50 protein-coding genes and 1 riboswitch (1 of these 51 running past the window's edge) are annotated in these 57,671 nt (G+C 52.8%); of the genes, 12 read left to right on the forward strand and 38 right to left on the reverse strand.

Annotated elements, in window-relative coordinates:
- Window positions 1-422: 422 nt before the first annotated feature.
- The 3 genes from C173_RS02105 to C173_RS02115 form a co-directional block, all read right to left on the reverse strand.
- The gene (locus C173_RS02105) at window positions 423-2,690 is read right to left on the reverse strand and encodes an AraC family transcriptional regulator (RefSeq protein WP_036721936.1); all 2,268 of its coding nucleotides are present in this window, start codon (window positions 2,688-2,690) and stop codon (window positions 423-425) included.
- A 247-nt stretch (window positions 2,691-2,937) separates the two neighbouring features.
- Entirely contained in the window at window positions 2,938-3,606 is a 669-nt protein-coding gene (locus C173_RS02110) for a potassium channel family protein (RefSeq protein WP_036721939.1), read from the reverse strand.
- Window positions 3,607-3,618: 12 nt separating this feature from the next.
- Entirely contained in the window at window positions 3,619-4,980 is a 1,362-nt protein-coding gene (locus C173_RS02115) for a TrkH family potassium uptake protein (protein WP_235191735.1), read from the reverse strand.
- 250 nt (window positions 4,981-5,230) lie between these two features.
- On the opposite strand from C173_RS02115, the gene C173_RS02120 reads away from it, so the two are divergent.
- Window positions 5,231-6,934, forward strand: coding sequence for a CPBP family intramembrane glutamic endopeptidase (locus C173_RS02120; protein ID WP_036721941.1), 1,704 nt, complete (start codon window positions 5,231-5,233; stop codon window positions 6,932-6,934).
- Between the two features lie 67 nt (window positions 6,935-7,001).
- Here C173_RS02120 and C173_RS02125 read toward each other — a convergent pair whose 3' ends face one another.
- The 7 genes from C173_RS02125 to C173_RS02155 all read right to left on the reverse strand — a co-directional run bounded on the left by C173_RS02125 (window position 7,002) and on the right by C173_RS02155 (window position 20,468).
- Window positions 7,002-8,756 carry a cache domain-containing sensor histidine kinase gene (locus C173_RS02125; RefSeq protein ID WP_036722089.1) on the reverse strand — a complete coding sequence of 585 codons (1,755 nt, stop codon included), beginning with the start codon at window positions 8,754-8,756 and terminating at the stop codon, window positions 7,002-7,004.
- A 12-nt stretch (window positions 8,757-8,768) separates the two neighbouring features.
- Window positions 8,769-10,325 carry a response regulator transcription factor gene (locus tag C173_RS02130; RefSeq protein ID WP_036721943.1) on the reverse strand — a complete coding sequence of 519 codons (1,557 nt, stop codon included), beginning with the start codon at window positions 10,323-10,325 and terminating at the stop codon, window positions 8,769-8,771.
- Window positions 10,326-10,390: 65 nt separating this feature from the next.
- The gene (locus C173_RS02135; RefSeq protein ID WP_155991189.1) at window positions 10,391-12,085 is read right to left on the reverse strand and encodes an extracellular solute-binding protein; all 1,695 of its coding nucleotides are present in this window, start codon (window positions 12,083-12,085) and stop codon (window positions 10,391-10,393) included.
- The gene (locus tag C173_RS02140; RefSeq protein WP_051477762.1) at window positions 12,064-16,638 is read right to left on the reverse strand and encodes a galactose-binding domain-containing protein; all 4,575 of its coding nucleotides are present in this window, start codon (window positions 16,636-16,638) and stop codon (window positions 12,064-12,066) included. Before C173_RS02140 ends, C173_RS02135 begins: the two co-directional genes overlap by 22 nt.
- A gap of 538 nt (window positions 16,639-17,176) precedes the next feature.
- Window positions 17,177-19,240, reverse strand: coding sequence for an excinuclease ABC subunit UvrC (uvrC, locus tag C173_RS02145; RefSeq protein WP_036721947.1), 2,064 nt, complete (start codon window positions 19,238-19,240; stop codon window positions 17,177-17,179).
- Between the two features lie 178 nt (window positions 19,241-19,418).
- Window positions 19,419-19,736 (reverse strand): thioredoxin, encoded by a 318-nt coding sequence (gene trxA, locus C173_RS02150; protein WP_036701616.1) that lies wholly within the window; start codon window positions 19,734-19,736, stop codon window positions 19,419-19,421.
- A 240-nt stretch (window positions 19,737-19,976) separates the two neighbouring features.
- A complete protein-coding gene (locus tag C173_RS02155; RefSeq protein WP_036721949.1) occupies window positions 19,977-20,468 on the reverse strand; it encodes a GNAT family N-acetyltransferase in 492 nt (163 codons plus the stop codon).
- 139 nt (window positions 20,469-20,607) lie between these two features.
- Here C173_RS02155 and C173_RS34115 point away from each other — a divergent pair, with 139 nt between their 5' ends.
- Window positions 20,608-20,769 carry a YqzM family protein gene (locus C173_RS34115; protein ID WP_155991192.1) on the forward strand — a complete coding sequence of 54 codons (162 nt, stop codon included), beginning with the start codon at window positions 20,608-20,610 and terminating at the stop codon, window positions 20,767-20,769.
- Window positions 20,770-20,977: 208 nt separating this feature from the next.
- Window positions 20,978-22,351, forward strand: coding sequence for a glycoside hydrolase family 43 protein (locus tag C173_RS02160; protein ID WP_036721951.1), 1,374 nt, complete (start codon window positions 20,978-20,980; stop codon window positions 22,349-22,351).
- A 126-nt stretch (window positions 22,352-22,477) separates the two neighbouring features.
- Here the strand turns inward: C173_RS02160 and dnaI are convergent, their stop codons facing one another.
- The 3 genes from dnaI to C173_RS02175 form a co-directional block, all read right to left on the reverse strand.
- Complete coding sequence (dnaI, locus tag C173_RS02165) at window positions 22,478-23,437, reverse strand: primosomal protein DnaI (RefSeq protein WP_036721953.1); 960 nt, start codon at window positions 23,435-23,437, stop codon at window positions 22,478-22,480.
- An 18-nt stretch (window positions 23,438-23,455) separates the two neighbouring features.
- Entirely contained in the window at window positions 23,456-25,006 is a 1,551-nt protein-coding gene (locus C173_RS02170) for a DnaD domain protein (RefSeq protein WP_036721956.1), read from the reverse strand.
- 180 nt (window positions 25,007-25,186) lie between these two features.
- Complete coding sequence (locus C173_RS02175) at window positions 25,187-25,483, reverse strand: YuiB family protein (RefSeq protein ID WP_036721959.1); 297 nt, start codon at window positions 25,481-25,483, stop codon at window positions 25,187-25,189.
- 268 nt (window positions 25,484-25,751) lie between these two features.
- Between C173_RS02175 and hemQ the strand changes: the two genes are divergently transcribed.
- Window positions 25,752-26,510, forward strand: coding sequence for a hydrogen peroxide-dependent heme synthase (hemQ, locus tag C173_RS02180; RefSeq protein ID WP_036721960.1), 759 nt, complete (start codon window positions 25,752-25,754; stop codon window positions 26,508-26,510).
- A gap of 157 nt (window positions 26,511-26,667) precedes the next feature.
- Here hemQ and C173_RS02185 read toward each other — a convergent pair whose 3' ends face one another.
- A complete protein-coding gene (locus C173_RS02185) occupies window positions 26,668-26,946 on the reverse strand; it encodes a hypothetical protein (RefSeq protein WP_036721963.1) in 279 nt (92 codons plus the stop codon).
- Between the two features lies 1 nt (window position 26,947).
- Window positions 26,948-28,141 (reverse strand): NAD(P)/FAD-dependent oxidoreductase, encoded by a 1,194-nt coding sequence (locus C173_RS02190; protein WP_036701637.1) that lies wholly within the window; start codon window positions 28,139-28,141, stop codon window positions 26,948-26,950.
- A gap of 325 nt (window positions 28,142-28,466) precedes the next feature.
- On the opposite strand from C173_RS02190, the gene C173_RS02195 reads away from it, so the two are divergent.
- Window positions 28,467-29,441 carry an NAD(P)/FAD-dependent oxidoreductase gene (locus C173_RS02195; RefSeq protein WP_036721965.1) on the forward strand — a complete coding sequence of 325 codons (975 nt, stop codon included), beginning with the start codon at window positions 28,467-28,469 and terminating at the stop codon, window positions 29,439-29,441.
- Between the two features lie 132 nt (window positions 29,442-29,573).
- Here C173_RS02195 and C173_RS02200 read toward each other — a convergent pair whose 3' ends face one another.
- A complete protein-coding gene (locus tag C173_RS02200; protein ID WP_036721967.1) occupies window positions 29,574-29,717 on the reverse strand; it encodes a sporulation histidine kinase inhibitor Sda in 144 nt (47 codons plus the stop codon).
- Between the two features lie 327 nt (window positions 29,718-30,044).
- Window positions 30,045-30,707: a YheC/YheD family protein gene (locus C173_RS02205; RefSeq protein WP_036721970.1), complete on the reverse strand. Its 663-nt coding sequence runs from the start codon at window positions 30,705-30,707 to the stop codon at window positions 30,045-30,047.
- 199 nt (window positions 30,708-30,906) lie between these two features.
- On the opposite strand from C173_RS02205, the gene C173_RS02210 reads away from it, so the two are divergent.
- Window positions 30,907-31,116: a hypothetical protein gene (locus tag C173_RS02210; RefSeq protein WP_036701644.1), complete on the forward strand. Its 210-nt coding sequence runs from the start codon at window positions 30,907-30,909 to the stop codon at window positions 31,114-31,116.
- Window positions 31,117-31,457: 341 nt separating this feature from the next.
- The gene (locus tag C173_RS02215) at window positions 31,458-34,253 is read left to right on the forward strand and encodes an O-antigen ligase family protein (RefSeq protein WP_036721972.1); all 2,796 of its coding nucleotides are present in this window, start codon (window positions 31,458-31,460) and stop codon (window positions 34,251-34,253) included.
- A 439-nt stretch (window positions 34,254-34,692) separates the two neighbouring features.
- On the opposite strand, the gene C173_RS02220 is transcribed toward C173_RS02215, so the two are convergent.
- The 11 genes from C173_RS02220 to C173_RS02270 form a co-directional block, all read right to left on the reverse strand.
- Entirely contained in the window at window positions 34,693-35,244 is a 552-nt protein-coding gene (locus tag C173_RS02220) for a GNAT family N-acetyltransferase (protein WP_036721974.1), read from the reverse strand.
- 23 nt (window positions 35,245-35,267) lie between these two features.
- A complete protein-coding gene (locus tag C173_RS02225; protein ID WP_036721977.1) occupies window positions 35,268-35,747 on the reverse strand; it encodes a DinB family protein in 480 nt (159 codons plus the stop codon).
- A gap of 122 nt (window positions 35,748-35,869) precedes the next feature.
- Window positions 35,870-36,643: a VOC family protein gene (locus C173_RS02230; RefSeq protein WP_036721979.1), complete on the reverse strand. Its 774-nt coding sequence runs from the start codon at window positions 36,641-36,643 to the stop codon at window positions 35,870-35,872.
- Complete coding sequence (gene proC / locus C173_RS02235; RefSeq protein ID WP_235191736.1) at window positions 36,643-37,452, reverse strand: pyrroline-5-carboxylate reductase; 810 nt, start codon at window positions 37,450-37,452, stop codon at window positions 36,643-36,645. The genes C173_RS02230 and proC overlap by 1 nt, the downstream gene beginning before the upstream one ends.
- Window positions 37,453-37,474: 22 nt before the next feature.
- Window positions 37,475-38,308 (reverse strand): MetQ/NlpA family ABC transporter substrate-binding protein, encoded by an 834-nt coding sequence (locus C173_RS02240; protein ID WP_036721985.1) that lies wholly within the window; start codon window positions 38,306-38,308, stop codon window positions 37,475-37,477.
- Window positions 38,309-38,320: 12 nt separating this feature from the next.
- Entirely contained in the window at window positions 38,321-39,340 is a 1,020-nt protein-coding gene (locus C173_RS02245; protein WP_036721988.1) for a uroporphyrinogen decarboxylase family protein, read from the reverse strand.
- Window positions 39,341-39,367: 27 nt separating this feature from the next.
- Window positions 39,368-40,027 carry a methionine ABC transporter permease gene (locus tag C173_RS02250; RefSeq protein WP_036721991.1) on the reverse strand — a complete coding sequence of 220 codons (660 nt, stop codon included), beginning with the start codon at window positions 40,025-40,027 and terminating at the stop codon, window positions 39,368-39,370.
- Window positions 40,002-41,045 carry a methionine ABC transporter ATP-binding protein gene (locus C173_RS02255; protein ID WP_036721994.1) on the reverse strand — a complete coding sequence of 348 codons (1,044 nt, stop codon included), beginning with the start codon at window positions 41,043-41,045 and terminating at the stop codon, window positions 40,002-40,004. Before C173_RS02255 ends, C173_RS02250 begins: the two co-directional genes overlap by 26 nt.
- A gap of 42 nt (window positions 41,046-41,087) precedes the next feature.
- Entirely contained in the window at window positions 41,088-42,248 is a 1,161-nt protein-coding gene (locus C173_RS02260) for an amidohydrolase (protein WP_036721997.1), read from the reverse strand.
- A 21-nt stretch (window positions 42,249-42,269) separates the two neighbouring features.
- Complete coding sequence (locus C173_RS02265) at window positions 42,270-42,932, reverse strand: GntR family transcriptional regulator (RefSeq protein ID WP_036722000.1); 663 nt, start codon at window positions 42,930-42,932, stop codon at window positions 42,270-42,272.
- A 260-nt stretch (window positions 42,933-43,192) separates the two neighbouring features.
- Window positions 43,193-43,798 carry a hypothetical protein gene (locus C173_RS02270; RefSeq protein ID WP_036722001.1) on the reverse strand — a complete coding sequence of 202 codons (606 nt, stop codon included), beginning with the start codon at window positions 43,796-43,798 and terminating at the stop codon, window positions 43,193-43,195.
- A gap of 253 nt (window positions 43,799-44,051) precedes the next feature.
- Here C173_RS02270 and C173_RS02275 point away from each other — a divergent pair, with 253 nt between their 5' ends.
- On the forward strand, window positions 44,052-44,600 hold the full coding sequence (locus C173_RS02275) for an RNA polymerase sigma factor (protein WP_051477763.1): 549 nt from the start codon (window positions 44,052-44,054) through the stop codon (window positions 44,598-44,600).
- 281 nt (window positions 44,601-44,881) lie between these two features.
- Here the strand turns inward: C173_RS02275 and C173_RS02280 are convergent, their stop codons facing one another.
- Window positions 44,882-45,364: a hypothetical protein gene (locus C173_RS02280; RefSeq protein ID WP_235191737.1), complete on the reverse strand. Its 483-nt coding sequence runs from the start codon at window positions 45,362-45,364 to the stop codon at window positions 44,882-44,884.
- A gap of 283 nt (window positions 45,365-45,647) precedes the next feature.
- Here C173_RS02280 and C173_RS02285 point away from each other — a divergent pair, with 283 nt between their 5' ends.
- Window positions 45,648-47,057 (forward strand): hypothetical protein, encoded by a 1,410-nt coding sequence (locus C173_RS02285; RefSeq protein WP_036722004.1) that lies wholly within the window; start codon window positions 45,648-45,650, stop codon window positions 47,055-47,057.
- 169 nt (window positions 47,058-47,226) lie between these two features.
- Here C173_RS02285 and C173_RS02290 read toward each other — a convergent pair whose 3' ends face one another.
- Window positions 47,227-47,586, reverse strand: coding sequence for a HesB/IscA family protein (locus C173_RS02290; RefSeq protein WP_036722005.1), 360 nt, complete (start codon window positions 47,584-47,586; stop codon window positions 47,227-47,229).
- Window positions 47,587-47,966: 380 nt separating this feature from the next.
- Between C173_RS02290 and mqnE the strand changes: the two genes are divergently transcribed.
- Together mqnE and C173_RS02300 are read left to right on the forward strand one after the other, a co-directional pair.
- Window positions 47,967-49,073, forward strand: a complete 1,107-nt coding sequence (gene mqnE, locus C173_RS02295; protein ID WP_036722008.1) for an aminofutalosine synthase MqnE — start codon at window positions 47,967-47,969, stop codon at window positions 49,071-49,073.
- Window positions 49,074-49,151: 78 nt separating this feature from the next.
- Window positions 49,152-50,213, forward strand: coding sequence for an NAD(P)/FAD-dependent oxidoreductase (locus C173_RS02300; RefSeq protein WP_036722010.1), 1,062 nt, complete (start codon window positions 49,152-49,154; stop codon window positions 50,211-50,213).
- Window positions 50,214-50,239: 26 nt separating this feature from the next.
- Here C173_RS02300 and C173_RS02305 read toward each other — a convergent pair whose 3' ends face one another.
- The gene (locus C173_RS02305) at window positions 50,240-50,494 is read right to left on the reverse strand and encodes a YuzB family protein (RefSeq protein ID WP_063829082.1); all 255 of its coding nucleotides are present in this window, start codon (window positions 50,492-50,494) and stop codon (window positions 50,240-50,242) included.
- 82 nt (window positions 50,495-50,576) lie between these two features.
- On the opposite strand from C173_RS02305, the gene C173_RS02310 reads away from it, so the two are divergent.
- Window positions 50,577-50,825 carry a NifU family protein gene (locus C173_RS02310; protein ID WP_036701687.1) on the forward strand — a complete coding sequence of 83 codons (249 nt, stop codon included), beginning with the start codon at window positions 50,577-50,579 and terminating at the stop codon, window positions 50,823-50,825.
- 182 nt (window positions 50,826-51,007) lie between these two features.
- On the opposite strand, the gene C173_RS02315 is transcribed toward C173_RS02310, so the two are convergent.
- The 7 genes from C173_RS02315 to C173_RS02350 all read right to left on the reverse strand — a co-directional run.
- A complete protein-coding gene (locus C173_RS02315) occupies window positions 51,008-51,883 on the reverse strand; it encodes a MetQ/NlpA family ABC transporter substrate-binding protein (protein WP_036722014.1) in 876 nt (291 codons plus the stop codon).
- Between the two features lie 58 nt (window positions 51,884-51,941).
- Window positions 51,942-52,601 (reverse strand): methionine ABC transporter permease, encoded by a 660-nt coding sequence (locus C173_RS02320; protein ID WP_036722016.1) that lies wholly within the window; start codon window positions 52,599-52,601, stop codon window positions 51,942-51,944.
- Complete coding sequence (locus C173_RS02325) at window positions 52,601-53,617, reverse strand: methionine ABC transporter ATP-binding protein (protein WP_036722019.1); 1,017 nt, start codon at window positions 53,615-53,617, stop codon at window positions 52,601-52,603. The genes C173_RS02320 and C173_RS02325 overlap by 1 nt, the downstream gene beginning before the upstream one ends.
- A 100-nt stretch (window positions 53,618-53,717) precedes the next feature.
- Window positions 53,718-53,853, reverse strand: a riboswitch (SAM riboswitch).
- A gap of 92 nt (window positions 53,854-53,945) precedes the next feature.
- Window positions 53,946-54,692, reverse strand: coding sequence for a Cthe_2314 family HEPN domain-containing protein (locus tag C173_RS02335; protein ID WP_036722024.1), 747 nt, complete (start codon window positions 54,690-54,692; stop codon window positions 53,946-53,948).
- Window positions 54,693-54,718: 26 nt separating this feature from the next.
- A complete protein-coding gene (locus C173_RS02340) occupies window positions 54,719-56,491 on the reverse strand; it encodes a UbiD family decarboxylase (RefSeq protein WP_036722027.1) in 1,773 nt (590 codons plus the stop codon).
- 54 nt (window positions 56,492-56,545) lie between these two features.
- Window positions 56,546-57,487, reverse strand: coding sequence for a COX15/CtaA family protein (locus tag C173_RS02345; RefSeq protein WP_036722029.1), 942 nt, complete (start codon window positions 57,485-57,487; stop codon window positions 56,546-56,548).
- Window positions 57,488-57,595: 108 nt separating this feature from the next.
- On the reverse strand, window positions 57,596-57,671 hold the 3' portion of the coding sequence (locus tag C173_RS02350) for a thioredoxin family protein (RefSeq protein ID WP_036722030.1). Its footprint extends 269 nt past the window's final position; 76 of the gene's 345 nt are visible here — the last part of the coding sequence; the start codon falls outside the window, past its right edge — the gene reads right to left on this strand; it ends in the stop codon at window positions 57,596-57,598.

Here is a 57,671-nt window from a genome sequence, read left to right on the forward strand (position 1 = left end):
CATACCGTTCATCCTCCTCCTATATCTAGTCTACATTTTTGTGGGGGAGGACTCCAACTTCTTTAGGGGGCTGTGGAGTTCTGCTCTTCATTTACTCGTTTAGCCAACTTTCCCGGGATTCAGGGGCACTTCTGCTCTTCATTTACTCGTTTAGCCAACTTTCCCGGGATTCAGGGGCACTTGTGCTCCTCATTCGCTCGTTTAGCCAACTTTCCCGGGATTCACATCCACCCACTTTCAGCACCATTAGAGGGATTTATCCCTCTCATTTCCACCGCCTGCCCACTTTCCACCGGCAAGCCGAAAAACCAAGATCCTTGAAACGAGATACCGGTCCGCCGGGGATGGGTTTCTACGGGTTTCTATGGGCTTTTATGGGCTTTTATAGGTTTCTATAGGTTTCTATGGCCATCTATGAGCTTTTAGGAACTCTTACTCTTAGCTGACTTGTAGCCGCTTGGCGGCATGCCCTCATACTTGCGGAAAAAGCGGTTGAAGCTCTGCACATTGGCGTAACCGACCTCTGCGGCAATCTGCTTGATTGTCAGCCCCGAATCCAGCAGCAGCTCCTTCGCCTGCTCGATCCTTAGCTGATTGACGAAATCAATCATGCTGCTGCCGGTCTGCTCATAGACAAGCTTACGCATGTAGGAGTAGCTGATGCCAATCTGCTTGGCCATGTCCTCGAAGACAATCTCTTCGCGGTAGTGCTGCTTCAGGTACTCCATGATCCGCTGTGCATAATTGGTCTCATGGGTACTGCGATCCAGGCTCTGTACAATCTCACAGTAGAAATCATACAGGTACTCCTCCAGCTCATCCAGCGTATCCATCGCGGCGAGAATCGAATACACGTTGCCCCGGCCCATAATCATCCTTCCGGTTCCGAGGTGGTTCTCCCGGAGATGCTTGATCGTCGCGCCCATCAGCTGATGATAGATGAACATAATATTATCGTAGGAGATATTATCCTCTGCGGAGATCTGGCTGCGGATACTCTGCAGCTCCTTGAAGATTCCCACCAGGTCGCCGGCATCCAGGAAATTCAGAATTCGCCGCTCGCTGCTCTCAGAGTCAACATATTTGCGGCTGTTATCCTCCCCGTCATGCCAGTACATGATGCTTCCGGCCCCCTTGATCATCCTGCGCTTAATCACCTCCATCGCTTCGAACAGCCGCAGTGCCACCCGCTCGGGAGCATCCGTCCGCTCACTCACCCCAATCGTGACCGAATGCTCCAGCAGCTCAAGAGACTGATCGCGGATCTCCTCCAGCGCCTGATGAATCAGAGTACTATGCGCCTCCCCCTCCTCCGGAGCAAAGTTCAGTACAATCACTGTACAGCCCTCATTATGGTAGACACAGCGGGCCACCAGCCCCTCAGGGAAAACATTCTCATACTTGGCACTCAGCAAATACCGGTGATAACTGCGCGTCTCCCCATTGGTATGGCCCACGTATCTTCTATATTGGTCGATGGAGACCACCACCACTCTGTAACAGGCATGCGGAAAAACCTCCGTGATCCGCGGCGGAATCTCACCGCGCAGCAGACGGTGCACGGCCAGACTGCGGGTATCCTGTTCACGCTCCTGCAGCAGCTGGAACAGACTCTCTTCCTCCTCCTGCATCCGTTTGAAGGCCATATCCAGGAAGGCCAGCTCATTCTTGTTCACTACGCCCAGATCCATCTTCGAGCGCATCGTCTGCACCAATTGCCTCAGGGGCCTGGATAGCCAGGTGGCGAGGAAGATGGCCAGCAGCGTCCCCAGTAGAATGATCGCCCCCGTCAGCAGAATAATATTCCCCTGCATCTCCCGGGATTTGGTCATCAGCTCATCCATAGAGCTCCAGCTTACATTCCACCACCCGGACAAGGAGGAACGGCTCCAGGCATACACCGTCCGTTTACCCTCCAGCTTGCGGAAGGTGTAGCCTTCACTGGCTTCCTGATTCAGAATCTCCTGTAAGAACGGCAGCTTACGGCTGTCGGAGAGCAGCATGGACCGGTCATTGAAGGAGATCACCGTACCCGCAGTGTCCAACAGCAGGTAGTTGCTGTCACCCACCTCGGTAGCATGCAGATATTTGCCGATCTGGCTCTCCTTCATGTTGACGACGATCACTCCCCGGGTGGTGGTGGACAGGCGGTTGAGCGGGTACACATAAGACACCACGTTCTCGCCCGACGCAAGCTTACGGGGCACCCATACCCCGCTGATCCCCCTGCGCCCCTTAAGCGCTTCTGTGATCCACCCGATAGGCTCATAGCGGGCAAGCGTCGTGATGCTGCTGTCGGTAGAGAAGACATAATCCGAATCCTCCAGGACAAAGAATGAAGAATACACACCGTCCACCCGGCGGTTCAGGTTCAACAGCTCCTTGGTGACAGACAACGCCAGACTTACATTGTTATAGTTGGCGTTAATCTCATCGTAGGTCTCGAAGCTGCGGATGCGGTCAAAAATATTCGTCGCCGCCAGACGCGACGTATCCTGGGCCAGATTAGCCAGCGCGTTCTCATTCAGCCTGCGGTTGGCATTAAGCCCGGCCAGCGTGGATTCCCCGATAGCCGCTTCAGAGTTCTGTATAATCTGCGACCCGCTGTACCAGGTCAGGACTGCTGTAGGAATAGCCATAATGCAGAATAGAATCAACGCCAGCTGCAGGATCATCGGTGTTTTTTTCATCACGTATCCCCCTAAGGATTTCTATGTTACCGCTTACAATATTTTATTTTATCATTTCAGGATACATTTTACATATGTGTATAGGAAAATTTTTCAACCCCCGCGCGGCATGTTACAGGCTGGTGAAACAGGCGTTCTAATGTGCGGCTGCAGGCTTACGCCGAAACAGCAAAAAACGCCTGGATGCATTGCCATCCGGGCGTTTTTAGCTTTCTTTTATCTGGATAGGCTGGCTGGCAGGAAATCCTTACTCCGCATTCACCGCTTCATCCTCGAACTCCTCGATGCTGTCGTTGGAGCCGATCACCACCATGATGTCTCCCTGATGCACATGATCATGCGCAGTCGGGGCAACGATGATGCCATCCTCGCGGTTCAGGGCAATGATGCTGCAGCCGTATTTGGCGCGGGTGTTCAGCTCAGAGAGGCTTTTGCCGTTCATGCAGGCGGGCACCGTCAGCTCAACAACCTTGTAATCCTTGGAGATCTCGATATAATCGAGCAGATTCGGCGTCACCAGCTGATGAGCCACGCGGATACCCATATCCCGCTCCGGAAAAATCACCCGGTCCACCCCCAGCTTCGACAGCGCACGGCCATGCAGAATGGAGATGGCTTTGCCGACCACCTGCTTGACGCCCAGCTCCTTCAGCAGAATCGCAGCCAGTATACTCCGCTCCATATTATCGCCGATCGCCACAATGCCGCAGTCGAAATTACGCACCCCGAGTGAACGCATAATCCCTTCATCCGTAGCATCTGCCATGACTGCATGCGTCAGCCGTCCGGTCATCTCCTCCACCCGCTCCTCCTGGTGGTCAATGCCAAGCACCTCGTAGCCCATGGACATCAGCTCCAGTGCCAGACTTGAGCCGAAGCGGCCCAGGCCGATTACAACAAACTGCTGTGGTTTCATGACTTGATTCCCCTATCCAATTATCATTTTGCCTTCCGGATATTTATATAATGGTTTACCCTGTCTCGGACCGAGCGCATACGCTAGCGTCAGCAGTCCCAGCCGTCCGGCGAACATGGTCAGGCAGATCAGAATCTTGCCGACCTGCGTCAGCTCCGGGGTCAGTCCCAGACTCAGTCCGACATTGGCAAACGCTGAGATTGTCTCGAACAGAATCATCAGATAAGGCAGCCCCTCTGTAGTCGAGAGCATCATCGATACCGTAACGATCAGCAGCAGCGCCAGCAGCGTAATGGTTAGTGCCTTGAACACGCGCTCCTGAGCCAGCCGGTAACGGAAGAGCACGATGTCTTCGCGGCCGCGCAGCATGGAGATTACAGCTCCGATCATCAGCGTGAAGGTTGTGGTCTTAATGCCGCCGCCGGTAGAGCCCGGGGAAGCGCCGATGAACATCAGGATCACGATGAAGAACTGAGTGGCCTGACGCAGTCCCGTGATATCCAGTGTGTTGGCACCTGCTGTACGCGGTGCCACCGATTGAAACAGGGAGGCCCATAGCTTGCTCCCGAGATTCAGCGGTCCCAGGGTCCGCGAATTGGTGAACTCGAAGATGAAGATGACCACCATTCCGGTCACAATCAGTCCGGCTGTCATCGACAGCACCACCTTGCTGTGCAGCGACAGCCGCCGGGTGCGGCGGAAGTCGGCCAGATCGGAGATTACGATGAAGCCGATTCCCCCGGAGATGATCAGGAACATAACGACCAGGTTAATGACCGGGTCTCCGACATAGCTGATTAAGCTATGATCATGCCCGCCGAACAGATCGAATCCGGCGTTATTGAACATCGACACCGCGTGGAACACCCCGTAGTAGACCGCGCGGCCAAACGGCATATCCACCGCCCAGCGGATGGACAGGAGAAGCGCTCCCGCAGCTTCAATGACCAGGGAATAGAGCAGCACCTTGCGGATCAGCCGCACAATCCCTTCCATCGAGCTCTGATTCATGGCTTCCTGAAGAATCAGCCGGTCACGCAGTGATATTCTGCGCCTGAACACCAGCGCAAACAGCGTGGCCATCGTCATGAACCCGAGCCCGCCAATCTGGATCAGCACCAGAATGACCGCTTGTCCGAAGGCCGTAAGATGGGTACCGGTATCCACTACAGCCAGTCCGGTCACACAGGCGGCAGAGGTGGCTGTGAACAGCGCGTCCATGAAGCGGAGCGGCTGACCGGGTACGCTGGATACCGGAAGCATAAGCAGCAGCGTGCCGATGAGGATGACCGCAGCAAAGCTCAGCACCAGGATTTGCGGAGGAGCCAGCTTCAGGAATCGGAAGCCGGTGATCTTGGAAGACGGTGACGCCAAACTTCTCATCCTTTCAGGGTTCCATATTAGAAATTACGAATCGGTCAGTATCAGATAAGCATACAAAATTATATACGTTATTGCCTAACTTCACAAAGACTCATTTTGATAAGAAGACAAAAATAACAAGCCTTTAAGCATAAGCCGGGACTTCTTCACGTAAAAGGATAATAAGGCATTTCTTTGTACCTGCCCGGCATGTAATACTATAATGGATGGATGAGAGCATTTTATTTCAAGGAGGCGTTCCATGAATCCCGTCGGCCAGCCCCTGCATCAGCGGCCCCTTACTACCAAACTTATCCTAGCCGGAATTCTAGGACTCATTCTATTTGTCATGTTCCAGATCGCTCCACAGCTCCTCTCCAGTTCAGACGGGGATACAGCCATTCTCAGCAAAAGCGAAATCCGGGAGAAGGCCGCCGCATTCGCTGCTGGGCAGCTCGGCTATGAAGCCGCAGCCGGAGATGAATGGGTGATCCTATACAAGACGGACTCTTCCTTCTACGGCTATATGTCCCGTGAGAAGCTGCTTCCGGACTATTCCAAGAATAAGCTGGACCAGCGTTATCCGTTCGATGTGTACCATGCGGTGCTCTATACGTCCGGAGAGGCGGCAGCCCGGCTGGCAGTCGATCTCAATATGTATACCGGCGAGCCTGTGGCTTTTGCTGTTGGCGCCGATGCCGACGCTGCGTCCGGGCTGAATTACGGGGAGCGGCCCACGGCGGCAACCAAACGTAACGATACTGCCAATCCTGTAAGCAGCATACCGGATCTGAGCCTGGAGGCAAAAGAGAGGCTCGCCCTTCCCTGGCTGAAGCTCTGGGGGGCCAATCCTGCCAAGCTGAAGATTGAGGCTAACCTTGATGGATACGGGCTTGTCTATTCCGACAACTCCGTCACCATAGGTGAATTACCGCTTAAGTACCAATTCAATTATCTGAACGGCGAGGTCTCGTACTTCCGTGCCGGATTCTCGGCTCCCGCCTGGCATGATACTTATGTGGACGGGCAGACCTCGCTTGCCAAGAAGCTCACCTTGTTCGGCTACGGCCTGCCTACACTGCTGCTCGGTATCCTGGCGATGATCTACGGCATTCTGCGCAGGAAGCATACTTCCTGGAAACGCGGAATTTTCCTGAGCTCCGTCCATTTCCTGATCATGATGGTCAGCAGCTACAATGTGGTATCCGAATCCGGCAGCGGCAGCGCTGAAGCCAGAGTTACAGCCGTAGTCATGTTCATCATCTACGTTCTGTACAGTCTGCTGATGTCGCTTCTGCTCTACTTCTCCCTGGTTGGAGGGGACGGCTTGTGGCGCTCTGAGGAGAAGCTGAATCCTTGGCCCCGGGCCTCCGAGCCCGGCTACGGCCACTATGTACTGAAGAGTATCCAGGCTGGTTATATCTGGGCCTTCATTCTGCTTGGCGTACAGACCGTCATGTTCATTATTCTGTCCTATACGCTGGATAACTGGTCCACCACAGATGCCAGCCAGTCGCCTTACAACATGAAGTATGCCTGGCTCCTGCCGATTGTCGCCTGGCTGGCCGGGCTCTCGGAAGAGGCGGTCTACCGTCTGTTCGGGATCCGAATGCTGAAGAAGCTGGTTAAGAATACGCTCATCGCTTCACTGATCACGACCCTGATCTGGGCACTCGGACATACGCTCTACCCGATCTATCCCGTCATCTCACGGCCGATTGAGCTGACGGTCATCGGCCTCCTGTTCAGTTATATTTTCATCCGGTACGGGTTCATCGCGGTGATGTTCAGCCATGTGGTATTCGACAGCATCCTGATGGGGGCTACGCTAATCTTCATGCAGGATAAGGTGAATGTAGGGGCAGGCATCGTGACCATCATCCTGCCGTTCATCGTCGGTTATCTGGTATACCGCTTCAATCCTCCACGGGAGCCGAAGCCGGTAGAACCTTTCTCTACTCCATAAACACCAGCAGCGGCTGCGCCTCCTGATCAGGGAAAGCGCAGCCGCTGCTGCTGTATAGCTATAGCTGTCATGACTCTTCCGGCACAGAATGATACGGACGGTAAGGAAAGCGGAGCCGGATCAGCGTTCCTTCGCCCAGAGAGCTGTGAATAGCTACGCCATACGGTCTGCCGTACTGCAGCTTGATCCGCTGGTCCACATTACGGATGCCATAGCCGATCCCCTGGCCCGCAGGCTCAAGAATCTGTCCGATCAGCTCCTCCTTCATCCCCAGCCCGTTATCCTCCACTTCAAAGACCACATCACCCTCTTCCATGTAAGCACGGATAACCAGGGAGATTTCATCGTCATACCAGGCATGCTCCAGCGCATTCTCCACAAACGGCTGCAGAATAAATTTCACGCTCTCGCTCTCCAGCACCTCCGGCGCTACAGCATAGGCGACATGAATCCGGTCCGCATTCTTGATCCGCTGAATGTCGAGATACGATTCCGCGATCTGCAGCTCCTGCTCCACGGGAATAATCATCTCCCCCCGGTGCAGCGTCAGCCGGTAGAACCGGGCCAGTGAACGGATGACCTCATGCAGCTTATCAATCTCCCCGAGCTTGGCCATCCGGCTGATGGAAGAGAAGGTGTTATACAGGAAATGCGGGTTCATCTGGGAATGCAGCACCTGCAGCTCGGTCTCCTTTTTCTCCAGACTGACGACATAGACCTCATCGATTAACCGCTGAATGGTTGAAGCCATCTCGTTAAAAGCACTGCCGATCTCCGCAAACTCATCATTGCCCCGGACCGGCATCCGCTTGTGGAAGTCCCCTTCCTGAAAAGATTTCAGGGAAGACACCAGCTTCTGGAAGCTCCGCGAGAAATACTGGGACATCGCCAGACTGATCAGAAAGAGCAGCACCAGGGTAACCAGACAGATGCCGATGGTCACATTGCGGACCTGCTGTGAATTCTTCTGCAGCGAAGCATATGGAATCCAGGCTACTACACTGGCCGGCATATTGGTAACCGGCTGTTTGATCTGCATATAAGAACCGGGCTGCTTAATATAACCTGAAGCGGCTGAAGCCAGCGGCTCAGGGATAACCCCGTTCGGGGAGCTTGTGAACAGCAGGCGGTCTGCGTTATCCACGATGAACAGGATGCTGTCCTCGCCCAGCTGCCCCGAGACTGCATCAGAGAAGATGTATTTCATATTCGCCGTCATTTTGATCAGACCATTCAGCTGCAGGGTATCGTAGTTGATCAGGGGCCGCAGGTAGGAGATGCTGCCATCCGCCTTGTCATTGCCCGTCTGCCGCCATGCACTGGAGCCGTAATGCAGATCGAGCCTTCTGTACCACGCTTCATCCTCAATGCGTTCCATATGAAACAAAGAGTACTTCCGGACATCTTCTGCTGCACTATCGTTGTAATAGAATTCCCCGACATCAGGATTGCTTACATAGACGGAGAGCTCGACCTCCGGGTCCGGCAGATTCGCCGCATTCTTCAGCCTGGGGAGGATATACTGCGACATAATGCTGTATCTCTCCCAGCCGGAATGATAGCCTGCCAGATAACGCGCCAGGGTCTGGTCTGCATACAGCTCATCGGTGCTGCGGACCATATCCTTTAGCCGGAAATCCACGTTGCTGGCCATTTGCCTGACAGCCACCTCCAGATTGCTTCTGGTATGCTGCTCGGTGGAACGCACAGACGACAGGTAGGCATAGCTGCCGATCGCGATGATCGGTGTCAGCACCAGCAGCAGATAAGAAATAAGCAGCTTGTAGCTTATGGGAATGTATAAGGATTTCGCACGCTTCATCTGCATGCCGGATCAGCTCTGCTTTCTGTAATCGGCTGCGGTCATATTGAAAAACTCCCGGAATTGCCTGCTGAAATAAGCAATGTTCTTGTAGCCAACCTTATCAGCCACCTCGTAAATTTTGTATTGAGGCTGATCGAGCAGGAGAATCGCCTTCTCCATGCGGAGCCGCACAAGATACTCATTGAAGCTCTCCCCCGTGTGCTCTTTGAACAGGACCCCGAGATGATTCGGCGAATAGGCAAAATGGGCAGCTACCGCCCGCAAGGTAAGATTCTCTGTCAGCCTCTCCCGGATATAAGCTTCAATCCGCTCCATCAGCCGGCGGTTCTTGTGCTGCTTCTTCATGAACAGAAGCTCGGAAATCTCAAACAAGGTACACCGGAGCCAGCGTTTGATATCGTCAACGGTCTCCAGATGATGAATGACGTCCATCTGCTGCAGACTCTCGTAGGTCTCGTTGAGTGTCCCCAGGTAAGCCTCCAGCCGGGTAACGATATGAATAGAGAAATGATAGACCTTCACCGGATGCTCGAACAGCGCCGCCATTTCGAACAGCTCGTCGAGGCAGTCGCAAATATCAGCCAGCCTGTAGGCCGCCATGGCCCCGAACATCCCCTCCAGGACAACGCTCAGCTCCTTGATCTCCTGAACCATACCCGGCTTGCTCATCACCGGCGGAATCACCCTGTTCTTGCCGATGAACATTTTGCCGTTCATATAAGCCTTTGCCTGGGAAAAGGAGGAGGCCAGTCCTTCCGGAGACCCCACCTCTGCTCCATAACTTACAGTGATCGTATACTCCGTGTGCTCACGGACCTTCTGCACCAGCTGCTGAAGCTGCTCTTCCAGCGTCAGGCGCTGCCCGGTATAGACGAAACCGAGCTGTGAACGGTTCAACCGGCACCATTTCCCGGCAGCGGCGGCGTCAATCTCTGTCCCGATGTATTGAAACAGCCTGTCCAGACCGGCATAGACATCCTCCGGCTGCTCCTGCACCCGCATCAGAACATCATCGGCCTCAATCAGCACCGCAGAAGCGCTGGAGAAGGCCAAGTCGAGCGGATACCGGTCCAGGAAGGCGCCCAGCGTAGCCCCGTCAATGCTGCCCTCCAGCAGATGCTGCAGCACATCATTTTTGATGAAATCGAAGGAAGCGATCATCCCGCCGTCCTCCGGCCCCCTGCTCCGTTCCAGCTCCAGCTCGGCGGTAGCCGTGCGCAGTACACCGATCAGCTCCTCATCATCAACCGGCTTAAGAACGTAGGCATGGGCCTTCAAGTCGAGTGCCTGCTTCGCATAATGAAATTCCTGGTAGCCGCTGATGAACACGATTTTGAGCCCCGGGTTCAGCTCCAGCGCCAGGCGGGACAGCTCCATACCGGAAACCGCCGGCATCCGGATGTCTGTAATCAGCAGATCAATCTCATGATTCTCGATATATTGGAGAGCGGCAAGCGGGTTGCTCTCGCTACAGACCACTTCAATCCCAAGCTCACTCCAGGGAATCAGGCAGCGCAGCCCCTCCAGGTCATAATTCTCATCATCTACCAAGACAGCTCTGTACATCGCAACCAGCACTCCTTCATGCGGAAAAGAGGGTACATAACGTATCCCTCTTCTTCTCCAAACGTTTATTGTTCTGGTGTGTAATCCTTGATCTTCTTCAGATTGCTCTGCCACACTCCGGTCTTCCAGGCCAGCAGCCTGTCATAGCCCAGGTCCGATGCTTCCCTGTCTGCTGCCTTAAGCAGCTCCCGGAGCTCTTCATCACTTGCCGCAAAAATCATCCGGGGCACCACCTGCGCATATTGATCCCTCAGCTTTTGCAGAATAAGCCCCTCTTCCGAGGCAGGCGCCGGGTCAAGATTAGAGAATTCGGTGATGTTCATCGAAGTCTTGAACGTTATATTGGCTTGTCCAAGAGTCGTCCAGTCCCGGGCTCCGGCGGGCAGCAGCTTCTCACGCTGTGCTTTGGCAGCATCAATGTATGAAGTATTACCGTACCAGTTGAATTCTCCGATCTTCAGATCATCATACCATTTCAAGTCACGTCCAATATAGGAATCATTTGGGATGGGAACTCCATCCTCTACTTTATCATAAAACAATCCCTCCGGCCCGAAGAAAAGAATACGCTGCCCCTCAGGACTCGTCGCCCAGTTCATATAGGAGAAAATGGCCTCCGGGTCCCGGGCAGCGGTTGTAATGACATTGACATTCCAGCCCAGCGTATTGTACCCGGAGGGGTAGACCTTGCCGGGATCAACGCCTTCGCGGTGCAACGGCCAGATGAGCTCATAGCCGTCCAGCGGGTCCTTAGCGGAGAGCTGATTATTCGCTTCCCGGCCGATCCCTTCCACGACAGCGTCATAAGCGCCGAATACGGCGATCCGGCCGCTTTTCAGCTTTTCCAGCACCTGATCCCGTGTCTCGGTCAACAGATCCGGAGAGGTCAGTCCCTGACGGACCAGCCGGGCCGCCAGCTGCAGCGTCTCCAGGAATGCCGGGTCCCGGTACACAGAAGTCAGCCGGATGCCGGAGGGCACACCGAAGATTTGGCCTGAACCGGGAGAGATGAAGCTTGGTGTCCGGTTATCGGCCGCACCGCTGTACAGCATGCCGATCATCTGTATTTCCACGCCGTCCCGGGTCTCCCCGAAGTCAATCGGCACAATATCCGGGTATTTCCTCTGCACTTGCTGCAGATACGCTTCGAGATCATCCCATGTCTCAAGCCTGGGGGAGCCGAGCTCGCGGTATATCCTCTTCTCCACCAGGAAACCGGCGTTGCCGCTGCCGCCGCTGCCGTTAATATACCAGTTCGGAATCTGGTACAGCCTGCCGTCTTCACTGCGCAGCATGTTCAGCGTGTTCTCGCCGACCGTCCGGGCGAATTCGGGATATTGCTCCAGATAAGAATCCAGCGCCACCAGCTTGCCTGCCTTTTGCAGCCGTTCCACATCCTTGCCGCGATCCATAACCAGCACATCGGGAAGCTGATCTGAGACTATCATCGCATTCAGCTTCTGGGCGGCAGCACCGCTCGATGGTACCGGCAGAAGCTTCACCTTCAGATGATCGGTGATCCACCGGCTATGCGGCCCGGCCTCCCAGTCCGGCGCCGTATACCAGTCATAGTTCACAAAGACGGTGAACTGAACCGGCTTCACCTTGGAGGCCAGCTCCGAGAGGGGGACGGCTGAAGGATGGCCCGCAGGCAGCGTAATTTCGGAGCGGCCGCTGTCCGAGCAGGCACTAAGACTGCTTAGAACCAGCAAGAACAGGAGTGCCGCTGACCTGGGCATTAATAGATTGACAGTTCCCATAAAGAATAGCCGTACTGGGTGCCGCGCTCCGTCCCGTTCACTTTCACATACCGCGCACTGACCGGGGTGAAGCTGACATCATCGAGTCCGCCATCCCCGGTTGTTGTGGAATAGGCTGTGGTCCAGTTCGTACCGTCTGCCGACGTCTCAATCGTGTAGGCTTTGGCGTAAGCCCCCTCCCAGTTCAGCAGGACACGGCTGAGCGTCTGGGCAGAGCCGAGGTCCACCTGAATCCACTGCGGATCACTGAAATCCGATTCCCAGCGGGTGCCCTCGTTTCCGTCCACAGCTCCGGCAGCGGGCTGCTTCGGATTCTCCGAAGCGGTAACCGCCTTGTTCAGCGCAAGGTTCACAAGCGGCGGTGTGCCGCCGGTAATCACCTGCTGCACCGAAGCATCGTTATATCCCGCTGCTGTTACTGCAATCGTATACGTCTTCCCTGTAGGGAACAGCGCGGTATTCAGTTTGATTTTACCGGCTTCCACGGTATAATTCGCTGCCGCTGCTGCCACTCCACCCACCCTCACCGCAGTGATTGCAGTTCTCCAGGCCGCATTCTCCGTGAACGTCAGCTCAATCGGCTGACCGACAGCATTCTGGGTGGTGTCGGCTGTCAGAGCAGGCGGAGCCAGCGGTGTCACGGCGCTGCCGCTCCCGTACACCTCCAGTTCCCACAAGGAATACCCGTACGGCGTGCCGCGCTCTGTGCCGTTTAATTTCACATACCGCGCGTTGACCGGGGTGAAGCTGACATCGTCAATGTCCCCGTCTCCGGTAGTTGTCGAATAGACTGTTGCCCAGTTCGCGCCGTCTGCCGATGTCTCGATCGTGTAGGCTTTGGCATATGCCCCCTCCCAGTTCAGCAGGACACGGCTGACCGTCTGGGCAGAGCCAAGATCCACCTGAATCCACTGCGGATCACTGAAGTCCGATTCCCAGCGGGTGCCCGCATTTCCGTCTACAGCGCCGGCAGCAGGCTGCTTCGGATTCTCCGAAGCGGTAACCGCCTTATTGAGGGCAAGGTTCCCGGACGGCTGTGTTCCGCCGGTAATGACCTGCTGCACCGAAGTACCATTATATCCGTCTGCTGTTACTGTAACCGTGTAAGTCTTCGCCGTGGGGAACAGCACCGTGTTCAGCGTGATTTTACCGGCTTCCACGGTATAATTCGCCGCTGCTGCTGAAGTTCCATCCACTTTTACCGCAGTAATTGCATTTCTCCAGGCCGCATTCTCCGTGAACATCAGCTCAATCGGCTGGCCGGCAGCATTCTGGGTGGTGTCAGCTGTCAAGGCAGGCGGAGTAAGCAGCGTATCCGTGGTCACCTTCGTCGGGTCCACCTTCACCAGCTTCCCGGCCGGGACTACAGCCGAGCCTGTAACTCCTCCGCTGTTGCGGAACGTAACGGTAATTGCCGCATTCGTCGGATTCCAGACCAGCGCACGGTAGGCGGAACCTTTTTTATACACCGTTGCACTGTAGCCGTTCTCCGCCCAAATGTCCTTGGTGCGTGATCCAAGCGTGGCCATATTGTGCACGAACCAGTACGTGTTGAACAATTCGTTCTGTTGCGGCAATGCCGGATTCCATTTATTCAGCACAGCCTGCGGATCGCTCAGCGCCTGAATCGGCCAGACAATATGGTACCAGTCCGGTTCCGGCCCACCGTTATCGGCCACGAAGCCGCTGTATAATCCAGCCGCCTTAGCCGTATCGAACCCGTAGCTGGTCAGATATTCTGCTGTAGGCAGCCAGTGAATGCCATAGACATACACCGGATTCCCATTGAAAAAGGTGCCGAAGAAATTCGAGCTTCCGTAAATCTGCCCCACCGTTTTATGCGTATAGCCGGGCAGCCAATTATCCTGGTCGTAGTTGAACCAGTATTGCTGTACCGCTCTAAGCTCCGTCGTGAAGCCCATAATGGAAGCATCGCGGAAGGCGGTGTTGCCAGTCAGTGTGCTCCACATATATTGGCCGACCCAGCCGAACAGCGATTCCCCTGCTGCTTCCTGGTTATTGCCGCTGTCATTGTCAGCATAACCCCCGGCCCATGAATGGCCTTCATACGGGTCGAAGTTGCGGAAGTACGGATACTTCGGGTCCGTCTTCGACGGATTGGCATAATCCCGGATCAGCTCATCGACCATCCCGCTGAATTTATTTCTGAAGTCGGTATCGTAGGTCGCGAGCACGGCGGATGCAAAAACATAATAGCCATACGTGAAATGATGGTCCGTGATGCCAGAGTTCGCACCGAACTCGCTGTTTTTATAGATCAATGTTCCCCAGTCAGAGTTGTAGTCGAAATAATAATCGGTTTCCCCCGAGGTGTACGTATACCAGTCTGTAAGCACCGTCTTCATCCGGGACAGGAACAGATTCTTGTAGCTCTCATTGCCGATCTGATCGGCGATCAGCACACCCATGGCCAGCGGATGCAGCTTCTTGCCCTGCCAGTACGCATCGGCCTGCATCAGATTGGTGGCGGTGTCCGTATCCAGCAGCGCCAGGTAATTCAGCAGATCCTGACGGGAATAGGTAGAATCGCCCGGCTCGGTGAACTGCGGCACAATGCCGTGGAATTTATCCGTAGTGGCGAACGAATTGCCCTCTGTCACCTTCATCGTTCCGCGGATGGACGGGAAGGAGACAGCAGTCAACGGTGTTGTAGTAACCTTCCACTGGTGGGGAAGCTGTGCCATCAGCGTTGTATTCGGGAAGCCCGAACGCTTGAGTTCTGTCACCGCATTGAAGGTGGTCGTGACATCGGAGGTGGTCTCGTTGAAGGTATAGGCCACCTTCGTGTCCGTCACGAAGGCATAGCCGTGCTGGTAGAAATAATTCAGATTGGACGGTGCCGGAAGAGCCGACAGGGACAGGTAGTTTTGGCCTCCGCCGAGCTGGATTTTGAGCTTGGCACCGACCCGCTTGAAGGTTGTACCAGCCGGCGCATACAGCCCATAGTGTCTGGTCACCATTTCAGATGTTGGCGCCCCGTTGGAATTGGTGACCGCAATGCCGATATGGTCTGCCGTCACTGTGTCGCCGTCTGCAGCGAGAATAGTAGTATTGCTGCCGTCGAAGAAGCGGGCCCCGGCTGGCAGATACACTTCAGGACTGGACGGATCACTGAATTGCGAATAGAGATAAGGCGAGCCTTTGACGAATGTTGTCTTCAGCTTCTCGGTTGCACCATCGCTTAATACGGCTGTCGCTGACCAGTCGCCGTAAGCAGTAATCCGGTTCGACATCCCCGAGGTATTAATGTTGCCGGCCATCAGGAACAGATCCGGGCTTCCCGCGGCTTCCTGTGCTCTTCCGTCAGCGCTTAGGTAGCCTGCGCCCGGATTCAGAATGCTCAGCCCCTGCTTGGTATATTTCGATTTGAGCGGAAGCGTAATAATGCCGTTGCCGAGCTGATTGATCATGATGGACTGCCACCAGTCATTGGAAGGCAGCGGTGCAGTCAGCGCATCCGATTTATACTGCGGATATTTGGGCTGGGGCACCGAGAGGTCATTCGCAGCATGACTGCCTTGACCCACGGCCACTGTAGTCAGCTCCGGCAGGGCCGGAATGTTATAGACCGGCTTAGGATCGCCTGCCACATAATCATAGGCCTGGAATTCAAAGATCGAGTACCCGAAGGAGGTTGCTCTGCTGATCCCTTTCATCCGGAGATAGCGGCCGCTGGCATAGACGGGAAGATTAAGGGTGCCTCCGTCGCCGTGAAGCTCCCGGTAGATCGTAGTCCATGAGGTTCCGTTATTCGAGACCTGAATATCATAGATCCGGCCGGCGGCTGCCTCCCAGTTAAGGATCACCCGGCCCAGCGTACGTACGCTGCCAAAATCAACGCTCAGCCATTCATTATCGGTAGCGTTGGAGGACCAGCGTGTGTTCAGGTTGCCGTCCACCGCCAGTTCCGGCAGGGTAGAGCCGACCGGGAGATAATCGGCCACCTGATAGGATGAAGCCGTCACAGGCTTGTTCAAGGCCACATTCGGCCCCAGAACCACCGGAGGAGGATTAACGCCGCCGGTGCCGTATACCTCGAACTCATAGAGGGAGATGCCGTATTGCGTCAGGTTCCGCTCCGTGGCGAATACCCGGACATAACGGCCTGTGCCGCTGAGCGTAAGCTCATCCACACCGCCATCTCCTGTAGTTGTGGAATAGATATCACTCCAGTTCAATTCGTCAGCGGATACCTGGATTTTGTAGGCCTTGGCGTAAGCCCCTTCCCAGCGGAGCACCACGCGGTCTACGGCGGCAGTTGCCCCGAGGTCAACATAGATCCAGTTCGGGTCCGTCCCCCATGAGCTGCTCCACCTTGAACCCGTATTGCCGTCCACCGCTAGATCCGGGGTATTATTGCCCTCCGTGCCCGAGGCATACGCCGGCCGGTCTTTGGAGAGCAGATAAGAGTCCGCAGCATATGCCGGTCCTGGCGGAAGCGCCAGCACGAGACTCAGCAGCATGATGATGCTCAGACAAAGAGCAGTCCCATTGATCCCCTTTTTGCGACTTACTGTTTTTGAATATCCCATTTCTTTAATCCTCCTCTTATAAGCGTTTTCATAGATTCAAGATAAGCGTACCCTTTACCGAAACCGGTTGCAATTATACAAATCAACGATTTTATGCAGAAAGTAAAGATTAACCTAATTATGCAGCAACTCATAGTGTTCAGTCTACTATGTACATTTGGCCCGCACAGCGCCACCCAACGCAATGTAGTCGGTTTTTCGACTCCATTGCGCCCACACACTCGGGCCCGCCCATTGTGGTCGGTTTTTCGACTACATTCTGCCCACACGCCTCCACCACGCCCATTGTGTTCGGTTTTTCGACTACATTTCGCCCACACACTCGCGCCCGCCCATTGTGTTCGGTTTTTCGACTATATTCTGCCCACGCGCCTCCACCACGCCCAATGTGTTCGGTTTTCCGACTACATTTCGCCCTCGTTGGCCTGCCATCCAGACGACTAGCGGGATGTCTGAAGATACCATCCATTCCTAACCAAACCCAAAGAAGCCGGCCCACATGGGGCCGGCTTCTTTTCCGTTACCGTTCAAATCCATTTTAGATTGACGGCTCCTCATCCTTCAGCGCCTCCAGAATCTGACCGGCCAGCTTCTCGCCGATGGACAGCACCTTGAAATCCTCGATGGAGGCTTCCTTGATCTTCTTGAGCGACCCGAAATGCTTCAGCAGCAGCTTCCGGCGTTTGTCCCCGATGCCCGGAATCGAATCCAGCTTCGAGGTGACCATCGACTTGCCGCGCTGCTCCCGGTGGAACGTAATGGCGAAGCGGTGAACCTCATCCTGGATACGCTGCAGCAGGTAGAACTCCTGGCTGTCCCTGGCGAGCGAGACCGGCTCGGCGGAGTCGCCGACCAGCAGCTGGGCGGTTCTGTGCTTGTCATCCTTGACCAGACCGCAGACGGGAATGAATAACCCCAGCTCATTCTGCAGAATATCGATCGCCGAAGAGATCTGGCCCTTCCCTCCATCGACTACGATCAGATCCGGCTGCGGCAGATTCTCCTTCAGCACCCGTTCATAACGCCGCCGGATCACCTCGCGCATCGTCTCATAATCATCCGGCCCCTGTACGGTGCGGACCTTATACTTACGATACTCCTTGCGGGCAGGCTTGCCGTCGATGAAGACCACCATGGCCGAGACCGGATTGGCCCCCTGGATATTCGAGTTATCGAACGCTTCGATCCGGTTCAGCGAGTCCAGCCCCAGGCTCTGCCCCAGACTGCTGGCCGCCCCGGAGGTGCGCTCCTCGTCCCGCTCGATCAGGCGGAACTTCTCATTCAGCGCGACCCGGCTGTTCTGGCAGGCCATGCCGATCATCTGCTTCTTCAGCCCACGCTGCGGCACCAGCACTTTGATGCCCAGCCATTCCTGCAGGGCGGCGGCGCCTCCGGCCGCATCCACGGTTCCTTCGGCTGCTGCATCCTGCTCCGTCTGCTCCCGCGCCGCTTCCGCCGCTGCGCCCGGCCCTGCTGCTCCGGACGGATCAGCCGCAAGCACCTCACCAGCGTCCGCCCCGCGGGACACCTCACTGGCCTCCGACTCATCCTCTGCGCCCAAGGCCGCCATCAGCGCCTGGCCGCTCGGCATTCCACCGGCTACCAGCCCGCTGCTTCCCTGGCCGGCAGCGCTGCCTGCTTCCGGCGGAACCATGCCGGCACTTGCCATATCCGGCAGCAGAATCTCCTGCGGCAGCGCGGGATTTTCGCTGTAATACTGCGTCACATAAGACATGAAGTCACTGTACGCCTCTCCGTAGAACGGGAAAGCCGACGAATGGCGCTGGATCATTTTCCCCTGCCGCATATACAGAATCTGCACACACATCCAGCCCTTGTCCACCGCATAGCCGAAGACGTCGCGGTCCTTGGTGTCGGCCGTATTGATCTTCTGCTTCTCCATCACGGCATCGATATGCTGAATCTGGTCGCGCAGCTCCTTGGCCCGCTCGAAATACAGCTCCTCCGCCGCCTCCTGCATCTTCTTCTGCAGATCCTTCTTCACCGCGTCATGCCCGCCTCCGAGGAACGAGGAGATGTTCTGGATAATCTCTTCGTAAGCGGACTTCGGCACTTCCTTCTCACACGGAGCCAGGCATTGGCCCATGTGATAGTAGAGGCAGACCTCCTTCGGCATCACCCCGCACTTGCGCAGCGGATACATCCGGTCGAGCAGCTTCTTGGTCTGCTGGGCGGCGTAGCTGTTCGGATACGGGCCGAAATATTTAGCTTTATCTTTCAGCACCCGGCGGGTAACCTCCAGGCGCGGATGGGCTTCGTTCGTGATTTTTAGATAAGGAAAGGTCTTGTCATCCTTCAGCAGCACGTTGTAACGCGGCATATGCTTCTTGATCAGATTGCACTCCAGAATGAGTGCTTCCATATTGCTCGATGTCACGATATATTCAAAATCAACAATATTGGCGACCAGCCGCTGCGTCTTCCCGTTGTGGCTGCCTGTGAAATAAGAGCGCACGCGGTTCTTCAGTACCTTGGCCTTGCCGACATAGATGATCGTACCCTCTTGATTCTTCATCAGATAGCAGCCGGGCAGATCAGGCAGCAACGCAAGCTTGTTGCGGATATTATCCATATAATCCATAAGTTCTCCCCCACCTGTTACTACACGGTTATAAGGTAAGTTTAGAATAGAATGTACTACACATTCAAGCCTTAATATAGAACATCCGTTTCTATAGGACAGACAAAGCGCCTTCGGTAATCCGAAGGCGCTTTGTCTGAAGGGCCGCAAGGCCCAGATTACAGCAGATTGTAACCCATTATTGATGCTTGGCTACGATATTCTTAAGGGAGTCCTTGGAGTTCAGTCCTACGACTTTGTCGACAGGCTGGCCGTCTTTGAAGAAGATCAGAGTAGGAATACTCATTACTCCAAAACGGGAAGCTGTCTCAGGATTCTCATCGACATTCAATTTAGCGATCTTCACATCGTCACCCAGCTCGGTGGACAATTCCTCGAGAATTGGGGCAAGCATTTTGCAAGGGCCGCACCAAGGTGCCCAGAAATCTACTACTACAGTACCTTGACCTTCCACTTCATTCACGAAGGATTGGTCAGACACGTTCACGATAGCCATGATATTGTTCCTCCTCAAAAAGTTTTGTTGAGCTTAAGCTGTACGAAATAACTTCCGCTTCTATAGCCTGAGCCAAGTCCGCAGAATTTACTCCGAGATCATAGCGGGATAAAATGCTTCATGTAATATGATAACCAGATTATCAATTACCGACACATCCACAGTATAACATAAATACAATGCATTTGTTATATATTTCGAGAAATTATATTGCATAAAATTAATTTGTCTTTTAACGGTTTAAACTTTGTCCCTGAGATTCAGCTTCATAGTCCACGAGGTACCGGCTGTCCCGACATACTCGAAGCCGAGCTTGTTATATAACCGGACGGCCGCCTGATTCTCCGGATCAACACTGAGCGAAAGTGACGGGTATCCATCGGACACGGCTTTCTGTATGATGCCCTCCATAAGCCTGATTCCCAATCCCTGCTGCCTGTAGTCAGACCGAATAGCAACGCCTAATTCCGGGGTTGTGGTATCCACAAATCCGTAGCCCTGGTTCGTCTCGTCAAACAGCCTGTACCAGGCAGCACCTGCGGGCTGATTGTCCACCAGTGCGATTATCGCCCTGTCGCCTTGTCTCCCCCAATGTTCGTTGTACTTCGCAATCTCCGGGGAATTCAGCAGCTCACTTCTGGGCGGCTTACCTTGTTCAATATGAATGGACTCATAATGCATATCCAGTAGAAAATCATACTCCTGCGGTTCCATAGGTCTTATATGTATCATAAAATCATCCTTCTATCTTTACATCTTCCCTGCATCTTCGTATACTTGAAGAAAGCGCATTAATTGTCAATGACTTCTCTCACATGTATAACTGTAACCCACTTCATGCAGTCATGCAACAGCAAGGAGGAAGAAGCGAATGGACGTCAATGTCAACGCACAGGTCCGTGACCCGCGGGAGCATATCAATGAGGAGCCCCGCAACGATCTCGGTGATCTGCTGGCCGGTTTCTTCGGAATGACCGGCTTCATGACCGTGGTCTTCTTCGGAATGGTAATCATCAAGTATTTGTCCGAATAGCTGCTTAGCTGCAGCGTCCGGTATTCTTTGCCCAGGTCAGGGCGGGATGCCGGATTTTTTTTGCGTTCATTTTGTGCTCCATCGAGATTCAGTAACAATAACATAAATTTACAATTTAATAAAAAGAAAACACATTTTTGTTTCACAGGAGCCATGTTACTCTGTATGCGAAAGCGCTCTTATACCCTATTTTGAGGAGGAAGGAAGAATGAAAAAGCTTGTCAGCCTTGCTGTCGCAGGCTTGTTGGCATCGGCGCTATATTCCCCGGTATCGTTCGCTGACAACCCTGTTGTACAGACCATCTACACGGCAGACCCGGCCCCGCTTGTATACAATGATACGGTCTACCTGTACACCGGACATGACGAAGACAACTCGACCTACTATACGATGAATGATTGGAGGGTCTATTCTTCCAAGGACATGGCGAACTGGACGGATCACGGGTCACCGCTATCTTATAAGGCGTTTAGCTGGTCGAGCGGAGAAGCTTGGGCCAGCCAGGTCATTGAGCGCAACGGCAAATTCTACTTCTATGTCACGGCAAAAAGCACTTCGCTCGGACGGCCCGCCATCGGCGTCGCCGTCTCCAGCAGCCCGACCGGCCCGTTCGTGGACGCTATCGGAGGGCCGCTCGTCTCCAGCAGCTGGGGCGACATCGATCCTACGGTATATGTAGACAGTGACGGCCAGGCCTATCTCTACTGGGGGAATCCAACACTGAAATATGTGAAGCTGAACCCGGATATGATCTCCTACAACCAGAGTACGGGTATTGTCCAGGTGCCTATGACCACAGACAGCTTCGGTGTGCGAAACGGCAATGCCGACAGACCGACCCTCTACGAAGAAGGGCCCTGGTTCTACAAGCGCGGCAGCTTATACTACATGGTCTACGCCGCAAGCGGCATTCCAGAGAATATCGCCTATTCCACCAGCTCTTCGCCTACCGGCCCGTGGAAGTACAGAGGGGTCATTATGCCCACCCAGGGCGGGAGCTTCACGAATCACCCGGGCATCATCGACTTCAAAGGCCGCTCCTATTTCTTTTACCATAATGGCGCCTTGCCTGGAGGGGGCGGCTTCACCCGGTCAGTGGGGGTAGAACAATTCACCTACAACGCGGACGGAAGCTTCCCGGTCATCAACATGACAACCGCCGGGCCGCAGCCCATCGCCACCCTTAACCCCTATGTCAGAACACAAGCCGAGACCAGTGCATGGGCGGCCGGGGTAGAGACCGAGACCACCTCAGATACGGACGGGGGAATGAATGTCGGCTTCATAGATCACGGTGATTATCTCAAAATCAAAAATGTGAACTTCGGCGCTGGAGCCGCAGCCTTCGAGGCCCGGGTAGCGTCAGCAGGCAGCGGCGGTAATATTGAGCTGCGGCTGGACAGTCCGGCAGGAACACTGGTCGGCACCTGTGCAGTGCAGAATACAGGGGGCTGGCAGAGCTGGGTGACCAAGACCTGCACGGTCAGCGGAGCAAGCGGGACTCATGACCTTTACCTGAAATTCACAGGCGGCAGCGGATACTTGTTCAATATCAACTGGTGGAAATTCAGCGCCAGCTAAATCTAAGCGCAGACAAACAGGGGACCCTGGCCAGATGCTGGCGTGGTCCCCTGTTTTAAAATATAGAATTTATATGTTTCACCCGATAACTTATCCGAAGCCGTTTCCACTTGTATTAATAAAAATTCAGTCTCTGGCCCTGCCACGCTGGTTCTCCCCATGCAGCGGGATCACCTCTACGAACGGGGCAATCCGGTCCATCAGCCGCTGACCCTTGTAGAGCTCTTCCCCGTCCTTGCTGGTGATGCTCAGATGCTTCTCCAGCCCATCCAGCGGATAATTCGAGGTATAGAAGGTCGGCTTGCGGTTCATCCGGTAGTTCAGGATCGCTCCGAGCACATGGTCACGCGCCCAGGGATTGAGATTCTCGGCGCCGATGTCATCGAAGATGAGCAGATCACAATTCTTCATCGTATCGACCATTTCCTTCAGCTTCTGGTTGTCCATCATGATCAGCTTCAGTTCCTCGATGAAATCCGGCATATAGACAATCACGCCGCTGTAGCCCGAGATAGCCAGCTCATGGAGCAGATAGCACATCAGGAAGGTTTTGCCGGTCCCGAAGCTGCCCTGCAAATAGATCCCCCGCGAAGTCAGGCCCTCTGCTCGCACAGCTGCTATATAGTCAAATATCTTGTTCACGGCTGAGGCCCGCCGGGGGTCCTTGCCCATAATATCCATCTCATCATATCCGCCGTTCAGCACCCGCTCATCCACATAGAAGCTGCGGATCCGCTTGCGGACATTATCCTGATTATCCTGTGCAATCTTCAGCTTGCACGGTGTCTTGCGTTCGTACAGATCCGTTACACCATTAACCGTCTCTACCGTAAGCTTGCTGTAATGCCCCTGGAAATCATTCGGGCAATTCGCCAGACCCGGGCAGTTCTTACAATGCCGGTCCTCCTCGACATACTGGTACAGACGGCTCAAGTGCAGCCGCAGCCGGGACTCGTCCAGCTCGGGATGCTCAGCCTGAAGCTCCTTGACCAGGGGATGGTTCAGCAGGGTCTGCTCCAGGTCACGGGAGCGCTGGCGCAGAGCGGGGTTGTTCATCGAACGCAGCACTTCGCCCATGGACTCCATCGCTGCACCTCACTTTCTTCAGGGCGTTTTCAGAACGCCTTTTTTCTTGCTGGCCTTGATCTCGGCCGCTTTCTTCATCATCGCCGCGAATTCCTCTTCCGATACGGTTCCGGCGCTGCCGTCATCAAGCACAATCGGAATCTCCTGCTTGCCGGACCGCCCGCCGCTCTTCGTATACGAACGCTGGCGGGCTCCCGCAGAGCCTGTGCCGGAGGAGGCGGAAGCCGCCCCCTTGCCCTTCACCTTCGACTGGTCACGGATATAGCGCACGGCCTTCTCGTAAGTATTCACCTGCTTCACCAGCATATTGGAGGCAATCGCCTCCACGAAGTTGCGGTTCATCCGCTGATCGCCGCCGGAGGCCACCATCGTCATCAGATAATGGATCAGTACATTGATCACTTCGCCGCTGAGCTTATAGTTCAGATCAATCTTCTCGAAAATATCCATCAGCTGGCCCGGAACTGCTCCCGGGAAGAACGTCTGTAGCAGCCGTGTATAAGGCTCGTTGCGCAGCATCATATTATATTGGTGAATGTCGCATTTGGACAGAAATTGCGGAGGCACTTCTACATAGAACTCCATTTCGACAGCCTGCTCCACCGGCACTGCGGAGGGATCACTCTCTTCCTCAGCGGCAGAGCGCAGCGACACTACCTTGGCGGCAGCAATCTCTCTTTTCTCCTGACGCTTCCTATCCTGACGGAAATGCTGGCTCGCCTTGTACTGCAGCGTATCCAGAATCACCTCTCCGTCCGGCGTGAAGACATCATCCTCATCCAGCAGACGGCATACATCCTGCGGGCCAAGCTCGTATTTGCGGGCCACATAATTAATGACACCCATCTGGTTATGGTCAAAACGCAGCTTCTCAACATGCGCACGGTTCACCGATTCACGCGGGAAGCGCAGGATAATATCGCTGTAGGCTATATTTGGCTCAACCGCCTGAGTGGTGCCGGGCTGACGCACGGAGGCTACCTCGGCCAGCGCCTGCTCCAGCTCATAGTCGATCACATGGGTATTCAGTTCAAAAATATCATAAAAGGGCAGTGATATATTCTCTTTCCCGAGCGACCGCCCGCTCCATTCCTCCGGTTCCCGGTGCCAGAACTGCTCACGCAGCGACAGCACAGCGAACTTGCCGATCTTATCCCGGAGCAGCAGCGTCAGATGCTGGGTTGCAAAGAAATCAGCCGGCGACAGCGGCGGCATTAACTCGTATTCGTACATATAATCATCATTCTCCGCGGCATACAGCCGGCAGGTCTGCAGCAGTCCCACCGCCTCCAGCCGGGAAGCCTGGTCTACCATATATTTACGGCCCTTCTCGTTGGGTTCAACGCCCAGGGTCATAAAGAGCCTGCGCTGCTGCTCCACACCGGAGTAACCGATAGATTCAGCCGGAATATGCTCGAACAGCAATCTGTACAGGCTGATGGCGAACGCGCCTACCATTGGCTGATAGACTGAGCCCAGCATACGTCCATCCAGCTGGCTTAGACCGAATTCGCGGGACACGCAGTACCGGTGATGTTCAGTGAAATGATGCAGGTTGCTCATACGCATCTGCGGATACCTCCCCCTCTTCTATACGAATTCATATAGATTTCTATTCTATCACAAAACACCCGGCCGAAAATGTAAAATAAAGATGAATCCTTGGCTCTTCTGGCAGAAAAGAAAAAAACGGCTCCCCCCATTACAGGAGATTAGCCGTTTCTTGTTGTACCGCCCTTCAGGCAGCGCTTAGAACATCTTGTATCCGCCCAGCCGCAGCTTCTGAATGGTCCAGCCGCTCAGCACCGCTCCGGCAAGACCGGCTACCCCGGTAAGATAATCCACAATGTGGAAGGTAGAGAGGTGCTCCCATAAGGACATCGCGCTCCGGTCCCAGATGGAGTAGACCACCACCGGAAGAATGACAATGACGAACAGATAGGCAGGGAACCAGGTAGTCTTCATCAGCATGTTAAGAATGAAGCCAATGCCGAACATCATCACAAAGAATAAAACGGCCAGAACAAACACCGGAATAAAGCCCATCGTACCGCCATCCCCTCTCTCTATAAAGAACCGCACACCTAAGCTTATATAATAGTAAGTTTACTAGAAAAAATGTAGCGAAGCAATGAACATTATCGCGCTTAATACCGGAATTCGCATGAATGGGGGCCTTGGCGTTTGCTCTCTGCCGCCCGCTGCGCTACAATGCAAATAGCACCCGACCTATGTTCATACATATTTAAGGTATGCGGACCAAGAAGATTTTACGCGAGGATATTCCACCGATAACCTATAAGGAGTGAACAACTTGAACGAAGCCGCTTTGACACTGGAAGGCTGGTATGCGCTGCATGACTTCCGCTCACTGAACTGGACAGCCTGGACGGCAGCCGATGACGAGGAACGGGCAGTGGCCCTGGAGGAGCTGCATGCCTTCATGCAGGAGTGGGGACCTGTCGAGGAAGCGAAGGAGGGCAGCACTGCTGTCTATTCCATCGTGGGCCAGAAGGCTGATTTCGTGATGATGTTTCTGAGAGAGAGTCTGGAGGCGCTGAATGCGCTGGAGACCGCTTTTAACAAAATCGCCTTTGCCCAATATACTACGAAGGCTTATTCCTATGTAAGCATCGTTGAGCTCAGCAACTACGCCGCAGGAGGAAGTGCCGGTGACGGCAGCGATCCGATGCTGAACCCGCATGTCGCTGCCCGGCTGAAGCCTGTACTGCCGCAAATGAAGCATATCTGCTTCTACCCGATGAACAAGAAGCGTGAGCTTGCCGACAACTGGTACATGCTGGATATGGAGAAACGCCGGGAGCTGATGTATTCGCACGGCCTGATCGGACGAAGCTATGCCGGCAAGGTGAAGCAGATCATCACCGGCTCCGTCGGCTTCGATGACTGGGAGTGGGGCGTGACTCTGTTCGCCGAGGATGCCCTGCAGTTCAAGAAGCTCGTCTACGAGATGCGCTTCGATGAAGTCAGCGCCCGCTACGGAGAGTTCGGCCCCTTCTATGTCGGCAACCTGCTGAACGAAGAATCGTTCGAGGAGATGCTGAAGCTGTAACAGCATAAACGCAAATAGACCGCCACCTCAGCAGAGGTATGCGGTCTATTTCTTGACTACTTTTCCGAAAGCCGCCGCCCTTAAAAGCGGCTATTGCACCCGAGAGCCGTGTTGCAAGCACGGCTCTCTTTGCATTGTACGTCTTTTCTACCTCCACTTATGCCGAAGGTTCCTTATCGTCCTCTTTGTCTTCGTCTTCGTCCCCGTCACGCAGACTCTCCAGATATTCAGCCGTCGCCCGGTCACGCGCGCGGCCCTTATCCTTCAGGCGTTCGATAGCCGGGAGAATGAGAATATCGATTTCCTTCTGGATATTGTAGGCCAAATCATACCGCGTCTGATCCTCCAGATAAGAGCCTACCTCAATCAGAGCATTATAGCGGTCCAGCTCCTCGCGCGTCAGCAGTCCGCGTACTTGCACGCTGCAGTGGCGCATCTTAGAGGAATCTTCCTTTTTTGAGCACGAGCGGGATGCCGCCGATGATGAGCAGGTAGCGCATATCGACAACCTTCTTCAGTTGCGCTGCCTTCCAGCCTTTGTACGTCTTCTCGCCGACTACGGCAATTCCCTGGCCCTTACCAAGTGAAGCTACGGTCCCCTTGTTGCTGAAGGCGAATTTCTTCGGCTGCTGGCTGCGGATGGCCGCTACTAGATTATGCGCACAGCATTCTCCCTGCTGCATTGCAATCTGTGCCGTCGGCGGGTAAGGACGCCCTTCCGGATTAATCATGAGGGAGCCGTCACCAATGATGAAGATGTTCTCATGTCCCGGAGCCCGCAGATATTCGTCTACCTTCACCCGTCCGCGCATCGCTTCGAAGCCGGCAGCCTCGATCAGACGGTTCCCGCGGATACCGCCGGTCCATACAATGGTGGATGCCTTGATCTCTTCACCCGTGGCCAGAATCACGCCGCCAGGCAGGCATTCCTTGATCGCTACGCCCATCTTGAAGGTTACCCCCTTCTTGGTGAGTACGGTCATGGCGTGCTCCACCAGCTCAGGCGCGAACCCCGGCAGAGCCGTAGGCGCAGCTTCTATATTATAGATGTTGACCATGCTTGGATCGACATCAAATTCTTTGCATAGTGCAGGAATCCGGTCAGCCAGCTCCGCAACAAATTCAATCCCGCTGAAGCCCGCGCCGCCAATGACGAAGTTGATATGCTCCTGTGCATTATTCTCATTCTTATATTTGGCGAACTGGTACTGGATATGCTCCCGGATCAGCCGCACAGAGTTGATGCTGCGGATGGTCAGCGCATATTTGTCGAGTCCCGGAATCCCGAACGTTTCAGGCTCACCGCCAAGGGCAATCACGAGGTAATCATACGAGAGCGTTCCGTCCTCCAGAATAACCTTCTTCTGCTGGGTGCGGATCTCCTGCACCGAGGATTTGACAAGATCGATCTTGAACTCATCGATTAATTTGGAGATAGACACGCGTGTATGCTCGATGCTGTCCGTGCCCGCTGCAGGCATATGCAGATGGGTCGTGAAATAGTGATATTCATGGCGGTTAACCAGGGTTACATCGGCTTCATTATAATTCAAAGCTTTCTGCAGCCGCTGGGCGGTCAAAATCCCTCCATACCCCGCGCCTAGAATAACGATTTTGGGAATACTGCTCATGTTCCGGCTCCTTCCAACAGGTGAATCTGTCTATGTGTTATTTTTTGTAAAAAAATCAGGTTTCTTTTGTGAATTTATACACTTAAATTCAGAAGAATTTCCAATAAAACTTAAAGGATTTCTAAAATAACCATATCCATTGTAAACCTTAGTATCGTTTTAATCAAATATAATCATACAACAAAATGTCACACTTTTTCTTTGAAATCAAGGCCTTTGCAGGCAGGTGAGACTATGTTTATAATGAGTAGGTACGCTTGTATGGCAAATTGAAACTATCAACTCGGAGGTGTAATATTACGTGACATTAGAGCAAACCGTTCCTATGAGCGATCTGCTGATTATAGGCGGAGGACCAGCCGGTATGTTTGCCGCATTTTACGGCGGTATGCGCCAGGCTTCAGTAACCCTTATTGAGAGTATGCCCCAACTCGGAGGGCAGCTTGCTGCTCTGTATCCTGAGAAATATATTTACGATGTCGCCGGCTTCCCCAAAATTACCGCACAGGAGCTGGTGGACAACCTCTCCCGGCAGATGGAGCTGTTCCAGTCCGATATCCGTCTGGAGGAGAAGGTCGTATCGGTTGTGAAGCAGGGTGAGCGCCATTTCACCGTCACCACCGACAAGGCTGAATATCACAGCAAAGCCGTTATCATCACGGGAGGCGTAGGCGCATTTGAGCCGCGGCGTCTGGAGGTACCGGATGCACAGCGCTTCGAGAAAGCCAACCTGCATTATTTCGTAAATGATCTGAATGCTTATAAGGATAAAAAGGTGCTGATCAGCGGCGGCGGCGATTCCGCTGTGGACTGGGCGCTGATGCTGGAGCCGATCGCTGAACAGGTAACCCTGATTCACCGCCGCGATAAATTCCGTGCGCATGAGCATAGTGTAGAGAATCTGATGGCCTCTAAGGTAAATGTGATTACGCCGTCCGAGATCACTGAGCTTCACGGTGAAGAATTCATTACCAAGGTCACCTTGTCCCATATCAAGACCAAGGAAACTCAAGAAATCGAAGTAGACAGCGTTATTGTCAATTTCGGCTTTGTCTCCTCTCTGGGCCCGATTGCCGAGTGGGGAATCGACATTGAGGGCAACTCTATTGTAGTTGACTCCCGCATGGAGACCAGCATTCCAGGAATCTTCGCCGCTGGCGATATCACGACTTATCCGGGCAAGCTGAAGCTGATCGCTGTAGGATTCGGAGAAGCGCCAACAGCAGTCAATAACGCCAAGGTGTATATTGATCCGGATGCGAAGCTGTCTCCGGGACACAGCAGTAACCTTAAGCTCTAGGTTGTTTATAACCTTATAGCCATAATAAAAGGGTATCCTTTCAGGTTGATTCCACCTCAACTTGAAAAGATACCCTATTCCTTGATGCTTGCGGTTTAAAGAAGTCCAATGCTGCAGGATGTGCTCTGATCTTTAATGCAGAACCGCATGGTCTGGAGAGTGTAAGTTCCGTTTGCGAATTTCAGCGAGAAGCAGGGCGATGAAATCATGCTCCAAATGCAGCTCTATTGCTCTGTGATAAGAGTCAAGCAGCATCTCATCCGACAATTCAACCATAACGTTCACCTACCTTTCCTTTATTTGGATCTGAATCTATCATAGCAAACTATCATTTTTCGAACAAGCGTTCTCATTATCCACAAGCTGCTGTGGAAATCCTGTGTATAATATGTGAGTAAGGGTTATAATGTCAGCAATTGCGCAGTGGACTATGGGGATAACAGTTATGCACAGGGCTGAAACCTGACATCTCCACACAAAAACTTTTTTAGAATGTTCATAATTGGCTGGGATATTTCTTGTTGTATTACCTCTGAATCTAAACAACTAAACGCAATATTATCCTATTACTGTATTTATCGTCAAATATAAAAATTTTATTAATTATTTTGGTCTTGTATTTACTTCCAGAATCCAAATCTTCCCCCGATGATCTACAGCATAGTCGAAGCCCAGTTCACCGATCCCCGGAAAATGCCGCTCCAGCAGCTCGGTACAGATTAGGGTCAGCCTGCGCATTTCCGCCTTTTTGGATGAGGTCCCCACTCTTGGCAATGATCTTCGCAGTCCCTGGCGGCAGCTGAGCATCGTACCTCCTTTGCAGAGATTCGTAACGAACAATCCCGGCCGGGCGACTCTCCCTACCATAGATCGGAACTCCCAGTGCTCGCCGTTCTTCACTACTTTGACCCGGTAATCAATCGGACGCCCGGAGATCCGTGCAAGGGAAATTCCCTGCTGGATCAAATATTTCCGTTTCACCTTGAATCTGTCCAGTGCCTGGCGCATGGAAGTAAAGTCTCCATAGATACGTGTGCTCTGCATATACGTGAAGCCATACCCCCTATGATCCCGGAACACCTTGATGACACCATATCCTCCTCCGCCTACAACCGGCTTGATGACAACATTGCCGTATCTTCCAAGCATCGCGGACAATCCGGCAGCACTATATTCCCGCGTTCTCGGAATGTAACCGGCAACCCGTGAATCGCTAAGCAGCGCCGCCGTCTTCAGCAGCTTGCTTGCCAGTTCTCTCCCCGCCATTATTTGCCCTCTCCTTTCGCATTCCCAGCCTACCCTATAGATTACTCACGAAAGGCCGTGCCCTCCTGTATGATTGTCCGTGGTATAGCAGGCCACAGCAAAAAAGGGCATATGGCTGCGGGGCCTTATGTCCCTGATTCATTTGACTGGAAAATCATTAAAATTCGTTGTATTATTGCCTGAAAGGGAGGGTTTCCTAATGGCTGAGTTTTTTGAAATCCTGTATTGGTTTGCGATGATCGGCATGTCTGTTGTACTGGCAGGAACGACAATACTCGTCTGTGCGCTTGGCTTCAAATTCATCAAGGACCGGCGCAGAGTGCTCGGTGCCGGCTGCATCGCCTTTTCCCTGGGGGCCTCCGCCCTGATCGTGTTCATGATTAACCTGAAATTTATTATCCCCGCCTGAAGCTTGTTCCCGGCAGCAGTGACCCAGGATGCGGATTGCGCGTTCCCCTGCCGTCATTGCTGCCTTCGGGCGGAACTCTTAAGCGTCCATTCTTACATGAATCATAGATTCGCTCCGTTACCTTATTCTATGAAAACTGCGTCAGGCTGGCCTGTGCGGACAGACTGCTTCATTCGCTGAGCAGGTTCCGGCCTATTCCCCACTTTTTCGTTCCCTCCCTCTCCCGCAAGACATCCAATCTTTGAAATTTCCGTTCAGACAACAACTTTTTCACTTTATATCCGTAATATGTATGTGCAATAAATTGGAAGACCTACTATTTTGAAAAAGGAGATTCTATCGTGTCGAAACCTGTGTACGGAAAACAGGCGGCTTCTGTCAAAGCTACGGACAAGCTTTCAGGGGCAGCTTGGATGATTTGCGTTGCGTTCCTGCTGTTTTTTGGCTGGGCCGCTTTTCAGATCGGATTGTTCAACGGAATGAGGGCGGAGTTCGAGAAGCCTATCTATGTAGCTGCATTGGTGAGCGGGCTTCTGATGCTGGCCTCTGCGATCCTGTATCTCAGAACCTTCAAGCTGGAGAGTCAGCGTGACCTGCTCACTGCTGCTGCCATTCTGCTTCCCGTAACCTATGCCCTGTCGCTATTCGGCGCAGCTTCCCGGTACTCGGCGATGAACATGCTGTTCACCCAGTTCACCTATGCCGCAGTCTTCATCATCAGCATCCTTCTGCTCCGGCACAAGCGGCTCAATTCCGCCGTCCAGCATAGCGTGCTTACCCTCGCTTACCTGATCGTAGGCTTCGGACTGCTCAACTGGCTCGGAAGCTGGAAGCTGGCTGGCAGCCTGGTGGGCTGGTTCTCAGAGACCGTAATTAACGGCAGGTATAACGATGCCGTTATGACTGATTCGAACGGCCTGCGCCTGACTTCCATTTTTCAGTATGCCAATACATATGCAGCCTTCCTGATGGCGTTTCTGTTCGTGGCCGTCTTCGCGCTGATCCGCTCCCGCAAATGGGCCGGACAGCTGTTGCACGGCTTCATGCTGGTGCCAATCATCGTCTCGCTGCTGCTTACCTTATCCCGTGGCGGACTCGTGCTGCTGCCGGTAGTATTCATCCTCCTGCTGCTCTTCCTGAAGCCTGTGCAGCAGATTCTGTGGATTGTCCATCTCGCCATTGCCGGCCTATTCTCTCTGCTGATTACCAGCCCGGTCACACGGCTGGGCCTGGAGCTGAATACGGAGTTCACCTCGTCCTCTGCCCTTAAAGGCTGGGGCTATCTGCTGGGAGCATCTGCCTGTGCAGGCGTGCTCTGTCTGGTGGTTCAGCGTTACCTGGCACCTTATCTGAGCCGCAAGCTTGACAGACTAGAATCACGCCGCATGAGCGGATTGTGGATTCCAGCCGTCTCTGTGGCTGGCGTCGCGATCATCGCCTTCCTGTTCATCGGCACCAGCGCGCGTAATATTCTCCCGGCGAATATCGGAACACGGCTGGAGAATATCAACTTCAGGCAGCACAGTGTCCTGGAGCGTTTTACCTTTTACGAGGATGCCATGAAGGTCGTCAAGGATTACCCGGTACTGGGCGCGGGCGGCGGCGGCTGGGCTACACTCTACGAGCATTATCAGAACAACCCTTATCTGAGCCGCCAGGCGCATAACTTTTTCCTGCAATATCTGATTGAAGTCGGCATTGTCGGCTTTCTGGTGTTCATGGGCTTCATTCTATTCATCTTCTACAAGTTCAGCAGAGGATATCTGAAACGGGAGACCGATGACTATAACAACGGATTCTTCTATCTCATTATCGCCTTGTCCATTCTCGTTCACAGCCTGCTGGATTTCAACCTCAGTTATGCGTTCATGGGTATGCTCGTCTTCCTCTCTCTGGGGGGAATGGCTGTGGCCATGGAGAGCAAGCCGCTCCGCTTTACGTGGAACAAGCTGTGGATCAGAGCTGGCTATTTCATAGTACTCGGAGTCGGCACAGGCTACCTGCTCTTCCTGTCTCTAGGGTACATCCGGTCAAGCTCTGAGGCTTATGCCGCCAAGAAGCTGATCCAAGTGAGCCAGTCCTATGAGGAGATCAAGGCTCCTTTGGTAAAAGCACTCAACATCCGCCCCTACCACCCCGAATCCGCTATGTACTTGTCCTTGCTGGATCAGAAGGTGTATGAGCAGACCAAGAACGAGCAGTTCCTGGACGAGGCCTATGCGGTATTGACCCGTGCGCTGAAGGATGAGCCGTCCAACAAAGAGCTGCTGACCCAGCTCGCAGGCTACTATGACCTGAAGGGCGAGAGCGATGCGGCCTATCAGGTCTACCTGGACAACGCGGACAAGTTCATGTGGGATATCAACTGGTATGCCCAGTTCATCAGCCGGGCTTCACTCCTTGGACAGCAAGCTTATTCCAAGCAGGATGAAGCCGGGCAACAGACGTATTTCGCTTCCGCACTTGCTGCCTACAGACATGTAACGGACGGTATAGCGCATCTAAAAAGCCTCCCTCCTGAGCAGCTTCAGGGCCGTGAATTCTTCGTCACACCTACAATTGGCCTAAGCGCAGGGAGAGTACAATTCCTGTCCGGGGACAAGGACGCGGCTGCCGCAGCTGTGAAGCAGGGCTTCACGGGCGGATACGAGGATCTGACCGACAGCGAAAGCCTGTGGACGACCGCCTGGTACAGCGGAGTGATTGCCCGGTCGCAGGAGCTGGGAGCCGCAGCCCTGAAGCGGTCGCAGGAAGCTGCGGCCGAGGGCAAGCTGGAGATCAAGGACCAAGAGACACTTAACAAGCAGCGGTATTTCAAAACTGGGCTGGATGCGTATACTTACGCCATTGCAGACCGGGATGCGAAGCAGCAGGATGTCACCGTCACGCCGGAACTGCTGCTGAACACCGCGAAGATCCAGTACATGTCGCAGGACATGCAGGCCGCAGAAGCCACACTGAAGCAAGGTCTCAGTGGGGACTACAGCAACCCTGTCAACCGTGAGCTTGCCCGGTGGCTGCTGGCCGTTCAACAGAGACTGCAAAGCGCCCAGGATCAGGCGGTCTATCAGAAGCTGATCGCTGCTGATCCTGAGGAAGCGGCGAGGATTAATGAAGTGGCGGGAATGCCGCTGTAACCATACAGTATCACTTGTGACTTCAAGAACAGCAAAGAGCGCCTGCCTGCGGCAGTGCGCTTTTTGCTGTGTACGGGGGCTGAACCGCTATGTTATGCCCATTGGCAACTGACAACTGCGCTCCCATGTGCCTCCTTAATTTTGCTAGTAGTCCATCAGAATTAAACAAGTGATTTCATTCCATAAATGTGGTAAGGAATGAAGCCGTGTTCGTAGCGAAAAAACTGGGATAAGTGTATTCTGCGCAACTAAAAACAGTGAAACGGGTGAACTTCCTCTTCTAATTGTAGTCTGTACAACTAAATTTGCCCGGATGGGCGAAAATCCAGGTATAGGGGCATTTTAATTGCACGAACTACATCTAAACTGAGATTTGGCGGCACATCGGACGATTTAGTTGTACGAATTGCAATTAAGCCTGCAGCTGCACCTTTCAACCCTACAGCCCGGCACGCGGGTGCAGCCCCCTATACTCCTCCTCCAGAATCGAATATTGGTAGGAGTCCATCCACTTCTCTTTATGATACATATGTCCTCTAAGATGCCCTTCGTATGTCATGCCAAGCTTCTGCATCACACGCGCGGAACCGATATTCCCGGGACGGCAGGTGGCATAGATCCGGTGAAGCTCCAGCTTATGAAAGCCCAAGTCCAGCAGTGCAGCGGCAGCCTCAGTAGCATATCCCTGTCCCCAGTACAGCCTGTTGTAGCAATAGCCGATCTCCCCTTGCCCTGTTCCGGTAATATGCAGGCCGCAGCCGCCGATCAGCAGCCCGTTCTCCTTCAGAACTACCGCGTACTCGAAGCCCTGGCGCGGCTCCTCCTGCTGCAATTCCAGCGTATGGCGGATATATTCGCGGGTATCCTCCAGTGAATTGGGCCCCCATATCGAATGTGTCACTACAGCCGGATCGGACGCATACTCGTGTACCTGCCCTATATCCTCTGGAGTGAACTCTCTGATGATCAGACGTCTGGTCTCAAATTCCATATCTCTGCGGCCTCCTTACTCTTTTATTTGTCAAATAGCCCTCTGCCAATCAAGTTAGCCGTAACCGGCGGCTTGCCAATCTCCCGTGCCCATACCGAAAGCTGGCCGATATGATGGATCTCATGGGCGATCACATGCCGCATCACTTCCCCGTAGGGGTGGGGCTCGCGTTCCCCTTCATCCGTAATATCAACCATAATCCGGTCTTCCAGCTCATCCGACCAGCCGTAGACAAACGGAGCCAGCTCCGCATGGCAGCGGGCGGAGAAATCCTGCACAAGCTCCAGGCTGGCGATTTCCCCGAATGCTGGAATTTCAATGGCTCTCTCCTGAATGCCGCCGCAGATCCAGCCGTATTCAACCGCTACAATGTGATACAACGTGGGCAGGATATAGCCTAAGCCCCCGGTGCGCGGCTTCATCAATTCGTCCCTGTCCACCCCGCTGCACCAGTTGAACCAATCCTGGCGCACTTTCCAGTTATACTCAAATAGCTTCTGCATCCGCCACCTCCATTCTCCATATATTCCCTTACTCCATTCTTGTGTCACACTTTAACATAAAACAGGACAGGCCCGCTACCGCTAATTGCGGCAACAGCCTGTCCCCTAAGCTTGTCCTGCATTTATTCAAACACGTACTCGCCTTCGCCAACAGTCAGCGTCTGTCCCTTCAGCTGAGGGGAGTCCGTGCGGAACACGATCCGGCTGAGCCGGTTCTCCTCCCCTGGCGTGAATTCAAACGTCTGATCTCCGGCCTTAAGGCTGTAGCTGCCATCCGAACCATCCGCAGGTGCGCTCACCGGAAGACCAAACAGTTCACTCCAGTGGCTGGCGGCAGCGGCCGGATCGCTGACCCGGAAGCATGCACTGACGACCTCCACGTGGCCTGCAGGGTGAGGACGGTTGATTCCTGCACTGTTCAGACTAGCCAGCCGCTGATCATCCCTCTCGTTCCACTGAATAATGAACGGATAGGGCAGTCCCTGGAAGTCACCGTCAATGGTCATCATCCGCCACTCGATCCACCGGCCCTGATCATCCAGACGGCGGCCGTCAATGACCGGCGACAATAACAACCCCGCTTGCCTCAGCGTTGCCTCAACAGCTTCAATATCATCCGTGCGCAGCACCACCCGGCTAAGCACTTCATGCTCCGGCAAAAGCGTGACGGCATCCCGCACCACCACATTATGCTTGGTCGCCCGTGCCAGCTCCAGGTTCTCGATGCCGAGGAACTCCAGGTAGGTGAGCCCGAAATAACTGAGGGCGTTATACGTTCCCCAATCCTTATGCGATCCGCCCCGGAAGGCTGTTAGTCCATGCTCCGCGAAGAGCTGAACCGGCTGGTCCAGATCATTCACATAATGTACAAGGTGATCCCATTTCAGTACGGCCATTACTTCTTCACTCCCAGCTCCGTGGTCCGCTTCACCGCGGCCAGTACACTCCGCTGCAATCCGGCAGCGAAATCACTGTTGTTCAGCTCATACAAGCCGTGCATACCGACGCCGCCAGGCGAGTTGTTGATGTCCAGCAGTTGTCTTGGATGCAGTCCGGTCTGCTGTAGCATAGCCACCGCTCCCAGCATATTCTCCAGCGCCACCTTCCAGGCTTGCTCCCGCGGCAGTCCGGCAAGAACTCCGGCATCCGTGAACGACTCAATGAAATAATAGATGTAGTTCGGTCCGGCTACCCCGAAGCCTGTGAAGATATCAATATAGGATTCCTCCAGAACCTGCACCTTGCCGAAGCCCAGCAGAAATGCTTCTACCTGCTCCAGAGAAGCGGCAGCATTCAGAGCTACACCGCTGTATCCATAACCGGTATCGGTCAAGGTATTCGGGATCACCCGGACAATAGGACGTTCTGCTCCGAAATAATCTCCAAGCTGGGCAATCGTTACCCCCGCTACAATCGATACAATGACCGCAGACGGTGAGGCAGATTGCTGGATCAGAGTTCCAAGTGCAGCCAAATTATCCTGCGGGCGAACAGCGATGACGATCAGTTCGGCGGCGGAGAGGCCCTCTTCCTGCGTGCTCTCCGTGTATACGTTATATTTGGTTTTTAGAAGCTCAAGCCGGCCCTCATTAATATCTGACACACTGATCTGTCCGGCAGCCAGCGTGCCTCCTGCCAGGCAGGCCCGGATGATCGCTTCCGCCATCTGCCCGCCGCCAATGAAATGAATCTTGCCTTTTGACACTTCCATTCACTCCCTGATTAGATTAGTTGTTAGCCCAGGCTTCCGGCAGAATGAACCCGGCATATTTCTCTTGTCCGAGGATATATTCCTCGAACTCTTTGGATTCATAGGCAGCCTTCAGATCCTTGGCCCACTGGGTATCCTGGTCCTTCTTGTTCACCGATACGATGATTCTGTGCTGCATAGGCGTATTCTCAATCTTCAGCGCATCTGTAATCTTGCGGTCGGGAGCGTTAGCGATATAATTCCCGTTCACTACACCATAATCAACGTCCTGCAGCGAGACCAGAATCTGTGCCGGGTCCAGCACTTTCAGGTCAATCTTGAACTTGTCCGGCTCCACGCTGTTGACATTGAAGTCCGCTACCCCGGCGCCCTCTTTGATCTTGACCCAACCCAGCTCCTCTAGAATCCGCAGCGCACGCTCCTGATTAACCGGGTCGTTCGGAATCGCGACGGTAGTGCCGTCCTTCACATCGTCAAGCGTCGTGTGGTTAACCGAGTACAGCCCCTGCGGTGCACCTGGAACATAAGCAATGCCTACCATATCGGCGCCAATTTCCTTATTGATCGCATCCATATAGGCCGTACTCTGGAAGATACTCGCGTCAATCGAGCCTTCCTTCATGGCCGGGTTGACCTGCATATTCTGCGAGAAGGTTTTGATATCTACAGTATACCCTTTTCCTTCCAGGATCGGGAGAATGGATTGCCGGAACTGCTCCTCATACGTACCTACGCCGAATCCGACTGTGATTTCCTTCTTGTCCCCGGAGCTTGCCGCTTCCTTATTGTTACCGCAAGCCGCCAGCACCGCCATCGAACTAATCAGTAGAACCGCCAGTAATTTTCTCATCACTCTCATCCCCTATCCTAATACTGTGTTTTTAAAATGCACTAATGCCTCGTCTGTAACCGTCAGCGGAATGGCGCAGTTGGGCGACAGAATAAACGGCTGCCCCTTCATCTTGGCCATGGCTTCCTTAGCCTGCTGTTCAATCTGCTCCAGATGATTTCCGGCAAACAGCCCGTGATCCACTCCGCCCACCTTCGTAGCCTTGAGACCGGCGTCCAGCCCGGGATTGCCTTCGGCTACCGTATCCCAGCTGATCCCGTCAATCCGGTAATCATTGAATTTCTCAGGCTGGGCATGAGCGCCGCAGGTATGTAAAATATTCTTGCCATAGCTCGCCGCCTCCAGCACGATGGAATCATACGGTCTCGACAGCTCATCGAACATCGCTTCATCAAATAAGCCGGGGTGGGCTGTGCCTGTCACCGCATAGAACAGTCCATCTGATCCCGCCTGCCGCAGCTCCTGCACATAATCGGCCAAGGTTAAAGCAATCGCATGCAGGGCATGATGCGCAGCGGCACGGTGTTCCTTGAAGAGCGATTCCAGCGTCACCGGCTGCTCAATCCCGAATACGGTCTCCGTAACATAAGCAGAACGTCCTACTATGAACAGCAATACCGTGAGCGGTGAGAATACCGTCTGAATCAGCGGCGTATCCGGCAAGCCCTGGCGGATCTTCCTTACCGCCTCCAGATGCTCCAGCAGCGAAGGGGTTTGTGCGGCTTTTTTCACCTCAAGATCCCAGAGATTCGCGGCTGCCGGAACTGCCGTAGTCAGCTGTCTCGGAAATACCGTCCGGTAATCTGCGAAGTTATACTCATTTCCCCAGGCTTCCGCCAGATAGGTCGCTCTCGGGTTGATTTTCACCCAGTCCCAATCATATTTCTCCGTAAAAGAAATCGTAGACGACGCCAAGTCCTCAGCGTTCTGCTCCTTGTCAATAAAGTGGCGCCATCCGCTGATCATCGGCCGGTCCGCAAGTTCCCCGGATAAGATCGCCTGAAAACGCTCCTGCTTGCTCCATACACTCATCTGCCTATCCCCTTTGTCTCGTAATCTCTAGTAACGGCGAATCTTGCGCGCCAATGTGTTGCCCAGGGACTGAATACCCTGCACCAGAATGATCAGAATAATAACGGTAGCAACCATGACCACCTTGTCAAAACGCTGATATCCGTACACGATAGCCAAATCACCAACCCCACCGCCGCCTACGGTTCCGGCCATTGCGGTTGCCCCGATAAGCCCGATGGTCGCTGTGGTCAGGGAGAGGATCAGCGAGCCAATCGCTTCCGGCAGCAGGAAGTACCATATGACTTGTAACGGCGTAGCTCCCATTGCTTCCGCTGCCTCTAGAATACCCGGATTGACCTCCAGCAGAGAATTCTCCACCAGCCGTGCGATATAAGGTGCGATGTAGATAATCAGCGGAACAATCGCGGCACTGGTCCCAATCGAAGTATGAACAATTGCCCGTGTTACCGGAATGATAGCGACAAGTAAGATAATGAACGGAAGCGAACGGATAATGTTGATCAGCGGATTGAGCACCGTATAGAGCGCCTTATTCTCCAGTACCCCGCCTGGGCGGGTAATGACAAGCAGGATGCCAAGGGGAACCCCCAGAAGCGAACCTACAAAAAGCGACACGCCCACCATCTGAATCGTTTCAATAATCGCCTTCAGGAATTGTTCACTTGTGATCGATGTCGAGAACATAGGACTTCACCTCCTCTACCCGGACCTCATGCTGCTTCATGTAATTCAAGGCCGCTTCCATCTGTGCCGGATCACCTTGCAGTTGAACGATAATCGTACCGAGCGTCGTCTCTTGAATCTCTGTCGTATTCGCAAACAGGATGTTAACCTTAATACTATAAGACCGGATGATCTCATACAGCACAGGCTCAGAAGCGCTCTCCCCGGCAAAATTCAGCTTATACACCCGGCTACCCTGCTCTGTCTTCAGAGTTCTGCGGACGCTTGAGGTCATACTGTTCTGAATGACTGTTTTGACGAAATTCTGCGTTGTCTGATGCTTCGGTTCTCCGAACACATCCAGCACGCTGCCCTGCTCGATAATCCGTCCCTCTTCCATAACGGCTACCTTGTTGCAGATCTCCTGAATCACCGACATCTCATGCGTGATGATCATCACCGTGATGTTGTATTCCGCGTTGATCCGCTTGAGCAGCTGCAGGATGGACTGTGTCGTCTGCGGGTCCAGAGCGGAAGTAGCTTCATCGCACAATAGTATGGAAGGGTTCGAGGCAAGCGCCCGGGCAATTCCGACCCGCTGCTTCTGTCCCCCTGACAGCTCGCTCGGATAGCTTCCAGCCTTGTCGCTTAGCCCGACGAATTCGAGCAGCTCCTCCACCCGCTTGCGGATTTCCGCCTTGCTCTTTTTCAGCAGAACGAGTGGAATGGCCACATTGTCGAACACCTTTTTGGATTCCAGCAGATTAAAATGCTGAAAAATCATGCCGATGTTTTTCTTGGCTGCCCGCAGCTCTTTGTCGCTGTACGCGCCAAGATCGTACCCGTCTACCAGCACCTGGCCCTCAGACGGCCGTTCAAGGTAATTGACCAGGCGGATTAACGTGCTTTTCCCGGCTCCGCTGTAGCCGATGACCCCGAAGATATCGCCCTTTTCAACCTTCAGGCTAATCCCCTTCAGCGCTTCTATCTTCACCTCTTTGCGGGTGAACGTCTTGTACACATTCCGTAGTTCAATCATAGTTGTTCCCCTCAATCATCTGGTAAATTTAGGATTCAGGATTCAAGCCTGCTGCTTCAGCTTCGCAAGCGCCTCTTCTGCCAGCAGGGCGAAATACTTAGCCGCCGGCAGGATGGCCGCCTCATCGACATCGAAGCGGGGATGATGCAATGCATGGTTGGGGCCGGTACCAATGTTCACAAAGGCACCCGGGATTTGCTGCAAATAATAGGCGAAATCCTCTCCGCCCATCTGCGGCGGAATATCATGTACCTCATAGCCTGATTGTGCCGCGACCTCTTTGGTGAAGTCTGTCCATGCTCCGTGATTGACCGTAGCGGGCGGGCCGGGATACCAGTGCAGCTTCGCCTCTGCTCCGGCTGCGGCTGCAATCCCTTCTATGATCCGCGTCATTTGGGCCGGGATGCTGCTGCGGATCTCTTCGTTATAGGTACGTACTGTACCTTCCAGCTCCACCTTCTCCGGCAGGACATTCCAGGTGAAGCCCCCGTTGATCCGGGTCACACTGAGCACGACCGGCTCTTGCGTGTTATTCAGGCGGCTGACTACGGTTTGCAGCATCGTAATGATCTGCGCGGCAGTCACAATGGTGTCTACCCCTTTCTCCGGTGTAGCGGCGTGAGCGCCGACCCCTTGCACCGTAATCTCAAAGCGGTCCACCCCCGCCGTTAAAGCTCCCGCTCTTGTGCCGAACGCCCCGTTAGGCAGGTCCGGTGAATTATGTAATCCGAAGATGGCCTCCACCCCGCTTAGCCCGCCGGATGCCAGTACATCCTCCGCACCGTGTCCCGTCTCTTCAGCCGGCTGGAACAGGATTCTGACCTTGCCCGGCAGTTCATGCTCACGCTGCTTCAGCAGGCTGGCCGCGCCCAGGATGACAGCGGTGTGGAAGTCATGGCCGCAGGCATGCATGGCTCCCGGAATCTCTGATGCGAACGGCAGGCCCGTCTGCTCCTCAATCGGCAGGGCATCGATATCGCAACGGATCGCTACTATGCTGCCATCACCTTGCCCCACCTCTGCGATCAGCCCGGTCTTCAGAGGAAGGTCCAGCACACGTATCCCCGCTTCAGTCAGCCATTTACGCAGCTTCTCCGTGGTTCTGTACTCCTGATTGCTAAGCTCCGGTTCACGGTGCAGGTTCCTCCGCACTTCGGTTAGCCGGGCTGCCAGTGCTTCTTCCGTCTCATGCTGTGGTCTCATATTCCTGTTCTTCCCCCTTCATTACGTATGTTCAATTCCTCTAATCCGCTCCAGTGCAGTCGCGAGGCTGCTTAAGATATGCTCCCGCATCGCCCGCTCCGCCCCCTCTTCATCCCTGGCTACAATCCTCTGCAGAATCACAAGATGCTCCTCATCCGCCTGCGTATTCCAGTCCCCGTGCAGAGAGACATAACGACAATACCGGAGGGAACGGTCTCTTAGCTGGTTCAACACCTTCTCAAAAGTCTTCAGCGCGCTGATCTCCCACAAGTAATCATGGAATTCGAAGCCATAGGATACAACATCCTGCTGATCCCCCATCTGGAAGGATTGCTTCAGCTTCTCCAGAATCAGCGTTAACCGCTGAATATCCTTGATGGTAGCGTTTCTGGCAGCGCTTCTGGCGATATGGCCTTCAAGCATACTGCGGATCTGGAAGATCTCTTCGACCTCCTTAATCGTTAAAGGGGCTACCCGCAGCCTGCCGTTGGGCTGGCGCACCAGGAAATCCTCATTCTCCAGCCGCTGAATCGCTTCCCGTAACGGAGTCCGGCTGACCCCGAGAAGTGCCGCCAGGCTCTCTTCGTTAACCGCCTGATCCGGCTCCAGCTCGCTATCTATTATTTTTTGCTTAAGTGCATAGTAGGTATTATCCTTCGACAATCTTCGTGAACGCATTTCCATAGATTTCATTGCTCCTCGCCACTCATTTGCGGGTCGCCTGGTCAACTGTATAATTGTATACAATTAATAAGAGGAGAGAGATTCAAGATAAAATGAAAGTATCGGTTGAAAATCTCTCTGTGCAATCAAGCTTTTTTCATACTATAATCCCATTATCCCCACTAGTCAAGTATGTTTTATAGGGGAATTGCGAATTGACACTAATTGGACAAATAAATAACCCTCCTGCACCTAATAGGTGTCGAGGGCTATTCACCTTACTAAAGTTCAAATACTATCTCATCACTTGCCTCACCCATCTTGAACGGGTGACTGTATTCTTTGAACCTAAATTGAATTCCTGAAATCTCATCAGGTAAGGGTGGAGAGACTACATATTTATATGATGCATGATCTGATCCGCTTCCACCACTAATCATTCGGCAATCATATTGGCCGTTAATATCTAGTTCGTAATGCCTATGTTGATGAGAGTTGGATTCAACTTCCGGCTCATCGTCCCAATCTATATTTAGTGTTAATACACTTGCATTACTGTATTGTCGTAAGGACGTTAGAGTATAGAAACGCTCCCCGTTCACGACTGACTTCAGAATTGCAATGTGTTGTCTAAATCCGGCTGGTTCAATCATTGGTTTATATTGTTCTTCATTCATCATACTTCCAAATAACGACATCAAGAATCCTTCATAAAGCCCAAGTTCCTCTGACCATTTAGAAATATACTCAAACGGAGGAAATCCTGGATTATTATCCGCCACTTCCTTTCTCTTCTTGATCAAAGAGCAAATTTCTTGATCGATATCAATAATCCGTTCATCATAATGCTCTGTTGGACGTTCAAATGGCATTCTCATTCGTATCATTGTTACCCTCCTCATAGCTCCATTAATTATTTCATCACCATATTTTAACATATAATGGTTTAATTCAACATAAAAAAACCTCCCGACCGAAAGAAGCTCCTTTCTATATTACGATTAAAGTTGACAAATAATTGCCTTTTCCCCCATATTTATTTGGTGTCAGGTATAATAGATATGTTAAAGTCGATAATATTTACCACTAAATCCTGGAATGAAAAGAACCCTTCAACACAAAGTTGGGAGGAGTGTACCAATGATGGAGAAGAATTGGTTTGATTTATTGTGCAGGCCTTATAAAGAATTGGAAAAAGACCAACAGGAGAGCATCTACAAAAAATATCGCATTTTTATTTATCCCTATCTATATGCTCTACTTTCCGATCACTCACTTACTGAAGATTTGATTCATGAAAGCTTTTTAAAAATTTCATCAAGAGCACCACAGCTACAATCCATGCGGAATATTCCTGCTTGGATCAAACGTGTTGCTTATACTACCGCAATTGATTTTATAAGGAAGGCAAAAAAAGAAGCTGAGATTTTTAACGCCCTCGTTCCCCTTTATGAAACTTCTATTGGCTTTTCTGTAGAAACGGTATTAGAAAAAAAATGGCTGCATGAGGAATTGTATGATGCCATCGGAGAATTACAAAATAACCACCGTGCAATGGTGGAAATGTTTTATTTGGATGGGAAAAGTTGCAAGGAAATTGGAGCAATCGTGGACATAACGGAATCCACTACCTTAAAGAGATTGCAAAGAGCTAGAAATCATCTCCGACAGCTTATGTCACAGAATTAAGTTCAGTTATTTAAAATAGAAGAAAGTACCGGATGTTATCATTGGTGAATATATATTAGACCACAATAAACGGCAAACCCTTGTCCTAGACCTTGCATTCTCCCTTGGGAAACGATGAGCGCTTGAGTCTATTTTCATAAAATCAAGATTTCCAAAAAATATTTAGCCCATTTCCGTAGTTAAACGAATGTTCTGCACATAAAGAAAAGCGCCAATGCCCCCAAGGCGGGGCGGCGCTTTATTTACTGTGGAGAGGGCTATCGAGGACCATGAGCTTGCCTTTAGTCGCTTACCTGAATAGACTTTCGAGCCGTTTCTATTTTGAAGACCTCATTCTTTCCTCCGCCTTTAACCGAAAATTCTGCAATCGCGGAAATCTCGTAGGTGCCCGGTTTTTTAATCCGGTATTGAGATTTTTCTGAAATGACAGCCCCCTTCGGCATTGAAGTTGTAAGTCCAATATCTTTTCTTGCAATCGAATTAATCACCTTGCCGTTACTGTCCCGTACAACATAGTAAAATGCCGTGCTTCCCGTTGTAATCTCCAGATCCCGTCCAGTTTCATTTTTCAACTCAGCAGAAATAACAAATTCCTGATTTGCTTTCACCTGCTTCGGAATAGAGATCTGAACTGAAAAAGGTTCACTTTTCACGTTTTCTGAGGCAGATGGCGTGGGACTCGCCTTGGCAGCTATGGATTCATTCGGTTCCGAAGAATGATACAAAATTACGGCCATCAAAAGGAGAACAATCAGCTTGTTCAACATAAACACCTCCAACCTAATTGACGTCACGACAGATGGTTTTGTTTCGCTAAAATGGGTATGAATTCTAAAAAGAGATGTCAGGTTTCGCCTTAAACCATCGTTATATATTCAGTAGCCCCATATAGGAGAGTGAACTGCAACTTGATCTGCATCGGCTACAATCCGGGAGTTGTTGCAGAGCGCAAAATTAAAAGGAAGGGAGAATGGAGTCATTATCTACCGTCCGCTTTGCCACATTTCCCAATCACCCCATTTCAATACGAAGGGATGTTGATGAGGAATGTTTGTAAGAAAGTATATACTCCCTGTTTTCCTGGCAGCTTTACTCCTTTGCAGTTCAATCACTTCTGTACATGCAGAAGGAAGCTCTAATGCTGAAGCAAAGGCTTTTTTCGGAACAATCTCCGAAATCCAGGCTGCCACGCAAAAACAAAATGAATTGAACGAGATTCCGTATCCGATAGAATTGAGCACTCCTCCAGAACAATTAAAGAACAGCAAAGTTCTTGCCGATTATGTCGAGAAACAGCGGGTGAAAGCAGACTTACCGACCATTAAGAAACTAATTGAAAATGATCCCTCCCGTTTCTCGGGCCACTATTACGATGCGGATACCGGAATGGTAACCGTTCAGATCACGGAAGATTCGGAATCTTTGAAGGCATTAATAAGAAAAGCCTCAAAAAACGGAGATAAAATAAAATTTGAAGTAACAAAATACTCGTGGTCGGATATTACTGAAGCGAAAGAAAAAATCAAAAAAACAGTCCAACCGGGAACAGTACTTGCGCTCATACCGGATACAATGAACAATAAGCTTATTATCGCCTTAGACGAAAAATCTGGCATACAATCAAAGCAAACAGTTTCATCACTGCTTCTCGAAAAGTCAGATCTGCTTGTCTACACAACATTGCCAGCCTCAGCATTTAAAACGGAAACCGATAATACAAATTGGGGTTCCACCATTCCAATGGGTGCAAAAATCGGTGGCAATTACCGTCCAAACCCGAGTAACCCCTCACAAACGATCTATGGCGTATGCACTAACGGATATTTTGGCGTAAATGCTTCTGATCAAGCTGTAGTGGTGACTTCTGGCCATTGCCAAACAGCAGGCACCGTTAGTGCATGGTATCAGCCGACAAATGCAACGAGTTCGATAGGTGATTACACATTCAGGACTACATCCCCCGGTGACGGTTCAGCAGGGGCTTCCGATTCCGGATATATTACTTTAAATTCTGGATTTTCACCATGGGCACGAGTACCATACCCTTCTTCAACTAATATGGCTATGATAACAGGTACCTACGTAACCGATACGGTTGGGGATACCATCTACATGAGGGGCGCAAATAGTGGAGCAACGACTTCTGGCACGATCAAATATTCAAATGTTGATATTTGGTGGGGCTCAGATGGTTATGGTTATAACACTAACGAAGTCCTTGCCTCTGGCTACACCTCAGTAGGAGGGGATAGCGGCGGGCCTGTATTAACTAATTATGCTTATAACAATAATCTTTCTGGCTGGACCTTCAAACTGGCAGGAACTCATACAGGATCGCTAACAATAGACCAAGATTTGGCGAGCGGTATTAAAGCAGGCACCTATAAAGTATACGAGGCGTTGTGGTCAACATTTTCTGATTTAGGTCTTACTGGACTTTATCTCATTTCTCCATAACATCGACTTCCCGACAAAAAGCCGCAGAATCCTGTGTCTAGGATCTGCGGCTCTTTGTTGTATCTGGCCTTGTGGGTTCCTAATAAGTACAGTTTGCACCATACATAATTAAGAGGTCGCGGAAGCCGCAATCCACGCTTACTTTATCAATAATTCAGCATTCACAGGTTTAGCAAGGCTCCGCCGCCGGGTTCCCTGCTTCTTCCTTCGTACGGAACGAGGAGCCGCAGCCGCATGTAGCGCTGGCGTTGGGATTATTGATGGTGAAGCCGCCGGTCATGCCGGATTCCTCGAAGTCGATCTCCAGGCCGTTGAGGTAACGGATATCGTCTTTGCTGACGACCACCTTCAGACCTGCAACGTCCATGTAGATGTCCTGCTCAGTCTCGGTATCATCGAAGCCCATCGCGTACGAGAATCCGCTGCAGCCCCCGGCGGTTACGCCCAGACGGAGGAACATATCCGGCACTTCCTGCTCCGCAAGCATGGCCTTCAGCTGGCCTGCCGCTGTCTCACTTATGTTAATCATAATAACAACCTCCTTAGGGTTCATTGTATTGGAATCAAGCAGCCTTCAGGCTGTACGTAATGAAATCAATGCCTTGCCGGGAAAAGAATGAGTATGATGTATATCATTTTCATCGGCTCTTTCAATCAGTATACTCCACTATTCTTCTGCCCTCAAGTCGTAAACCGGGCGCAGGTAAGCCATTTATCCCGGAAGACCTGCAGTTTCTGGCGGTTGCTCACCCTACGGGAGAAGTTTATAATGAGAAAAGCGATAAATTTTCGAAAAATTGTCACGGGGGTTGCAGTTAACCTCTATTTATAATGCCGGCTGTTGCCGGATATTCTCAGGTACACGATTATGCGATGCAATTGCCTCGCCAACCTTCAGGAGGAACTTATATGTCTACCCTTATTACACCCCACACAGATGCCCGGATGGCGAACATCATTGAGAAGGTTCGCGGCGGAGAACGATTGAATTTGGAAGACGGCGTTTATTTATATGAGAGTAACGATCTCTTAACGATCGGACAGCTGGCTAATGAGGTCAATCTGCGAAAGAACGGGAATAAAGTCTATTTTATCGAGAACATGAGTCTATATTTCACCAATGTCTGCGAATCCCGCTGTGCCTTCTGCAATTTCCGCAAGGATGAAGGCGAAGAAGGGGCCTACACCCTCTCCGGCCAGGAGATGGTGGAGTATGTGCAGCAGCATATTCATCCCGGCGTGCGCGAGTTCCATATTGTAGGCGGGCATAATGATAATGTGCCCTTCCAGTACTATGTTGATTCGCTGCAGGCTCTGAACGAGCATTTCCCCGAAGTGACTCTCAAGGCCTATACAGCGGCAGAGATCGACTTCTTCACCCGCATCAGCGGACTTAGTATCCGTGAAGTGCTGGAGCAGTTGCGCGCCGCCGGACTGAAGACCCTTACCGGAGGAGGGGCAGAGATTCTGTCTGACCAGTACCGCAAAAAAATGCGCGTCGACAAAGCCAATGTCGAGGAATATCTCGAGGTGCACCGCACCGCCCATCACCTTGGCATGAAGACCCATACCACGATGCTGTACGGGTCGATTGAGTCCCGTGAAGACCGCATCCGCCATATGCTGCAAATTCGTGACTTGCAAGACGAGACCGGCGGTTTTATGGTATTCATTCCGCTGTCCATGCAGCCTAAGAACAAGAATGCAGGCATTATGCGCCGCAACTCCGCGAATGAGGATCTGAAGACCATTGCCGTCAGCCGCCTGATGCTGGACAATTTCGATCACATCAAGGCCTACTTCATTAATATCGGGCCCCAGTTGACCCAGGTTGCCCTGAACTTCGGCGCTTCCGATGTGCACGGAACGATCCTGAAGGAACGGATCAGCCACGCTGCCGGCGCGCTGACGCCGGAGGGCTTGACCCGGGATGAGCTGATCTGGCTCGTGAAGGGCGCAGGACGGATTCCTGTAGAACGGGATACCTTCTATAACGAGATCAAGGTATACGAATAAGAACAGAACAAGCTTACCTCAGCCAGTGAACGCAGAACTGCCTTGTCCATTATGTACCCGAAAGGAAGATCAGTTGGCATGAGAACCCTACTTGTCTTGGGCGGCGGCTACGGCGGTCTTGCCCTCATTCAGCAACTGCTGGATAATCATCTCCCTCCTGATGTGGAAATCATCCTGGTGGACCGGATGCCGTATCAGGGGATCAAGACCGAATATTATGCACTGGCCGCAGGCACCGCCACCGATTACCATCTGCGGATTCAATTCCCGGTACACCCCCGCCTGACCGTACGTTACGGGCAGGTGGGTTCCATTGATCTGGAGAGCAGGCTGGTCCTGCTCGATTCCGGGGAGCCGGTAGCCTATGATATCCTGGCGATTGCCCTCGGCTGTACGGATAATTACCATAACATTCCGGGTGCCGAGGAATACACCTGCAGTATTCAGAGCTTCGCCGGAACCCGGGAAACTTACCGCCGGCTGAACGATGTGAAGCCTTATGGAACCGTCAATATTGTCGGCGGGGGACTGAGCGGCGTAGAGATTGCCTCGGAGCTGCGGGAGAGCCGGCCGGATCTGAATATCTCTCTGATGGACCGGGGAGAACGTATTTTATCTTCTTTTCCGGCCAAGCTGTCCAGGTATGTCGAGGAATGGTTCAGTGAGCATCAGGTGGAGACGATTGGCGGGGTGTCGGTCTCTCATGTCGAGAAGGATGCCATCTTCAATGGCACCCAAGCTATTCCGGCGGATGTGACGGTATGGACTGCCGGTATTCAACCCGTGAAGGTCGTGCAGCAGCTGGAGCTTCCGAAGGACCGTGGAGGCAGGCTCATTGTGGGGGAATATTACAATATCGCTGAATATCCGGAGGTCTATGTGATCGGGGACTGTGCCAGCCTGCCCTTCGCGCCCAGTGCACAGGCGGCGGGTGCCCAGGGCGAGCAGGTGGGACAGATATTACAGGCGTTATGGCGGGGGGAAACCCCGAAGCTGAATAAGATTAAGCTGAAGGGAACCCTCGGTTCACTCGGTAAAAATGCCGGCTTCGGCCTGATGGGCCGCCGCTCCGTCATGGGCCGGGTTCCGCGCCTGCTGAAGAGCGGCGTCCTGTGGATGTCCAAACGCCATTTCGGCTAAAGAATCCCGGCTTGAATCCAGGCGGCTTAGTCTATCTCCAGGTTGTCCCAGGCCTCTGCCTCTCGTATAGCGGCTTCTATGGCCTCTTCCAGAGCAGCGGGGGAATCAGCCTCAATGATCTCCCCGTCAACCATGGCGAACGGCTGGAGATAACACTCTCCGCAGTTGTTCAGACAGCCGTACTCCACTACATCATATTCAGGGTTTTGCTCCAGCTTAAGCTTGAGCGGTTCAGTGCCGTGGCCGATGTTGCTGGCACAGAATTCTATAATTGGTCTCATGATGATCTCCCTATTCTGCCTTAACCATTTTATTTTTTAACTTTTTGTACTATAATAAACATACGAAAGGAGTGATTGAGAAATGAGTGAGAATGTACAAAGCGCAACCATGTACGATGAAGTACTGGAAGTCCTTGATAAACTTCGTCCGTTCCTGCAGCGCGATGGCGGTGACGTGGAACTGATTGATGTTGAAGACGGCATCGTTAAGCTGAAGCTTATGGGTGCATGCGGCAGTTGCCCAAGCTCCACGATCACGCTAAAAGCCGGGATCGAACGCGCCCTGATTGAAGAAGTAGAAGGCGTGGAAGAAGTCGTTCAGGTATTCTAATCCCGTTTCATAAACCATCCCGGCCTCCGCTAAGAGGCCGGGATTTTTTTTATTATAGAGGATTTCGTCTGTAGGATCAACCACCCGGCGATTCAAAAAGACCAGAAGCCGCTCCGCCAGCCATTTCTGGCTACGGGCTTCTTCTGGTCTCATTAGATTATTCCGCTTCCCTAGGCTTAAGCTTAGAATGCCGGGATAATTGCTCCGTCATATTGCTTTTCGATGAATTCCTTCGCTTCCGGGGAAGTCAGCGCTGCTGCCAGCTTCTGAATGGCATCGGAATCCTTATTGTCAGGACGGGCTACCAGCAGGTTAGCATACGGGGAATCTCCGCCTTCGATGAACAACGCATCCTTCGTAGGAGACAGCTTGGCATCCAGTGCGAAGTTGGTGTTGATCAGCGCCAGGTCCACTTCATCCAGCTGACGGGGCAGCATGGCTGCATCCAGCTCAATGATGTCAAGCTTCTTAGGGTTCTCGGTGATATCCGCTTTGGTGGAAGCAATATTGGTGTCATCCTTCAGCTTGATAAGACCGTTCTTCGCCAGCAGAATCAAGGCGCGGCCTCCGTTCGTTGCATCATTCGGAATCGCAACCTTCGCACCTTCTGCCAATTCATCGATCGATTTGATCTTTTTGGAATAGGCGCCAAATGGCTCTACATGAACAGCAGTTACAGATACGAGATCTGTGCCGTTCTTGGTGTTCTGATCATCCAGGTAAGGCTTGTGCTGGAAGAAGTTCGCATCGAGCTGCTTCTCGGCAAGCTGTGTATTGGGAAGAATATAATCTGTGAATTCTTTGATCTCCAGCTTAATGCCTTGGGCTTCAAGCAGTGGGGCAATCGCTTTGAGGATCTCCGCATGCGGTACAGGAGAAGCACCAATCACCAGGGTTACCGGGTCCGCAGCAGGCTCTGTAGTCGGCTCTGCAGCAGCCGCTTCTGTAGGTGCCGTTGTCGCAGCAGAATTCGTGGTGTTATTCGCCTTGTTGTTTCCGCAAGCGGCAAGCACCAATATCAAGGTCAGGCTGAAGAATGTAAGCAGTACTTTTTTCATCTGTAAATCCCCCTCTAATCCATATGGTTTATTGAATAAGGCTATATGTGGACGTACCTTATTTCCGTGTAAAATGTCTTACCAGCCGGTCACCGGCCATTTGCAGCAGCTGCACCAGAATCACCATCAGCGCTACCGAGATAAGCATGACTTCCTTCTCATAGCGGTAATATCCGTAGCGGATCGCCAGGTCACCCAGTCCGCCGCCGCCGATCATGCCGGACATTGCGGTATACGAGACAAGGGTCACAACAGTAATGGTTACACCGGCAAGCAGACCCGGACGAGCCTCCGGCAGCAGCACGCGCATAACGATCTGCCCGGTGGACGCTCCCATGCCCTGCGCCGCTTCAATAATTCCCCGGTCAACCTCCCGCAGTGCCGTCTCCACCAGTCTGGCGAAGAATGGCGCCGCGCCGATTACCAGTGCCGGAATCGTTCCAAGCACACCAATCGAAGTGCCCATAATGGCCTTGCTGAACGGAATCAGGGCAACCATCAGAATGATAAAAGGAACCGAACGCAGGATATTCACAACGAAGGATAATACCGAGTAAACCACCCTGATAATAACGTTATTTGACTTGCCCCATAAATATAACACAATTCCAAGCGGTAAACCAAGGATTATTGTGAATATTCCTGAAATAGCGATCATTTTGAGTGTAGCAATCGTAGCTTCCAGCATTTCTTCCCAATTAATTGTGCTAAAGTCCATTACAAAATCACCTCCACATCAAGACCTTGCGCTATGAGCTCAGTGAGCGTGGCTTCGACCGCACCCTCAGGTCCTTCGAACCGGACGATCAGCTGGCCGTAAGGAACATCCTTGATCGTAGAGATGGTTCCATGAAGAATGGCGAAGTGAACCCCGGTTCCCTGAACCACCTGTGAGAGCGTCGACCCGTAAGTCTTTTGTCCGAGAAAAGTGATTTTGACCGACTTCGTGTAACCTGGCTGTACAGCATCAATCGCTTGCCGGAGCGGTCCGTCCGACTGGGTCTCACTGCGGATGAATTCCTTGGTAACCTCATGCTTCGGCTTCAGAAAGACCTCGGCCACTTCACCCTGCTCCACAATACCGCCGCCATGGATCACGGCAACACGGTCGCAGATGCTCTGAATGACATGCATCTCATGGGTAATCAACACGATGGTCAGATGGAATTTGCTGTTGATATCCATCAGCAGGCGCAGAATGGAGTCTGTCGTCTGCGGATCAAGCGCCGAGGTCGCCTCATCGCATAACAGAACATCCGGATCACTTGCCAGCGCCCGGGCGATTCCGACACGCTGCTTCTGTCCGCCGGATAGCTGAGCCGGGTACTTATTCCAGTGCTCCTCCAGCCCGACCAGGGCGAGCAGTTCCTTAACCTTTTGTTCAATCTCGTTCCTTACGGCTCCGATCAGCCGCAGCGGAAACGCGATATTATCATAGACTGTAGCCGATGAGAGCAGGTTGAAATGCTGAAAAATCATTCCGATCTTGCGCCGCTGCTCCTGCAGCTGTCCCTGGCTGAGCGCTGTCAGCTCGACACCGTCCACCCACACCTCGCCCGCAGTCGGACGTTCCAGCAGATTAATGCAGCGGATCAGCGTGCTTTTGCCGGCCCCGGAGTGACCGATCACCCCGAAGATTTCCCCCTTCTTAATCGACAGGCTCAGCGCAGAGAGTGCAGTTGCCTGCTTACTGCCCTTGCCATACACCTTGGTTATATCCTTCAATTCTATCAACCGCTGCGTCCCCCTTCTGTTCTAGCTTCCATCATTGCAAAAAAGACCCCCTACGATCCATGCAGATCGCAAGAGGCCCTGTGTGTATAATGACAATGCCTTCTCATCTGCCAAAACCCCCGAGTCCGGCGGCATTGTAGGAATTAGCACCATGACATTTGGATGCAGCGTAAGGCTGTATTCAAACCGGTTGCCGGGCTTCATCGGGCCTATCCCTCCGCCGCTCTCGATAAGATCATAGTATGAAGTTATAGATTCCGTATCCTGTCAGAAGTTAATGTATGCCTAAGTATAATTCAGTTTCAAGATTTTTGTCAAAGGTAAGTTTTTACGGACGGGCTTGTCCGGATTTCGGGCCTGGGGCCGCTTTGTTCTTGTGCCATTGTTCATTCCCGTAGCTGTATGCGGCGGCCAGTGACTGGCATACCATCTCCAGGCTCTGCTTCAAATCCTCCAGGTGGCTGTCGAGATCCTCCAGACGAATCTTGTCATGCAATCCCTGGTGACGCTGCCAGAGGTCGTCGGTCATCTCCGCGTTCATGTAATGGATCTCAGCGTTGCGCCGCTTGCGCAAATTCTCAACCGGCTCCCGGTAGGAATTCCTGATTCGCTCCAGCTTCTCCGCCAGCGGATGATGCGGGTGAAGCAGCTGAAATTGCCTCAGCACCGTGAAATAAGAGAAATGCGTCTTCACCTTGCCTGTATTGAGATTGTACAGATTATTCAGCACCGTGCCCAGCTTGTCCAGCAGCGAGAAGACACGGATGAAGCCATCCTTGTAGAAATACACATATCTGGCGTACTCCCCCTGCTCTGTGGACGACATGTCGTCCATATAACCGGCTATCACTGACTTCCGGAAAAAGGCTGCTGCGAACCAGCTCTGCTCCAGCTCATCCAGAGAGGAGATCAGGCCGCGTGTCCAAATTTCCAGCTTGCGGTATTCATGGTCATGGTCTTCATGTGCCGCCATCTCCTTGCGCAGCATGGAGGCTGCCTTCGCCATGGACTCCATAGCTTCAGCCAGCACACCGCTGTTCACGCGGGGCGGCTCTCCAAGTAACGTCCGCAGCATATTTTGACCCTCCTTAAAATTCACTTCTACGCCAGAGGAAAATAACGGTTCCAGTTGCGATCTACCCGCTTCGCAATATCCTCGCTCGGAGCCAGCTCCTCCGGGTATCCCGGCTTCATCCGGGCATCTATAATGATCGGCAGTGTATAGCTGACGCTGCCCCGGTGTACCCCGGCCGCCGAATAGATATCATCCGCCGGATTGAAGCGGGTGAATACGGTCCACAGGAAGGAGGTCTGCGTGCTGACCGCCTCTTCCGCCTGATCCACCAGCACAATCAGCGGCCAGGCGGTCTCCCTCTCCTTGAAGGCAGCCACCAGCCGCTCCGGCAGCTCCGGGTCCTCTTCATAGGATGCACCGGAAACGGCTAAACATCCTCCGCAATAAGGCACAGCGGCGGTGATTGATGGAAGCAGACCCTCTGTATAAGTCCTTGGCAACTGACGGACCGGGCTGCCGATGCCCGCCATCACCGCCTTACTGCCATGATTCAGCTTACGTCCGGTATAATCCAGTGTATCCATGGAGGTATTGGCAAAGATCGTCAGATCCGATTGCGGATTGAAGCGCTCAAGCACAGTTTCCAGCAGCTTGGGGAAATCCGTTAGCTCCACCTGCACATTAGTCAGCAGCAGGAATTTGGTTAAGGAGAGCTGACCTTCCCCTAAGATACGAAACGCTGACACCATATACTCACGGGGATAGCTCTCCCTCACAACAGCTGAGGTCAGTGAATGCGAACCGGATTCGGAGTAGGACCACAGCGCTTTGACCGAAGGGATCAGCAGAGGATAGGCTGGAGCGAGCAGCCGCTGCAAATAATCCTTCAGATAATAATCCTCCTGGCGCGGCTTGCCGGTGATGGTCGCCGGGTAGATGGCGTCCTTGCGGTGCCACATCCGCTGAACATGCATGACCGGGAAATCATGCTGCATGGAATAGTAGCCGGACTGGCTGCCGTAAGGCCCTTCCGCTCTCCGCTCCAGCGGAGACACGCGTCCCCGGATGGAGAATTCCGCCTCAGCCGGAATCCGGTGCCCGCCCAAGGGGTCCTGCACCATGGGAAGCTTGCCGCCCAGCATCAGCGAAGCCAGCATCAGCTCCGGAATCCGTTCCGGCACCGGTGCCACCGCCGCTGCAATCAGGGCCGGCGGCCCGCCGATGAAGACAGACACCGGCAGGGTCTCGCCGAGAAGCTCTGCCTGCGAGTGATGGAAGCCGCCGCCCTTGTGAATCTGCCAGTGAATACCTGTGGTGCTGTCGTCATACATCTGAATCCGGTACAGTCCGAGATTATGATCCTTGGGGTTGGTGATATTCTCCGTATAGACCAGAGGAAGCGTGATGAACGCCCCGCCATCCTTAGGCCAGGCCGTAATCCGGGGCAGCTCCTTCAGCGGATCACTGCTGCTGCAGACACCGAGCACCGGAGCCTCTCCTTGCGGTATGTTCTTGGTTCCTGCCCTCAGCAGCTCAAGCAGCACCGTCTTCTCCCGCCATAAGCCGGCGCCTGAAGGCGGAATCAGCTGATCCATCGCCGTTGTCAGCGACTTCAGCAGCTGCTCCGGTCTTGTCCCAAAGGCCTTGTTGACGCGCTGAACTGTACCGAACAGGTTAGTAGCGACCGGGAACGGTGTTCCTTGCACGTTCGTGAACAGCAGTGCCGGGCCCTCCTCCTCCACCACCCGCCGGTGAATTTCGGCAAGCTCCAGATAAGGATCAACAGGGGTATCTATCACTGCCAGATCCTTATCCCTGCGGAGCTGCTCAATCCATTGTCGTAAATTACCGTATCGCACTATAGCGTTCCTCCTCAAACAGGACCTTATGCTTATCCCGTCCACCGTTGCCGTTTACTTATCACTTGCTGCCTTGCCGGCTCCGCTTAACTGCCAGACCCTTACACTCATGTAGCACAGAACCCCAAAGAGTCCGGAGATCAGCACGATATGAGACAACGCAGCAAATATGTACAATCTTTCATTATTCAATGTGTATACCACTGCGGCTCCGCTGAATACCTGCATCAGGCACAACAGAACTGCCGCTACTCCCAGAGCCCTCAGCTCCGGCAGCTCCTTATGCTTCCAGAAGGCCAGATGCCCAAGTATAGCCGTCAGCAGGAACAGAATCGCCGCCGCCATCCGGTGAATGAATACAATCCCTACTCCGCCGCTCATCTCCGGAATCCATTGTCCGTTACACAGCGGCCAGCCGGAGCACCCGCCTTGGGAGCTGGTATGGCTTACGTAGGCCCCGATGTAGACCACGATATATGAATATACTGCAGTAACCCAGGTTAAGTTGCGGAAGGCTGGGCGGACTTTGGGACTTCCTGTGCTGAATTCCGCTCCTGGAGCGAATGTCCGTCTGGTCCCAAGCGCCAGCATCAGCGAACCGGCGAAGGCAATCAGCGAGAAGCCCATATGCAGGGCCATAACCGCAGCCGACTGCGATTTCACTACTGCAAGCGCTCCCATCCCGCCTTGAACGATGACGAAGATCAGGGTCAGCAGGGCATAGGCCAGCAGATCTCTGCGGTGCCTGGCATAACGCCAGAAGGCAACCATGGAAGCCAGGGACAGCAGGCCAGCCAGGCCGCTGAACAAGCGGTGGGTATATTCAATCAGAGAGCCGATGGTGTAGGCCGGAATCAGCTTCCCGTGGCACAGCGGCCACTGATTTCCGCATTCCAGTCCCGAGCCGGTCTTAGTCACCACAACCCCGCCAAACAGCGCCATGAACATAATGAGACAGGTCAGATAGCTGAGCCATTTTAATTGAAGTGTCGTCAATAGTATCACCCGTATTGTATAGGAATGAGTATGAAACATATAAATGCTTATATTATTAGAAAAAAAGCACCGCTTCTGCTCGGATAGGGCGAAAGCGGTGCTGCGTAATTACTTGTGAATGCTGAGATAAACGTCCAGCGCCGTATCAAGGAACTTCTCGATTTCCTCCCGGGACTTGCGGAGC

It is taken from the genome of Paenibacillus sp. FSL R7-277, from assembly GCF_000517965.1.
Taxonomy (GTDB): domain Bacteria; phylum Bacillota; class Bacilli; order Paenibacillales; family Paenibacillaceae; genus Paenibacillus_AQ; species Paenibacillus_AQ silagei.

Coding starts and splice junctions, on each gene's coding strand:
- C173_RS02300 (WP_036722010.1), top strand. CDS start 49,152: ATGAGAACCCTACTTGTCTTGGGCGGCGGCTACGGCGGTCTTGCCCTC.
- C173_RS02265 (WP_036722000.1), bottom strand. CDS start 42,932: ATGGAAATGCGTTCACGAAGATTGTCGAAGGATAATACCTACTATGCA.
- C173_RS02170 (WP_036721956.1), bottom strand. CDS start 25,006: ATGCGTATGAGCAACCTGCATCATTTCACTGAACATCACCGGTACTGC.
- C173_RS02260 (WP_036721997.1), bottom strand. CDS start 42,248: ATGAGACCACAGCATGAGACGGAAGAAGCACTGGCAGCCCGGCTAACC.
- C173_RS02230 (WP_036721979.1), bottom strand. CDS start 36,643: ATGGCCGTACTGAAATGGGATCACCTTGTACATTATGTGAATGATCTG.
- C173_RS02245 (WP_036721988.1), bottom strand. CDS start 39,340: ATGAGTGTATGGAGCAAGCAGGAGCGTTTTCAGGCGATCTTATCCGGG.
- dnaI (WP_036721953.1), bottom strand. CDS start 23,437: ATGGAGTCCATGGGCGAAGTGCTGCGTTCGATGAACAACCCCGCTCTG.
- C173_RS02135 (WP_155991189.1), bottom strand. CDS start 12,085: ATGGGAACTGTCAATCTATTAATGCCCAGGTCAGCGGCACTCCTGTTC.
- C173_RS02190 (WP_036701637.1), bottom strand. CDS start 28,141: ATGAGCAGTATTCCCAAAATCGTTATTCTAGGCGCGGGGTATGGAGGG.
- C173_RS02155 (WP_036721949.1), bottom strand. CDS start 20,468: ATGATACATATAAGACCTATGGAACCGCAGGAGTATGATTTTCTACTG.
- C173_RS02220 (WP_036721974.1), bottom strand. CDS start 35,244: ATGGAATTTGAGACCAGACGTCTGATCATCAGAGAGTTCACTCCAGAG.
- C173_RS02240 (WP_036721985.1), bottom strand. CDS start 38,308: ATGAGAAAATTACTGGCGGTTCTACTGATTAGTTCGATGGCGGTGCTG.
- C173_RS02275 (WP_051477763.1), top strand. CDS start 44,052: ATGATGGAGAAGAATTGGTTTGATTTATTGTGCAGGCCTTATAAAGAA.
- C173_RS02125 (WP_036722089.1), bottom strand. CDS start 8,756: ATGAAGCGTGCGAAATCCTTATACATTCCCATAAGCTACAAGCTGCTT.
- C173_RS02160 (WP_036721951.1), top strand. CDS start 20,978: ATGAAAAAGCTTGTCAGCCTTGCTGTCGCAGGCTTGTTGGCATCGGCG.
- C173_RS02315 (WP_036722014.1), bottom strand. CDS start 51,883: ATGAAAAAAGTACTGCTTACATTCTTCAGCCTGACCTTGATATTGGTG.
- C173_RS02320 (WP_036722016.1), bottom strand. CDS start 52,601: ATGGACTTTAGCACAATTAATTGGGAAGAAATGCTGGAAGCTACGATT.
- C173_RS02305 (WP_063829082.1), bottom strand. CDS start 50,494: ATGAGACCAATTATAGAATTCTGTGCCAGCAACATCGGCCACGGCACT.
- C173_RS02140 (WP_051477762.1), bottom strand. CDS start 16,638: ATGGGATATTCAAAAACAGTAAGTCGCAAAAAGGGGATCAATGGGACT.
- C173_RS02195 (WP_036721965.1), top strand. CDS start 28,467: ATGAGCGATCTGCTGATTATAGGCGGAGGACCAGCCGGTATGTTTGCC.
- C173_RS34115 (WP_155991192.1), top strand. CDS start 20,608: ATGGACGTCAATGTCAACGCACAGGTCCGTGACCCGCGGGAGCATATC.
- C173_RS02205 (WP_036721970.1), bottom strand. CDS start 30,707: ATGGCGGGGAGAGAACTGGCAAGCAAGCTGCTGAAGACGGCGGCGCTG.
- C173_RS02335 (WP_036722024.1), bottom strand. CDS start 54,692: ATGCTGCGGACGTTACTTGGAGAGCCGCCCCGCGTGAACAGCGGTGTG.
- C173_RS02185 (WP_036721963.1), bottom strand. CDS start 26,946: ATGCGCCACTGCAGCGTGCAAGTACGCGGACTGCTGACGCGCGAGGAG.
- C173_RS02130 (WP_036721943.1), bottom strand. CDS start 10,325: ATGTACAGAGCTGTCTTGGTAGATGATGAGAATTATGACCTGGAGGGG.
- uvrC (WP_036721947.1), bottom strand. CDS start 19,240: ATGGATTATATGGATAATATCCGCAACAAGCTTGCGTTGCTGCCTGAT.
- C173_RS02270 (WP_036722001.1), bottom strand. CDS start 43,798: ATGATACGAATGAGAATGCCATTTGAACGTCCAACAGAGCATTATGAT.
- C173_RS02310 (WP_036701687.1), top strand. CDS start 50,577: ATGAGTGAGAATGTACAAAGCGCAACCATGTACGATGAAGTACTGGAA.
- C173_RS02110 (WP_036721939.1), bottom strand. CDS start 3,606: ATGAAACCACAGCAGTTTGTTGTAATCGGCCTGGGCCGCTTCGGCTCA.
- mqnE (WP_036722008.1), top strand. CDS start 47,967: ATGTCTACCCTTATTACACCCCACACAGATGCCCGGATGGCGAACATC.
- C173_RS02285 (WP_036722004.1), top strand. CDS start 45,648: ATGTTTGTAAGAAAGTATATACTCCCTGTTTTCCTGGCAGCTTTACTC.
- C173_RS02290 (WP_036722005.1), bottom strand. CDS start 47,586: ATGATTAACATAAGTGAGACAGCGGCAGGCCAGCTGAAGGCCATGCTT.
- C173_RS02210 (WP_036701644.1), top strand. CDS start 30,907: ATGGCTGAGTTTTTTGAAATCCTGTATTGGTTTGCGATGATCGGCATG.
- C173_RS02200 (WP_036721967.1), bottom strand. CDS start 29,717: ATGGTTGAATTGTCGGATGAGATGCTGCTTGACTCTTATCACAGAGCA.
- C173_RS02120 (WP_036721941.1), top strand. CDS start 5,231: ATGAATCCCGTCGGCCAGCCCCTGCATCAGCGGCCCCTTACTACCAAA.
- trxA (WP_036701616.1), bottom strand. CDS start 19,736: ATGGCTATCGTGAACGTGTCTGACCAATCCTTCGTGAATGAAGTGGAA.
- C173_RS02175 (WP_036721959.1), bottom strand. CDS start 25,483: ATGGGCTTTATTCCGGTGTTTGTTCTGGCCGTTTTATTCTTTGTGATG.
- C173_RS02250 (WP_036721991.1), bottom strand. CDS start 40,027: ATGTTCTCGACATCGATCACAAGTGAACAATTCCTGAAGGCGATTATT.
- C173_RS02255 (WP_036721994.1), bottom strand. CDS start 41,045: ATGATTGAACTACGGAATGTGTACAAGACGTTCACCCGCAAAGAGGTG.
- C173_RS02225 (WP_036721977.1), bottom strand. CDS start 35,747: ATGCAGAAGCTATTTGAGTATAACTGGAAAGTGCGCCAGGATTGGTTC.
- C173_RS02105 (WP_036721936.1), bottom strand. CDS start 2,690: ATGAAAAAAACACCGATGATCCTGCAGCTGGCGTTGATTCTATTCTGC.